Genomic DNA, 54,120 nt, shown 5'->3' with positions numbered 1-54,120 from the left:
CGAGCAAAGCTCGCCCTTGACATCCCCAAAGGTAGTGGTTCTGAATTAAGAATATCTATAAACACCAGGAAAGGAGGACCTAACTTAAGTCAGCCAAAAATTTGTCTTGACAATGGGGAGCACCGTATGACGCCTTCATCCATATACCATATATGCACAAAATCCCAACCAACAAATGTTGCTTGTTGTTTCATCTCCTCGGTTGTCTTAGCCCCAGTGCCTGTAGATATTCCGGCAACAGTTGAATCATAATAGGAACTTATGAAGGTAGCACCGTCCGCCAGTCCATAAACGCTCGAATTCCCAGCAACTGTTCCGGCGAAATAACAGCGGGTTATTACCGGTCTTGGAGATGTACTTGTATTAATATAACCAGCCAAACCGCCAACATGACCGTAACCATTCAACGGCAGTATCGCGTAAGAATCGGTTATGGTGCTGGTAGATCCCGCGCTGCCAATTATTCCGCCTATTTTACTACTGCTTGAATTAATTCCGGTACCACTGTCCGCGTTCAGTACGGCAACTACGCTAATATTGAAATAACTGCCGTTTCCAACCAACCCACCAACACTACTTAAACTTGTATCTACCGATTTAACCGTCAAGGTTAAATTCTTAATAATTGCGTGATTACTGGAAGTCCCTTTGACACTATCAAAAAGACCTCTTGTAATGGATGTCAAGTTCTTAATAATATATCCATTTCCGTCAAAATTGCCATGGAAGTCGGGAACTGATGTCCACGTTGTATTGTCTAAGTCAATGTCATTACCTAATTTATAGAAAGCGTATATATCATATCTAATATTATTAAGCTGTTGGGCAGTTGTAATTATATACGGATCAGCAGACGTCCCCGTCCCGGAAGGCACATCACTGGTATTTATACTGGTCACATTTACAGGTTTTTCTAAGTTTCTCAGGTAAGGATAAGAACTACCTTCGTCAATTGCCCAGGTATTGGTAAAGTCCCAACCGATATAAATTGCCTCATGAGTCATTCCTGAGGTCAATTTCATTTGCGCTTTATCAGCTGGGTCGATTCCGGCAACCACGCCGTTGTAATAGGAACTGGTGAAAGTGGCACTGTCTGTCAGTCCATAAACACTCGAATTTCCAGTAACTGTTCCAGCGGAATAACAGCGGGTTATTATTGGATTCGTACTTGTATAACCAACTAAACCGCCAACGTAGCTGGAACCATTTACCGGCAATATTGCGTATGAATCGGTCATGGTAGTGTTAGATCCCGCATTGCCAATAATCCCGCCTATATTCGAACTGCTTGAGTTGATGCCAGTGCCACTATCCGCATTCAGCACGGCACCTTTGCTGATATCAAGATAACTACCGCTCCCAACTAACCCACCAACGTTATTTGCACTTGTATTTACTAATTTAATCGTTAAGGTTAAGTTCTTAATTATCGCGTGATTACTGGCTTTTCCTTTGACACTATCAAAAAAACCTTTTGTAGTGGAGGTTAAGTTTTTAATACCATATCCGTTTCCATCAAAATTGCCATGGAAGTCAGGAATCGATGTCCACGTCGTACTGTTTAAATCAATGTCATTGCCTAATTTATAGAAAGCGTAAATATCATACCTAATATTATTAAGCTGCTGGGCAGTGGCAATTATATACGGATCAGCGGAGGTTCCCGCCCCGGAAGGCACATCACTGATGTTTATGATGGTGACGTTTACAGGTTTTTCAAACTTTCTCAAGTAAGGATAAGAACTACCTTCATCAATTGCCCAAGTATTTGTAAAGTCCCAACCAGTATAAATTGCCTGATGAGTCATTCCCGAGGTCAATTTCATTTGCGCTTTATCAACGGGGTTGATTCCGGCAACTACGCCGTCATAATAGGTACTGGTGAAATTGGCGCTGCCTGCCAGCCCGTAAATACTCGAATTACCAGTTACTGTTCCGGCGAAATAACAGCGGGTTATTATTGGACTTGTGCTTGTGTAGCCAACCAAACCGCCAACTTTGCTGGAACCATTCACCGGCAGTATTGCGTAGGAATCGGTTATGGTAGTGGAAGTTCCCGCACTGCCAAGTATCCCACCTATATTGGTTTTGTTTGTATTAATTCCCGTACCACTGTTTGCATTCAGCACGGCAACTTCGCTGATATCAAGATAACTGCTGCTTCCAACCAGCCCGCCAACCGTACTTGAACTGGTGTTAATTGAATTTACAGTTATGGTTAAGTCCTTAATTGTCGCGTGAGCACGGGAAGTCCCGGTGACACTGTCAAAAAGACCTTTTGTAGTGGAGGTTAAGTTTTTAATGCTATATCCGTTTCCATCAAAATTACCATGGAAGCGGGGAATCGGTGTCCACGTTGTACCGCCCAAGTCAATGTCATTCCCTAATTGATAAGAAGCGTAAATATCATCTCTAATATCATTAAGCTGTTGGGCAGTCGTAATTATATACGAATTAGTTCCCGGCGCAGTGTCTGACCATAAATAAGGATAAGTAACACCTTCATCTATATTCCACAAATTATCAAAATCCCAACCGATAAATGTAGCTTTTTGTTTCATCTCCTCGGTTGTTTTCGCTCCGGTACCCGTAGATATTCCAGCAACCGTTGAATCATAATAGGAACTGGTGTATGTGGCGCTGCCCGCCAATCCATAAACACTCGAATCTCCGGCAACTGTACCAGCGAAGTAACAGCGGGTTATTATTGGACTTGTGCTTGTATAACCAACTAAACCGCCAACTTTACTAGAGCCATTCACCGGCAGTATGGCATAAGAATCAATAATGGTAGTGGCAGTTCCCGAACTGCCAAGTATTCCGCCTATATTTGTTTTGCTTGCATTAATTCCCGTGCCGCTATCCGCATCCAGCACGGCAACTTCGCTGATATCAAGATAACTGCTGCTTCCAACCAACCCGCCAACTGTACTTAAACTTGTATCTATTGATTGAATAGTTAATTTTAAGTTCTTAATTACCGCGTGAGTACTGGAAGTACCGGTGACACTATCAAAAAGGCCTTTCGTAGTGGATGTTAAATTTTCAATACCATATCCGTTTCCGTCAAAATTGCCATGGAAGTCAGGAATCGATGTCCACATTGTACCGCTTAAATCAATGTCATTGCCTAATTTATAAAAAGCGTAAATATCATACCTAATATTATTAAGCTGCTGGGCAGTTGTAATTACATACGGATCAGCAGATGTCCCCGCCCAGGCAGGCACATCACTGGTATCAATACTGGTAACGTTAATAGGTTTTTCTAATTTTAACAGGTAAGGATAAGAACCACCTTCGTCAATTGCCCAAGTATTTGTAAAATCCCAACCGGTATAATTCACTTGGTAAGTCATTCCCGAAGTCAATTTCATTTGCGTTTTATCAACTGGGGCGATCCCGGCAACTACGCCGTCGTAATAGGAACTGGTGAAAGTAGCGCTACCCGCCAGTCCGTAAACACTCGAGTCTCCAGTAATTGTTCCGGCAAAATAACAGCGGGTTATTATTGGACTTGTGCTTGTACTACCAACTAAACCGCCAACGTAGCTAGAACCATTCACAGGCAGTATTGCGTAAGAATCGGTTATAGTAGTGGCCGTTCCCGAACTGCCAATTATCCCGCCTATATTTGTTTTGCTTGCATTAACCCCAGCACCACTGTCCGCGTTCAGCACGGCAACTTCGCTGATATCAAGATAACTGCTGTTTCCGACCAAGCCACCAACAGTACTTGAACTTGTATTTACCGAACTAATCGTTAAACTTAAGTTCTTAATTATCGCGTGAGTGCTGGCAGTCCCTTTGACAGTATCAAAGAGACCTTTTGTAGTGGATGTTAAGTTTTTAATACCGTATCCGTTTCCGTCTAAATTACCGTGGAAGTCAGGAACCGGTGTCCACATTGTACTACCCAAGTCAATGTCATACCCCAATTTATAAAAAGAGTAAATGTCATATCTAATATTATTTAGTTGTTGGGCAGTTGTAATTATATACGGCTCGGCAGACGTTCCCGCCCCGGAAGGCACATCACCGGTGTTTATACTGGTGACGTTTATGGGTTTTTCTAAGTTTCTCAGGTAAGGATAAGAACTGCCTTCGTCAATTGCCCAAGTATTTGTAAAATCCCAACCGGTATAATTTACCTGATGGGTCATTCCTGAAGTCAATTTCATATACGCTTTATCAACGGGATCGATTCCAGCAACTACGCCGTTGTAATAAGAACTGGTGAAAGTAGCGCTGCCCGCCAGTCCGTAAACACTCGAGTCTCCAGTAATTGTTCCGGCAAAATAACAGCGGGTTATTATTGGACTTGTGCTTGTACTACCAACTAAACCGCCAACGTAGCTAGAACCATTCACAGGCAGTATTGCGTAAGAATCGGTTATAGTAGTGGCCGTTCCCGAACTGCCAATTATCCCGCCTATATTTGTTTTGCTTGCATTAACCCCAGCACCACTGTCCGCGTTCAGCACGGCAACTTCACTGATATCAAGATAACTGCTGTTTCCAACCAAGCCACCAACAGTACTTGAACTTGTATTTACCGAACTAATCGTTAAACTTAAGTTCTTAATTATCGCGTGAGTGCTGGCAGTCCCTTTGACAGTATCAAAGAGACCTTTTGTAGTGGATGTTAAGTTTTTAATACCGTATCCGTTTCCGTCTAAATTACCGTGGAAGTCAGGAACCGGTGTCCACATTGTACTGCCCAAGTCAATGTCATACCCCAATTTATAAAAAGAGTAAATGTCATATCTAATATTATTTAGTTGTTGGGCAGTTGTAATTATATACGGATCAGCGGATGTTCCCGCCCCGGAAGTCACATCACCTGTATTTATACTGGTGACGTTTACGGGTTTTTCTAAGTTTCTCAGGTAAGGATAAGAACTGCCTTCGTCAATTGCCCAAATATTTGTAAAGTCCCAACCGGTAAAAGTCGCTTGGTGCACCATTCCCGAAGTCAATTTCATTTGCGCTTTATCAACTGGGGCGATTCCAGCAACTATGCTATCGTAATAGGAACTGGTGAAGGCAGCAGTGCCTGCCAACCCATTAATACTCGATTCTCCAGTCACAGTACCAGCAAAATAACAGCGTGTTATAGTAGGGCTTGTATTTATATGGCCTACTAAACCGCCAGCGTCACTGGAACTATTTACCGGAAGTATTGCGTAAGAATCAGTTATAGTAGTGGAAGTTCCCGAAGTACCAAGTATCCCGCCTATATAGGTATTGGTTGAATTAATTCCAGTGCCGCCGTCCGCGTTCAGCACGGCGACTTTGCTGATATCAAGATAACTACCGCTTCCGACTAACCCACCAACCGAACTTAAGCTGGTGTTAATTGATTTCACAGTTAAGGTCAAGTTCTTAATTGTCGCGTGAGTGCTGGCAGTCCCGGCGATACTATAAAAAAGACCTCTTGTGGTAGATGTTAAGTTTTTTATTCCATATCCGTTTCCGTCTAGATTACCTTTAAATCCAGTAATCGGTGTCCATGTTATACCGTTTAAATCAATGTTGTTTGCCAACTTATAGGAAGCAGTTAGGTTATTTCTAACAGCATCCAGGTCACCAGGCGTTGTAATAATGAAGGGATCAGCGGTTGTACCACTACCAGTCATGGCTTCAGCAGCCGGAAGATGTAATAATGCGGCAAAATAAAACAGTGATAATAACAGAATTGCTTTACTAAAACCCCTTAGAACATTCAAGAAGTGTCAACCTCCTTGTAAAAGTAACTTATTTAAATTAATTAATTTTGTAGTAATTATGGTTAAGTTAAGTTAATATAGATAAAAATGTTACAAATTCCAATATAATAATAAAAGACTAATTATTAATAATAAATATGTCAATAGCCTAATAATAAGACAATTTGACATATAGTGTAGTATTATGTCGATTCCCGTTAAGAAAACACCGTTTGTTTCATTCATCAGGTAAAAAGCAATGGTATATATGTATGTGGATTATGTGGTGGACTGCAGGGACTATGGTTGGCTTTTGTAAGCAGTGTGCGGTAAAAACCATGTAAATTTTTCATCATCCGCCGGTACAGCCTTCATAGAATGGATGTCTTATTAGCTAAACAAATATTGTTCATTGTCAAAAATTATGGCATAATTCTAACGGGAGGTTCGCTATATCCATGAATTTTGGCAGCCGCTTGAGGCAGATTAGAGAAAGCCAGATGCTTTCAACATCCAAGCTATCCAAACAATCCGGTCTGAGTCAGTCTTTTATCTGGAGAATTGAATCCGGAGAAAAGCAGCCGACCCTTGAGACCCTTAGAAAACTATCACAAGGGCTGGGGATGAGTTTAGGCGAGTTGCTCGGTGAAGAGTTGCTGAGTGAACCTGAATCGCTAAAGATCAACCGGATTATCGGCAATATAAGAAAACTTCCGTCCGAACAGGTGGACGCGCTTGATTTGTTTATCGCCTCGCTGTCAACCGGATATGCGGCTGGGGAGAATCCGTTAACCCTGCAGGCGATTAAGCTTAACCACTCTGCTGAGGATGGCTTTGAAATTGAGGTGGTCTTCTCCGCCAATGTTTCCGCCATCATGGATCACCGGATCCCGGATGGCACGCAGAGGAATATGGCGGGCTTCCATCTATTTGACGAGGGGATGAAAGAATTGCCTATCGATGTCATCCCCGGAAACAAAAGAATGCTCGGGCGAAAAGCTGAAAGAACCTTTGTTGTCAGGCCCCGGACCCGGCTTAACGACGGCAGGGCATATAAGTTGAACATATCCAGGCTCTTGCAGGCCAACAACTACAAATATCTGAAGGAAAACCACACGATCATGTTTTCAACGCACGAAATCATAGATATCACGCCCTTTAACAAGAAACTGTGCGGCGATTATCTTTCATTCGCACTGGACAGCAGCAATATAGCGCCCGGCGACGAAAATATTCCGGTTAATATGGATATCAAGCTGACTTTTTCCAACAACGTCATTACGGACACGGTGCGGGACCACAATATGCAGTGCTTCTCTTTGGAGAACAGCAAAAAACAACCCGTCGAGATAGATGTGATCATGGCTGAACCGGGTGACAGTTCCGAGAAGAAAAAAGAAATCATCATCCATCCCAAGCATGGCTTACAGAGCAATACCGTGTATGTCCTGACAATCTCCGAAAATCTTCAGGCCGGCAATCAAAAGCTGTTGGGAACCGACAAAATTATCACTTTCACCACCGGCGGCGCAAGCATCAACGGTACCGGTGAACAAGATTGCTCATCGATTGCTTAGATGGATCACATGGCCATTTCCAATAGTTCGGCGATGTCCAGGACCTGAATTCGCTCCTGCGTCCCCTGGCGGGCCACCGTCTCCTCCATTAGCAGCTTGCAGTACGGACAGGCGGTGCAAAGCGCGGAGGCGCGGGTGGCGATTGCCTGTTGCACCAGGCTGGCGGCAATCAGATTTTCTGTCGCGGCTTTGGTCCAGAAACGGCCTCCGCCCGCCCCGCAGCAAAACGACCATTTCTCCGAGCGCCGCATTTCCACCAGCCTGACGCCGGGCAATGCTCTCAGGACTTCGCGCGGCTCGCGGTAAACATCGTTGTAACGCCCGAGATAACAGGAATCATGGTAGGTAATCGTCATATTATTGCTTTTTACGGGCTTCAGCCGGCCTTCTTTTAACAGGCCGGCCAGCAGGACGGAATGGTGGATAACTTCCCATTTGCCGCCGAACAGGGGATACTCATTTTTCAAAGTGTTGTAGCAGTGGGCACATAAAGTGATAATTTTCCGAACGCCCAACGCATGCCATTTCTTGACGTTGCTTTTTACAATCCGCTGAAAGAGAGCCTCATTTCCCATCCTGCGCGTTGTTTCGCCGCAGCACCACTCTTCCGCGCCCAGAGTTACAAAAGAAACGCCGGCTTTCTTCATTAAATTGCTCAGGGCTGTTGCCGCACTTCCGGCCCTTTCGTCAAAAGAAGCGGCGCAGCCCGGGAAATAAACATACTCCGCGCTGTTGTCTTCTGCCATCGTATGCATACCGGTGCCTGCCGGCCTGCCGGCGCTGTCGTTCCGGTCCATTCCCCACGGGTTGCCGTACAACTCGATATTGGCAAAATACCGGCGCATCTCATCAGGAAAATCATTTTTGGCCAGGACCAGGTAACGCCGCATTTCAATAATCTTGGCAGTATGTTCGACGGATACCGGGCAGGCTTCCTCGCAGCCGCCGCACATGGCGCAGCTCCAGATGAAATCCTTTTTGAAGACATTGCCGGTGACCTTTTTCTTTAAGACCCCCTGCGCCTGCTCTGAAGCAGCCTGCTTAACGCCCAGCCCTGATCTCTGCCTCAGCAGCAGCGGCGCCCTCTCTTCAATGTGCTTGCGGAGACGGCCCTGCAGTGGCTTGGGCTTGACCGGTTCGTCGCTCCGGTAAGCCGGGCACTGGTCGTTGCAGCGGCCGCACTTTGTGCAGGCGTAAGCCTCAAAAAGCTGCTTCCAAGTAAAATCCTCCATCTTGGCTACTCCCAGTGTCTTGTTGTCCGCATCTTTCAGATTTATTGTATTAATAGCCCCCCTGGGCTCCGGGGAATGCCAGTAGGTGTTAAAAGGCGCAAAGATAAGGTGCAGGTGTTTAGAGTTGGGGATAATCCAAAGCAAAGAAAAAATTGCCAAAAAGTGCGCCCACCAGAAAATGGATGCCGCCGCTGCGATGGCTCCGGCCGGCATGCCGGTGAATAAGCCGGAGAAAGCGCCGGCCAGAGGGGCGGGCCAAAGGGCGGTGCTGCCTGAATGCAGCGCCAAATTAGTCCCGTGATACAGCGCTTCGGTTAAAACGACAGTAAAAATGAGCACGAGGAGAACAATGGCTTCGATATCGTTTTTCAGCCATTCCGGTTTCCTGACCGTCCGCCGCAGGAGACAGCCGGTTATACCCACGATAACCAGTGCTATGAACAGGTCTTTTATAAAAAGGTACGGGACGTTGTTTGCCACAAAGGGGATTCCGGCGTGTAAAAGCCTTTCGGCGGCCATGTCGGGAATACCCGGTAGCAGGCATAAAAAACCGTACATGATGAAAGCGTGACACAAGCCGAAGAGTGGATAACGGCGGATCTTTTTCTGTCCCAATACGTTGGCGGCAAAATACTTCCAGCGCCGGCGCGGCAGGCCGGCGTGCTCAACCGGCCTGCCCAGGCGGATATAACAGACCCGCCGGTAAACCGTATAAATAAAATATATACACGAGACCATTAAAAGAGAAAAGAACAAATAACTTTCCATAACACAATATTTCCTTCTTGTTTTCTGTCAGGACCTTCAGCGCTTCATACAGACGAAAGAATAACGGTCAATCCAGCGCCTGAACCGGCAGTTGTAGCAGGATCTTTCCTCTTCAGCCAGCAGTTCGTCCTCATCATCCAGTACAAAGTGAGGGCAGTTGCCCGCTATTCCGGCTGCCAGCAGCCAATCATGGCTGCCGCCTCTAAACCGGACTTGGCCCCTTTTATTTTTTTTTATCCAGTCATCCATGTTCATCACCTCAATAATGCTCCAGGTGGGCGTTGGTACAGGTTTTCCAAACCAGCGCGCCTTCCCGGCGGTAAACCAGCAGGGTGCGTTTTCCTCCCAGCAGCACGGTCTTTAATTTGTGTCCCAGCCGCACCTCTTCATTTTTGTTCAGAACGTAGCCGTCCACACTCTGCACCCTTTCCACCAGGTTGCTGCATAATATCTCAGTCACATTTATGATGGCTCCGGGAACTTTGAGTTCCAGCCTGCCCTGGAAGCGCCCGTCGTTATTGGTCATTCTCAGGCCGACGCCGGCCAGCGCCCCAATCACGCCGATACCGGCGCCACCGTGTTCAGACAGGTGGACACCTAGTTTTCCGGCTAATTCATAGGCTTCCCCTTTGGTTATGATCCTCTTTTTTGTCTCATAACCATAAGCGATCAGGCTCTCAACATCCCGCAGTTGCTCCTCCGCCGCTACGCAAAGGCCGGGATCGGAACCGGGCGCGCTGTCCCGCTCCAGGCACCCGGCGGCTGCCTCGATCAGAGGTTCCAGACTGGCGGTTTCAATTTCAGCGGTAAAGCACATGGAGCTATTGTGGGAAGTATAGGCTATGTCCGGGTGCAAAAGCAGCTGATGGCGGGTCAGCCCCTGGCAGTTTCCCCAGCGCCGTTCTTCAATAATCCTGATAATCTGCTTGGCCGTCTCCCCGGTCGCTCCCTGCTCGATACTGTCGGTGTCATCAATCCCTACATATATTTTCATTTCACACACCCCGTCTAATATATCTCTTTTATATCTTCTATACCTTCTTTGCGTCTTTGCCGGCGTCTCGCCGCAGGTCAGGTCTGCCAGGATGAGGCCAGGCGCGGCTTCAATCGTTTGATCAGCATCGCCGCCAGCACTCCCCCCGCAGCGCCGAAAATGACGTGCAGCAAGGCAGCGTAACCGAATCCCACCGCCAGAAATACCACCGGTATGTCAAGGATGACACCCAGGGCAATGCTGGTCAGCAGCTTGGACCAGCTGAGCAAAGCCCCGATAATGACACCCACCCATATGGATTCCAGCTTGTTAAGAAACAGTATGGCCAGAATATCCAGCAAAACCCCTGGCACGATGCACTTGAAAGCCAGCAAAGGTCCCTCTTTGCCCAGACCGAAGACGATGGCCAGCACTCCCGAAACGATGCCCATGATGGTCCCCGCGCCAAATTTGGGGATCAGTCCTTTTCCCAGCATCAGCAAGCCCATCCAGTATACGCTGGTATGGCCCGGCATGCCTATAGGCAGTTGGAACACAAACCTGCTGACGCTTATCAGAGTCCCGAACATGGTTAACCTGATCGCGTCGGCCAGGCCTATATTAAAAATAAAACTGTCCGCCGGAGTTTTTAAGTCAGCGGACATTTCTTCCTTCTCCATGTCCAGCATAATCAGCCACACCTCTTATCATATCAATCGGCGACATAAATTTTGGCGACTTCTTTAATAATGACACGATTTCCGCCTGCTTTGTCTGCCATGGCAAAGGTACTGTTGCTGTTTGAAGACAGGACAATACCGCCGATATCCCGTGGCCCCAGCTTGATATCTTCACTGTCGCCCGCCCCGCTCACCTCGATGTATTGATAACCAGCGACCCCCGCCGAACCAAGCACGAAACCCAGCGATACTTCATTATCACCATTATCGCCGGTTTCGCCCGCGTCTTTATTCATTTCCTGCTCCTGCCGGCCCAATTGTCTGATTACGCCGGCGTCCAGATAAGCAGTGGTTTCATCGTGTTGTATTACAGGCACAAGCCTGCCGTTCCGGCTTCCTTGAGCTTTGGTAATCTGTTCGAAAAAGTAAGACCCCCCAACTATCAGGATAAGGAGCAGGATGCCGGCGATTATCCGCTTGTTAACAGTCATGTTGTCTCCTCGCTATCCTTTTTTCTTTCTGCGGGAGACTTCCACGGCTGCCCAGCCCGCCAGCAGAATGCCTGATGCCGCGGCCACAATATTCTGCAGCCGCCGGCCCCGCTGAACGGCTGCAAACTTGGCGGCGTCCGCCTCGCCCGGCGCCGCTTCATTTGGCTGGTCCAAATCAGCTTCAGCGAGTGGTTTGCTTGCTGCCGCGCTGCCACCAGTTACAGGAGTATCTTCCGGCGCGGCATCGGGTGCCGGCTCTGTACCTGTGCTGCCAGTTACTGTACTGGTGGTTGATGCGGCGCCCGCACCGCCGGTTATCTTGTTGTCCGCCAGCGCGGCGCCTGCGCTGCCCGCCGCGGCGTCAGGCGGAGCATCTTCCGCTGCAATGGCCGGCCCGGAAATTTGCCTTATTTTTTCACCGGCCGTTTTAAACCTGATCGTAACCCCTTGGTTGTCGGTGGTCATGGAAAGCGTGGAACCGCCGTTTTTTGCCACCAAATCCGGGGCGACATATAACCTGTAGCCGGTCCCCGGAGCAAGCTGCCCAGCCGGTTCCACCCAGATATACTGCCTTTTGGTAAAATCTACCGTGTCATTAATTTTGCTTAAGATAAGCGCCAGCTCTTTGCCGTTTTCATCATAGAGATGAAAACAACGTTTGTTTTTTTCCCAGTAGATCAAACTCACGACATTCTTGTCAAATTGCATGGTGATCTTTGGTTTCAGCGGTACATTATCTGCCTTGATGATACTGGTTCCGTTATCAAGCGTTGCTGAGACAAGGCCCAGTGGTTTAAAAACACCCTGATCGTTTCCTGGCCCGTCGTCATTATCTCCGTAGGCGGCTAACGGTAAAGCGCTCAGAAGGACCGTGAACAGCAGCAGGGCAAGCAGTCCTGATCGCCGCCGCATTTTCCCGTTTGTCACATTTCCCTTTCCTTTCTTCCTGTGGTTTTATTTCACCCTCCACAACGGGTAACAAGAAGAGCTAACGTAAATTTTGCAGTGACTGCACCGGCAAGGCCGCGCAGTATATATACAGCAGCGGCAAAATACTTACCGCGGCTGTTATGGCCAGCGCCGCCAGATCACGGCGGCCGAAGCGCAGGTTTTTGGTCCGGCTGTGATGCGGCCCCCCTGTGTAGCACCTGCTTTCCATAGCCACGGCCAGGTCGGTGGCCCGCTGCAGCGAACCCGCCACCAGAGGTATGAGCACTGCCAGCAAAGTTTTTAAACGCACCAGCTTCTTCGGTGACGCAAATGGCGCCCCCCGGGATTTCTGAGCTTTGGTGACGGTCTCCGCCTCTTCTATCAGAGTGGGGATGAATCTTAGAGAAATCGTCACCAGCATGGCAAACTGATTTACCGGCACCCTGAGGCGGGTCAAGGGAGCGAACAAAGCCTCCAGCCCCCCGGCCATCTTCATGGGCGAAGTAGTCATGGTCAGGATGGTGGAACTAAGGAACAGGATAAGCAGGCGCAAGAATGTAGCCAGTCCCCGGTATACTCCTTCTATGGTCACTGTCAGCGGTCCCAGGCTGAACAGGGGATTTCCCTGGGTATATACGCATTGCGCCAGAAAACTAAAAATAAAAATAATCCATAGCCATTTAATCCCGCGCAAGACTGACGGCAAATTTATTTCCGACAGGAAAATCACCATAAAAATCAAGCCCGTGTTGAGCAGGAGCACCGGCCAGTTATAATTGACCAGTATGGCTGTAACTACGATCAGCCCCCCCAGAAGCTTGGTGCGCGGGTCCAATCGATGAATTAAAGAATTGCCGGGTACGTATTTTCCCAACTTCATTCTTCTCAACATTTAATCCTCTCCAGGACCCTGCCAATCTCGCCGGCAGCTTCTTCCACGGTCAAAACCCCGGTTTTCACTTTCAACCCCCGTTTTTTTAAATTATGCAGTAATTTCAGGTAATCCGGCAGCAGCAGGTCATAGTTCGGCAAATCATCGCGCGCCAAAAGCTCCCTGGCCGGTCCCCACGCCCGCAGGCGGCCGTTATCAAGCAGAGCGACGCGGTCCGACAGAACGATGAGCTCGTTGATGTAATGGGAAACCATAATGACGGTAACATCCTGTTCTTGCCGATATCTTTTAATGGCAGCAAGAATATGGGCGCACCCCTCGGGATCCAAGCCTGCCATGGGTTCATCCAGGACCAGGATATCCGGCTTCATCGCCAGAATGCTGGCAATAGCGATGCGGCGCCGCATCCCGCCGCTCAAACACAGCGGTGAAACGGCGCGCACCTGTTCCGGAACAAGCCCCACGTTTGCCAGGGCTTCATCAACCCGGACCTCAATTTCCGCCCTATCCAACTCCATATTGCTCAGCCCATAGGCCAGCTCGTCGTATACTGTCGCTTCAAAAATTTGCTGTTCAGGAAACTGGAACACCATACCCACATACTTCCACAGCTGCGACCCGTAGTGCTTATCCCGCGTATCAAAGCCCAGCACGGATATGCTTCCGGATTGAGGGTATAAAAGACCGTTAAAATGCTGAATCAGGGTTGACTTGCCGGAACCGTTGGCGCCGATAATCCCCAGAAATTCACCTTTTTCCACCGACAAGGTGATATTATCGAGAACCTTTTTCTCGTCTGGCGTCCCGCCATTATATGCATAGCTCAAGTTGTTGATTTCAATAACCGGCATATACTGTTCTCCATCTGCTCCAAAGTGCTGATCCGTTCGTCCAGCAGGCAGCCGCGCTTTCTGAGCATTTGAGCCAGACGCACAATATTCGGTGGCTTTAAATCAAGAGTTTGACCGGCCTGGTTGAATATTTCCCATGGCGGCGCGTCACGGACAATACTCCCTTCCTGCAGCACGATGATCCGGCCGGCCCCGGCCAGGTCCTCCATATTGTGGGAAATCAAGATGATGGTGATCCCCTGCCGGTTGTTCAGCTCCCGCAGGTAGTCGAGAATTCCCTGCCTGCAGGTCTGGTCCAGCATGGAGGTCGGTTCATCCAGCACAAGACAGGCAGGCCGCATGGCCAGGGCCGCCGCTATGGCCACCCGCTGCTTCTGGCCCCCGGACAGCATGTGCGGCGACTTATGCCGCAGTTCCTCCAGCCCCACGATCTGCAAGGCCTCTTCCACGCGAATTTCAATTTCCCGCAGCGGCAGGTTCAGATTTTCCGGCCCGAAAGCTATTTCCTCCTCGATAACCGGACTAACCAACTGGTTGTCCGGATTCTGAAAAACCATGGCCACCTGGCGGCGTATCTCTCTGATATGGCGCCGCTGGCGAGTGTCCATGCCGTTAACCATGACGCTGCCGGCGGAAGGAAGCAGCAGGCCGTTCAGCAAACGGGCCAGGGTGGTTTTGCCGGAGCCGTTCTTCCCGGCGATGCCCACGAATTCACCTGGCTTTATGGATAAATTCACAGCTTTTAAAGCGCGGATTTTGCCGCCCTGGCTGCCGGCATATTCTTTGCTGACGTTTATTAACTGGATTCCCGGCGAGTTGATAGCGCATCATCACCTTTTAACTTTTTGCTTGCGATTGCGCCAGTTGTTAATATTCACTACGCATTTTGTTTTGCGAAAGAATACGGATAACCCCGTAAGTACTCGTGCCGCTTACGGGGGAAAACAACATAACATAACAAAACAAACCTTAACAAATTATAGCATGATTCAGCGCAGGTGTTAATACCGGCCTGTAATCCTGCACCGGGCCTGGCATGAGCAACCGATGGACAGATTACAGTCCCAGCTTATCCATCATATTTTTCAGCATAACCGCACCTTCAGCGCGCGTGGCATTGTCAGCCGCACCAAAGCTGCCGTCGGTGCGCCCGTTAATGATCCCCAGGCTGTATACGGTCCGCACTGCCTCATAGGCCCAGGCGTCGATGCTTCTTTTGTCGCTGAATGTGATTTCTTTCAATTCAGGCGCCTGGCCGCCGGCATAGTTGTATGCGCGCTGGATCATCGCAGCCATTTCCTGGCGGGTAATCATGTCGTCGGGACGGAACTTGCCGTCAGCGCCCACAACCAGGCCGGCTTTTGCCGCCTTCAAGACATCATCGGCATACCACGCAGTGGCAGGCACATCGTTAAACAAATCAGCTGCCGCATTGTCCGCCAGATTCAAGGTCCGGCAAATCAGCGCGGCAAATTGCGCCCGGCTTATTTTAGTGTCCGGCGCAAACTCATCACTGCCTACTCCGCTAACAATCTGCCTGGCCGCCATTATCTCTATGTCCCTCTTGGCCCAGTGGGAGGCAATATCCGCAAAGGTCTTCCGGGATTCAGCCACCATGAAGGTCGAGAAGTGCCTGGCGCTGAATACCAGCTTGCCGTCCCGGACTCTTCCGCCCATGTACTCCCATTGATTGTTTTCTTCATTAAGGCAGTACACCCCCAGTTTGTCCGGGGCGCTTACATCCTCAGGAATAGGCAGGGTCATCATAACCGCCTGCTGAAAATTATGCAGCTCGGTAACGCCGGAAGACGCGCTAAAGATGTAAACCGCTTTTCTTTCAGTATCTCCCGGTGCGTTCTGCACTGTCTCGTCCGAAGCGAGCATCACGCTGAACGTCATTTCCTTGCCCTTCGTCAATGCTTCGGGCGGGATATACATGATTATTTCGCTGTCCTGGAGCACGATGGGCTTATGCTCGGCAATGGCCAGATCAACCACTGCCGCGGGAAACCGCCCGGCTTTTTGCGCGCCTGCCGCCGCTATTTCCGAGATATCCACCACGAGGGCGCTCATGTCAGCCTTCTTGAGAATAGCAGACGCCTTCTCGGTATCGACCTGCAAGGTTGTTATATTGCCATTCTGGACGGTCTTGCCTAAATCCGAAGCAGGGATGGCTGCCGGGAGTGAAGACCCCCCACTTGTCCCCCCTGGTGTGGACGTGGACGTGGTGGAATCGCCTGTCTTGAAATAAACCGTTATATCCTCACCCAGTTTGCTCCCGTTGTTGGCACACAGGTCTCCGTCAATCTTTACCGCATAGAGCGTATTTTCCTCGAGTTGTTCATTAAGGGAGAGGACCAGGCAGCATTGCCTTTGGGTCTGTAACTGCGTCTCACTCAGATCATAATAGCTTATAGTGGCGCTGCCCGCAGCAAGATCATCGATTAATTCCACGTCAAAAGAGACAGGCGTGTTATCCTCTCCTTTGTAGAGAGAGATGCAGTCTTCATTATTTTCGTTGGCCCCGATAACTACTCCCGGCATATCTTTATTGTTAATAAAGTAATTAACGTTGCCCTGAAAGGCCAGGGCCAGGGCATTCGTGCTTACGGGGATAACCTCCGTCGGCGTTTCCGTGACCCCTTCGGGATCCGAGCCAAGAAATGCTACTTCCTTCGGGGCATCGGAGGGCATCGAGAAGTCACTCTCTGCCGAAGCCTCGGCGGTATGGGCTGCAATGGTGTAATCGCCGTCGGAAAAGTCTGACGGCACGGTAAAGACCGTCATGTAGTACCCGCTCTCATTACTCTTTGTGCCGGCGTAATACTTAATACTGTTGGGAGAACCGGCAGGGTAAATCTCAAGAAAAACATCGGCGTTGCGCGTCGCTTCCCCGTCATTTGTTACCCGCCCCGCGACGGCCATGATGTACCCCGGACTGTAGGTCTTTCTCCCCCCGTTGGTTACAACCGTAATGGACTGATCGGCAAATACAACTTGGGCGTGGGCCGCGAGCAGGATGATGGCGGCAAGGATCGCGCAGATCGCTTTTTTCACGCCGCTACACCTCCTCCCTGGTCACTTGCAGTTCAAAGTGCATGGTTTTCGCCAGCACTCGCGGATTGTCCCTTTCCCTGGTGGTTTCACGCAGCATTACGTCAACATAGACATTCCCTGCGACATCCTCAGGCACTGTAAATACGATACTCTCTTTGCCAAAAACATGTGTGGGATTTGCAGTACTGTTCGCGGCGGTATTAAAGTACCCTTTACCCAGGATATCCCCGCCATGCTCAAGACGGGCGCCCTTTCCTCCCCTTGCTACAATGTAAGTCCTTGCATGGGAATGCTCGCGATCACTCATATTAATTGGCTGAATACTAAATACATATCTCTTGCCCGGCTGCAGCTTCTCCACGGCAGGAGATCCTGTCTCATCCAAGACCAGGCTGAACTGGGCAGGGATTACGGCAGGCTTGGTATAGAATTCCACACCGGCATCCGCGCCCAGCGCATTCCCCTGCTTGTCGGTCAGCTTGCTGGGCACGGTTATTTTATAGTGTCCGCCGTTGGCCAGCTCCTGGTCGGGTGTAATCACAAGCTCAGTCCCATCGCCGTTAAACCGATAGCTGCATGCTGCTTTCGCGCCGCCTGCGGTGGGGTTGCCCAGCGTGCCAATCTGCTCAAGGATTACGTCGGCCCCGTCACTGATCGACGCAGGGTCGATCGGATTTACAAAGCCCAACGTCAACTCGGCATCCGTGTCAATTTCATAGGATTCCACACCGTCTGGAGGCGAATAGAATATCACGGAAGGTGTTGTGGTAAAGCTCCAGATGCAATCTGCCGACAGGTGGTTACCATCCTTGTCGGCAACCGCGGTCGAGACTGTGACGGTGTACTGGGCGCCATATCCCAGTTTGGCTTGCGGTGTCAAGACTACTTTCTTTTCCGCGGCCTCATAGGTTACATTGGCCGCGAGAGCCTGCCCGTCCTTGGACAGGAGAACGGTACCGTTGTTGATCGTATCCGCGTTCATCTCTTTTGAGAAACAGAATTCAATCACGCTGTCGAGCGCGACTCCTTTTGCAAACGGAGCCGGAGACTGCTTGTAGATGCCGAACGGACCATAGTTCTCGCGAACCAGCGGCAATGGATTATCCGGATCGGCCGCTATGCAGATGTCAACATCCCAACTATTTCCCGATAAAACATTGTCCAGTTTTAAGGCCGTCTCTGCCGCAGCAGCCGTATTCTGATCCTTGATCTCGACCCCGTCCACTGTCGCGTAGACCGTTTCCGGTCCTTTAACTGTTTCGTCGTCATAATACTTATAGCTTTCGCCTGTCCAAACCCTAATACCACTGTCGCAATTATAGATATTATTACCATGCAGCTCAACATTGGCTTTATCCCTGACAAAAATTCCCGCGGACGTAAAGCCGTCGTGCAATCCCGTATAATGATCCGTGATTAACTGCCCCGGGTCATCATTGCTACTGTTATAGCCGGTAGTTAGCTCACCTTTGTAGTCTTTAATCTCACAGTTCCTGATAGTTGGCGTGCCCCATTGAGCGAGGACAGCGTAACCGGGGCTACCCTGACCGTCAAAGGTACAGTTTTCAATTGTTTGACTGCCCAGATAAAGCGGATTTGTGGTCGGGAAATCATACAGGAAGACACCGGCCCTCTCGGCAGGCGTAAAACTGCAGTTACGGATCGTCGCTCCACTGCGGCAGTTAGACATAATCGCATATTTGGTCCTGCTCATACCGGCGAATTCGACATTCTCTATTCCACAATCGCCGTTAGTACGCATAACCGCCTGCAGCTTTTTGCCGTTGGCATCGACTTTCACATTCTGGACAATATCACCGTCTTCCATATTGACAAACATATAATCGCCTTCAGTTTTGGGGTAAGTGGATTCCAACTCATCAAAACCGGATCCTGCCTTTACAGTCTTGCCCTGGAAATCGATAACCCCGGACGGTGAAAATCTATTATTAAAAATAATCGTCTTAACATCCGGGCGCGCAATGGCGGTAAGCAATTCATTCTTTTGCCGCTCGGCATCCCCTTCATGACCGCCAAATTGATCCAGACTGCTGCACAACTTATATTCCTCGGTCCACTTGACCGTAATGGGTACGGTGACCGTCACAGTGACTTTGCCGCGTTTAATGGTCCCCGTTAAATTCACTACCGCCTCGTCGGAGTCTAAGGGCATAAAAACCCTGAAAGGGGTAACGTTTTCAGTTATAACCAAATCCGGGCGGTCGCTCTCCCACCCTATATTTGCGCCATATCCTTTTTTAAGGGCCGGATCGCCAGGAACATACCTCGCATAGAAATCCTGTGTTACTTGATCTTTTGAATCCCCTTCCGCAAACAGGAATACTTGCGGGTCGTTCTTCTCAATATCGTCTTTGACCCTTTGGACGATTTCCTCATGCTTCATAGCTAAAACAAATGCAGAATGGCTAAAGGGGTCGCCGCCCGCGTCTCCGCGGGTGTTGCCGTAAGGGTCGTAGCTTTTAATTTTATAGCTGTAGCTCTGGCCATACACGACATCATAATCGTAGTATGTAAAATCTCCGTTCCGCCAGTCCATTTTCTTATAGGCTTTTATCTCGCCAATTCTCTTAATTAAGACATCGTCCCTCCATATTTCCCAACAGCCGATTCCGGAACCCTGATCTTTAGATTCCTCAGTAATTTTTATACCATAATTTCCCTGATCATCGAGAACGTATCCATCCGTGCCCATATCCGTGGTGTCCGGGATAAAGTAGTCATACATAACGCTGTACATATGAAACCTGCCGTCCGTGGAAAAGTCATCGTCATCGCAGGTCAGCTTGAATATGCCGCTTCCCATTTCCGAACGGTCAACATCGTTCAGGAAGGTCCAGGGCTCGATGTTCCCCTGTTCATCGACACCTTCCGGATAAGTCTGGATTCTCCCATCGTAGACCGAGCACTTATCAAGGTACTGCTCAGGAATAACGTCGTAGGGGATCGGAACAGTCAGGATCACCTTTTTACCTGGAGCGGCGGGCCCTTTGAGCAAAACGCCGTATACCGGCCCTAAGTCCGCGGGTGTTGCCGGGCGTATGGCAACCTCCCACGGTTTGGTCTTGTTTTTCGCGTCGCTTACCGTGACCGTATTGCCACCCATCAGCGCTTCGGCGTATAGCTTCAGTCCGCTTTCGAAAATGTAGGTCTTGCCCTGTTGAATGGGTGTTTCAACGTTCAGCGCCAGCACCACCGGTTCCTCGGTAATATCTCCGGCAGGAGTTCCAAAAGCAGGGTCGGCCTTAACGCGGAACGCCAGTTTGCTTATACTGGTGTCAATGTCATAACTGCTTGCATCAATGACCGCAGTAGTTCCGTCAACCTCCAGGTCATGCCAGTCCGTATAATCAGTACCATTCACGGCAATGCGGTATTCCAGGTTGGAAGCGTTGTCTGGCAAACCTGTCAGCGTGATTTGCGTCCCGCTGAGAATCGCTCCCCCGACAGAAGGCGCCTCCGGCGCTGGCGGTATCCCTTGTACAATAGTCTGCGCCGCGCTGTCCCCGGCGGGAGTGTTTGTATCAGGGCTGGCCTTGACACGCACTTCTATGGTGCTTTGCTCTACCGTGAGGCCGGTTGCCGTTAATGTTGCGGTCCGGTTAACCACTGCCAGGTCCGACCACCCGCCATAGCCTGCTTCTGTCCCGTCAGCCGAGATGCGGTATTCCAGATTGGCTGCATTACTCGGCAGCCCGCTTAATGTCAGCACATCCCCCAGCAGTGTCGCGGAGGTAAAAGACGGGGCGGCCGGCTTTTGCGGCGCGACTGTCGTAAAGCCGATTTCAGTATCAGCGCCCAGCGTATTTCTATTGTTGTTCGCAGTAATATCACCCTGCAGCGTCAGGACATACTGGCTGCCGGGAATTAAATCGCCGTACACACTGTATGTAACCGTTAACGGTGAGCCCTCTCCAACCGCAACTTCTACCTGACTGCGGCTGCCGTCAACTATTCGCTCTAATTTTACTTTGCTTCTGTTGTCAACAATATAGGGCGGGTTTTTCGCAGAACCATCATAATAGCCCTGCACGGTATTGCTGAAAGTTATCGCAAAATTCCCGTTCAACGGGATATCCGGATTGCTTGCCGGGTCTGGCGATTGAACCAGAGCAGTAGTGTTGTTCAGCTTGACATCGCTGAGTGTCAAACCTGCCGCATAACACTCCTTGACCGGAATAAAGCCCATAAAAAGCGTTATGCAAAAGATTGTTAAAAGAGAAAAAAACGCATTATGTGTTTTTCTTTTGCCGTTAATCATTTTATAATTCCTCCAACATGTGAAAGTATTCTTTTTTGGTGTCTCGCTATTCAGCCGGGGTGGAAGCAAGGTTTTTTAATTGCTGGCAGGGTCTATGACCATGTTAAATATGTAGGCGGCTTCCGGATGCTTACCCTGGGATGCTCGGAAGGAAACACTCTAGCTCCTTCTATCCCAATAGATTTAACAGCATTTTACCCCCCCTCTTAAGTAATAATAGTCGTTAGAAGCCTCACTATTAGCTAATCCTTCATGACCGGAATTTTTTCAGCCTCCTTTCATTAATGTTAAAGATTTTGCCTGACTAATTGATGAATTAAAAAATTCCGGAGCAAGTCCTATTCAAAATGTTCTCATCTGTTTCATGTGAGAAAAGAAAACATCCTGTGTCCTTCTGAATGCTGTTTAGAAGCGGTTAACCCTCCGCTTTGAAAATCAAGCGCTTATACCTATGGACATAGATTAAATATATTTATAGTCATGGAGATTATAACATAACTCAACTTAATTAGAAATAACAAAATTAAATTTTTTATTGTATTATATCTATTATTATTAAGTAATGAAACGAAGGGAAATATCCTATAAAATTTTGTTGGGGCTACCGCCGACACTTTATTGTCTTCAAAGAAAATGATATGGGGAGAAGTGAAAAGGGATAAGCTTATTCAGTGGGTAAACATTGAAGCTGTTAAGGCTTATGCGGAATAGGATAAAACAATTATGGCACAAATGACTTATAATGACTTTCAGGAGGATAATAATAAGAATTATCAGAAATGGATGGGAGCGCAAAGTGGTATATGAATCTAAAATTAAAGTATGGGCTGCCGTTCGCTGGCATTGCAATCACTCATAAACTAAACTTCCGCTATTGAATGACTTCATATACGCAATTAATCGGTTCCGGTTCAGTGTCACTTAAAGAATACGCGCTTCTTACCGTATTCTCAGCTTCTTTACAATTTTCCACGTCCGTGTGCAAAATACAAATGGTATCGCCTGTATTGACTTTATCCCCTATCTTCTTGACCATCGTCAGGCCCGCGGAGTGCGCTATGCGGTCATCCTTCTTCTTTCGACCCGCCCCCAGCAGCATCGCCGATACTCCCACGGCTTCGGCGTTGATAGCCGTCACATACCCTGCACCCGCGGCTTTAACCGCAAAATGATATTTTGCCTGCGGCAGCTTTTCGGGGTGTTCAATAACATCAGGATTGCCGCCCTGGACTGTGACGAGTTGTTTCAGTTTCTCCACAGCTTTACCGGACTTGATCACTTGCTCCAAAGCGCTGTATGCCCTGTCAAAGTCCGGATAAGCCCCGCCCAGCACGGCCATGTGCGCGGCTATCGTAAGGGAAACAACGGCTAGGTCGGGAGCGCCCCGGCCTTTCAATACTTCAATAACCTCTTTAACTTCGTTCGCGTTGCCGACCTCGCGCCCCAGCGGCTGGCTCATGTCTGTGACAACGGCTATTGTCTTTCTGTTCAGAGATTTGCCTATTTCAACCATTGTCTCAGCCAGTTCTTTAGCCTCGGACAGAGACTTCATGAAAGCGCCGGACCCGACTTTAACATCCAACACCACGGCATCGGCCCCTGAGGCAATCTTCTTGCTCATCACCGAGGCGGCGATCAAGGGAACACTGTCCACTGTGGCGGTAACGTCCCGCAAGGCGTATATTTTTTTATCGGCGGGAGTCAAGTTCGCGCTTTGACCCGCTATCGCCATTTTATAGATATTCACGTTATGGATGAATTCATCCCTGGACAGCTCTGTTTTAAAGCCCTCAATGGACTCCAGCTTATCAATCGTCCCACCCGTGTGTCCCAAGCCCCTGCCGGACATCTTGGCCACGTGGACACCTGCCGAAGCAACCAGCGGGATAATAATCGGGCTTACCTTGTCTCCCACTCCGCCGGTCGAGTGCTTGTCAACTTTAACCCCTTTGATTTCCGTCAAATCTATTTGCTCTCCCGAATTAACATAGGCAAGAGTAAGATCCGCGATTTCCTTCTTATCCATGCCTTTAAAGCATATCGCCATGAGCAGGGCAGACATTTGATAGTCAGGTATTATCCCGGCGGTGTATCCCTCAACGAGGAAACGAATCTCGTCCCTGGTTAATCTTCCGCCCTGTTTCTTTTTGTTAATTAGATCAACGACTCGCAACCTGGTCACCTCACCTCAGTCCAGAAGCTCCTGCCCACTGTCGTCTTCAAACGGAAAATATCAGCCACTGTCGCCGCGACGTCCGCGAAAGTTTCTCTCACCCCGAGATTCACTCCCGCCTTGACCGCCTTGCCGTAAACCAGCAAGGGCACATACTCTCTGGAATGATCGGTGCTGGAAGTAGTCGGATCGCAGCCGTGGTCAGCCGTAACAATCGCCAGGTCTTCATCACGCATGGCATTAAGCAGCTCCGGCATTCTCCGGTCCAGTTCCGCCAAAGCCGCGGCGTAACCTTCCGGATCATTGCGGTGCCCGTAGAGCATGTCGAAATCCACCAGGTTGGTGAAGAGCAATCCTTCCCCCGGAGCACGCAGCAGTTCCAATGTCCGGTCGATACCTTCCACGTTGCCTGCGGTGGCAACCGCGCGGCTGATCCCCTCCCCCGCGAAAATATCATTAATCTTGCCCACAGCGGTAACCTGTAGGTTATTTTCCACCAGCAGCTTCAGCACAGTTTTGCCCGGCGGCTTTAATGAATAATCATGCCGGCGCGCCGTCCTCCGGAAACTGCCGGGTTCCCCGACAAACGGCCTGGCGATAACCCGCCCGACGGCATGGTCTCCGACCAGCATTTCCCGCGCGGTCTGGCACATTGAATAAAGCTCCTCTATGGGGATTATCTCTTCGTGGGCGGCTACCTGAAAAACGCTGTCCGCGGAAGTATACACGATCGGGTAGCCGGTTTCCAGGTGCTTTTCGCCCAATTCCTTAATTATCTCCGTACCTGAGGCGGCTATATTGCCAAGCACCGGCCGCCCGATCTTTTTTTCGTACATTTCGATCAATTCCGGCGGAAAACCGTTAGGATATACCGGAAAAGGCCGCTCCAGGATGATGCCGGCCATCTCCCAGTGACCGGTGGTGGTATCCTTGCCGGCGGAACGCTCGGCCATGCGCCCGTAGGAAGCCGCAGGGGTTTGGACCGGAGGCGTTCCTTCAACATTAATGATGTTACCCAGGCCTAGATATCCGAGGTTGGGCAAATTTAGTCCGCCGACCGCTTTAGCCGTGTTGCCCAGGGTATTGCTGCCGGCGTCGCCGTATTCCCCGGCGTCCGGCAGTTCTCCCACCCCCACGCTGTCCATAATCAGCAATAATACCCTTTTAACCTGCACAGTTTCATCTCCCAACTGCAATAACTATCTCTACTATTATTCTCTCATACTGACTACTGGCTTCTTAATAGATTTACGCCCTCGGGTGGCTGCGGTTGTACACTTCTTTCATCCTCTGCTTCGTCAAGTGAGTATAAATCTGCGTTGTGCTGATATCCGCGTGTCCTAACATTTCTTGGACCGAACGGAGATCCGCGCCGTTCTCCAGCAGGTGGGTGGCAAAGGAATGCCTGAATGTATGGGGCGTAATCTCTTTTTTTATATTCGCCTTTAAAGCATATTTTTTAATGATTTTCCAAAAGCCCTGCCTGGTCAGCCGCCTCCCATGCTGGTTAACAAACAGCGCGGGCGGGTTGCCGGCCTTTGTTAGTTTGCTCCTGCCCCGGCTCAGGTATTCTTTGAGAAAACGCGCAGCCACGTCACCCACCGGTATGATTCTCTCTTTTGAACCTTTTCCGAAACAGCGAATAAAACCGCTTTCCAGATTAATGTGCTCCAGGTTAAGGGAAACCAGCTCCGAAACCCTGATGCCGGTGGCGTACAACAGTTCCAGCATGGCCTTGTCCCTGATTCCCGCCGGTTCACTAATCGAGGGCTGGCCAAGCAGGGTATCCACTTCTTCCACCGTCAACACCTTTGGCAGCTTTTGCGCCAGTTTGGGAAACTCCAAGTCGGCAGTCGGGTCTTTCTGGAGGATATCCTCGCTGACCAAATACTTATAAAAAGATCTGGCCGCGGCAAGGCGGCGCGAAATAGTCGCCGGAGAGCGGCCCTCCAGCTGCAGTTGAAAAAGGTATGACATGATTACATTCTTGTCTGCCTGCTCCAATGATTTCAGCCCGCGTTTCCGGCAGAACTCCAGGTAACCGTTCAAGTCAAGACGGTAGGATACCAGTGTGTTTTCGGCAAGTCCGCGCTCGACCGCGAGATGGTAAATGTATTCGTCAAGGAGCTCGATCATTTTATATTCACGCTCCCAGGAATTAATTTGCCGCAATAAAAAAGCAGAGTCCCTTTAACTCTACTTCCACACAAAACCAGATAATCCTTTTTGTAAACATCAAAACACATAACTGGCCGCGACCTTGATCAAAAACGGCGTCAGGTAAACTTCCACCAAACCGGCGCCGGCGAAACAAGCCATTACCAAAACCATCATCCAGCTATAAGCGACAAAGCTGGGCCACACTTTTATTTTTGAGTTATGAAACCGTTTAAACAATAGCCACGCGAAGGAAAGTGAGGCGGCCCCCGCGAACAGCAAGGCCGGTATCATCACAATATTATGAGGCAAAACGGCTGCGAGGGTTAAGACTGTGTCTTGCATACTTTTTTCCCCGGACAGAAACTCGATCGCAAATCCCAGGGCAAAACCCCTGACAAAAAGAATGGCCAGCACCAAAGGAATACCGATAACCGTGAGACCCAGCAGATAGATTGCCGCAACCAAAATCATCCCGTTATACAGGACATTCCTCGCCGCCATGGGAAAATCTATTTCCAGCATACTTGCATGTTGTAAAAAAAGATCTATCTCGGTTTGCAGCTGCTCGGTCTGATCGGTCTGCAGCTTTTGCACGCCGGCGTAACCCGCCGCCAAACCCAGGCTAAAAACTAAGATAACAATAAAATAAACAGGCCACTGCCGGCGCAGGGAGTTTTTCCAAAGCGTAAAAAACGTTTTAAGCAAAACAACCTGCCCCCTCTCTCCCCAAACCTGTCCATGCTTAATTTTTATGGGTTTGCCGCGTTTTTTATGACTGGTTCACTCTCATATTATTTTCCGGCAAAACATAGATATAGTTAACCTTGAGTAGTCAAGAGTCAGGAGCCAGGAGTCAGAATATTTCGGAATGAAAATTCTTTATTCTGACTCCTGAATTCTGACTCCTCCTCAGTTACAATTATTTTCAGAAAGGAGAAAAAAATGCAATTATACACTCATCGAAATGGTATTGTCATTTTTGGAAAAATAAAAGAAGCCCGGCTATTGTTGGCTGAATACGCCCTCATGTACCGGACTGTCCAGGAATTGATCGGTAAGATATTAAACTAACCCACGTAGTCAGGAGTCAGAATTAGAATATTTCAGAATGATAAATTATTTTTATTCTGACTCCTAATACTTTATTTTTTGCGCTACCTTGATAATCTCGAATAAGTACCGGACGTTTTCAAGCAAATCGGCTACCGTTATGTATTCTTCGGTTGTATGGACTTTTTTCATGCCAATGCCGAGTACCGCTGTTGCTATTCCCTTACTGTTGAATATGTTCGCGTCGCTGCCGCCGCCCGTTTTTGCCAAAATGGGCTCCAGTCCGAGATTCCTGGCCGCTTCCACAGCTATTCTAACCGGCGGAGAGTCTTCCGGCAGGTTGAATTCAGGATATATTGTTTCTATTGCAATATCGGCGCGTGCCCCGAACTTCTCCGCCGCATCCTCGATAGCGCGGCGCATCTGCCCGGTCTGCCGCATCCGTTTCTCGGCGCTCAGACTTCTGGACTCACCTTGGATCGTGACGCTGTCAGGTACTATGTTAACTGCCTTACCGCCTGAAATAACGCCGATGTTGCTGGTTGTTTCATGATCAATCCGGCCGACTTTCATCTGTGCTATGGCGTGCGCCGCCACTTGGATAGCGTTTACTCCCTCTTCAGGGTTGATTCCGGCATGAGCCGCCCTGCCCCTGACCGTGGCGCCAATCCGGTCATGTGACGGCGCAACCGTCACAATCGTGCCCGGTTGCCCGTCGCTGTCCAGCACGAAGCAAGTCCGTGCGCTGATCAGGGAATAGTCCAGGTTCTTCGCGCCGAAGAGACCCCCTTCTTCCCAAATAGTAAACGCTGCCTCCAGGCCGCCATGGACAATATCGTTTTCTATAACCAACCTTAGGGATTCCAGTATGGCCGCAATCCCGGCTTTGTCATCCGCGCCCAGCACTGTTTCACCAATGGAACTGACTACCCCGTTTTCCACTTTGGGCCGAATCCCACAGCCCGGCTCAACGGTATCCATATGGGCGCTGAGCAGCAATACCGGCCCTTTTCCCGTTCCCGGCAGCCTGGCGATAATGTTGCCTGCTTCGGCCTTGGCTTTTTTACCGGCCTCATCCTCCCAAACCTCCAGTCCCAGGGCAGTCAGCTTCTTCTTCAGCAAGTCGGCCATCCGCCGCTCCTTGCCGGAAACACTGTCGACTTGCACCAGTTCCAAAAACTCTTCAATAGTCCGGTCAGCTGTATGCACAGGTTCTCTCCCCGTTCACGTTTTTTATCCAAATAGACAGAGCGCTTATTTACCCATTTCCAAACCTGATATTACGGCAGTCTTTTCGATTCCATTAATCAACCCTTTGATAGAGTTTTCGGTATCATTCAATACCTTGCCAATATTTTTTGCCGCCGCGGCGCTGTTTTCAGCCAGTTTGCGGACTTCTTCCGCCACCACGCCAAAGCTCCTGCCATGTTCGCCGGCTCTTGCCGCCTCAATAGCGGCGTTTAAACTGAGCAGATTGGTGTCGTCAGCAACCTTTTTAATAAAATCAATCGCCAACAATTAAAACATTCATGCATTCAATCTCCGATAAAAATATTCCACCCTTTTCTATCAGCAGTGCGCCTCTCCGGTGTAGAAATATTCGCGGAAAAAGCACCTGATTTATTATTAAAAACAACCAAATGGTAAAAAATCCCCATGCAGCATTATAACACGACAATAAAGCAAAAAAAAGGAATTATTACCTTGATGGTTCTGAAAATAAACTATCCTCACCGGCTTGCTTTATTTTTTTTATCCGGTTCAGAGCGGAAGGATGACTGTAGCTGAACCAGTGTATAAATGCGGGGGGCGCAACGTCGGATAAATTCCTGGCGGCCAAGTCCACCTGAAGCCGGAGCGCGGCGGGAACATCTCCGGTCAAAGACACCGCGACATGGTCCGCCTCCACTTCCATACCCCTGGAAAAATAATTTTGCAGCGGATTTCCGGCAAAAGAAGCCAGTAAAAAGAACAACAGGATAAGCGCCAATACATGCGGCGGGTAACGGGTGAATTGAGTTACCGATGTCCGCAACAGCACAAATAGAAGGCCCCAAAAGAAAATATTGCCCAGGACGCCCAGGGCCAGTCCCCGGATGATATGACCCCGGCTCCAATGAGCCATTTCGTGAGCCACCACGGCTTTAACCTGATCGGGCGGGTAATCGGCTAACAGAGTATCGTATAATACAATGCGTTTCGTCTGTCCCAAGCCGGTAAAATAAGCATTGGCCTTTGTGGTGCGCCTGCTTGCGTCCATTATCAGCACTTGCCCGACTGGCAGCCGGGCTTTTTCGGACAATTCATGGACCATGGAAAGAACCGCCGGGTCATTTGACGGCGTAAACCGGTTAAAAAGGGGGGCGATTACCACCGGCCAGAAAAAGGTCTGTATTACAAGCCAGAGCGAAACAATAGCGGCGCCGGCCAACCACCAGGTACCGGGCCAGCGATTAATAGCCCCGAACAATAAAACAACTCCTGCTGTAGATAGAAACAAATCCAATCCGGCGCTTTTGCAGTAATCCACCCACCAAGCTCCGAGAGTTTGGGTGGAAAACCCCCATTGATGCTGCCAAAAATAACCGCTGTAAAGTGTAAAGGGTATATTTAACAGCTGCAACGACAGCCATATGATTAAAAAAAACAGCAAAAGACTGCCCCAATAATTATCCCCGGTCAAACGTTGGACCCAGCGCGAAAGGTCCGTTAGCCTGCCGCTGAACACCAGCCATAGTAAAAACGACACTTGCCCAAGAAAGCCGCAGATATAGGCCAGCCTCAGGATCATATTATACTGGCGGCCCTGGTTTATTTGTTCAGCGCTAAAATAATAACCCGCCTCCGGAAGCACCCGCCCGGGGAAAAGGGTAAACCAGAGGTAGAGCAAACTTAAAAAACCGGCCGCAAAAACCAGGATCAGCCAGGCACTGTTTAATCGCAACTGCAGTTTTCATCACCCCGTGTTAAGATTCTTACATACGCTTTTTCAAGCTTGCCTGTCAAGCCTTTAGAATAGGTATATGCAGCGTGGGATCAGGATAATCCATATACAAAAAATACTTTGTAATTTTTTCAAAATACATTTCACTAGTCCACTACTTGTATTGTATGTTTACCGTTAATATTTTAAATGAAATTCAATATATTTAAAAAAACTATACCGCCCGCTACAGATGTAATTCATATGCCGGGATTTTTATGTTTATATTATCATTACCCTTTTTTTACTATCAATGTAAGACTATTACTTCATTAACATTATCTAAACATATAAAATAATTAATCCGCATATGCAAACCTACTAGTCGTTTAATATTATATATGGATAAAAATACGGTGTAATAGTAAAAAAGACTACTAGGAGGTAGGATATGATAAATACAATTACAATTCTTCCAGGTTTGGATAAAGCAGGAGGCAAAGAAAATTACCGACACCTGACTTTAACAGCCGGTGAAACCGTATCCATAGTGGGCCCGACAGGAAGCGGAAAAACCGCTTTAATTTCTGACATTGAACTGCTGGCCCAGGGGGACAGCTCAACCAGACGACGCATATTAATTAATGGAAAAATTCCGTCCGATGAAATAAGATACAACCCCGCTATGAAACCAATCGCTATGATCACTCAGAATACAAAATGCTTTACCGATTTAAGCACGATGGAATTTTTAAAGATTCATGCCAGAGCCAGAAAAATAATTGATGAAAAGGTTATTATAGAGACCATCGACTTGGCCAACAAATTTACCGGTGAAAAAATTGACCGGGAGACAAGAGTCACCGTCCTGTCAGGCGGGCAAACGAGGTCCCTTTTGATTGCCGACGCCATATTGATCGGCGCGGCTCCGATAATTTTACTGGACGAGATCGAAAACGCCGGTATCTTCAAACAAGAAGTTATCGACATTATTAAAAACACTTCCAAAATAATAATTTTTGTCACCCATGACCCGGTGATTGCCCTTTTATCTAAAAAGAGAATTATTATGGAAAATGGCGCGGTAAAAAAAGTTCTCAGTCAGAATGAATTTGAAACAAAGGCCGCCGCAAACCTTTTGGAACTGGATAAGCAGGTGGGATTTATCAGGGAAAAGTTAAGAGCGGGAGATGAGATTACCAAAGACCTGATCAAGGTTAACTTTGCTTGAATTAATTATGGAGGTGTTTTTTTGAAACTTTTGGTAATAGCCGGTCCCCCGTCAGCGGGTAAAACTTCCCTAACCAAACAAATTGTAAGAAGATTTAAAGATGAGATGACCATTGCTTTCTTAAAAATCGACGTAGTGAAAGCTTATGAGGACATTGAACTGGGCAGGGAATTCAAAATTCTAACAAAAAAGATCTATTCCGGTGATTTATGCCCCGACCACGCCGGGGTGATGGTACTGGGAGACGCTGTTGAATGGGCGGAAAGCAAGCATGCGGACCTGTTTGTCGTGGAAAGCGCGGGGTTGTGTCTGCGCTGCTCGCCCTATTTAAATCAAGGCTTGGGGATAATTGTCCTCAGTTCCATATCCGGGATTCACGCGCCTGAAAAAATGGGCGCCATGGTTAGCCTCGCCGACATCGCCGTTGTCACCAAAATAGACCTGGTCAGCCAGGCTGAGCGGGAAGTCTTAATCCAAAAAATAAAAGACGTGCATCCGAATCTGATTCTAATTGAAACTAACGCTTTGCAGGGCACCTCTTTGCACCGTCTTTACGAACTGATTAAACAATCAGAAGAGATCGATTCAGATAAGCTATATCTAAAAGGAAACCCACCTATTGGAACCTGTACCATATGTGTAGGCAAGAAAGAGATCGGTTGGAAACACCATTTTGGCGTCATAAAAAAATTGGACGGTCAAATCGCCGAATACCTTTATCGGGGTGAGTGAGATGCAATACTGGCTTCCACCAGGAAAAAACTGTGGCCTATGCGGGGAAATCAATTGTAAAAGCTTCCTCCGGTTGGTTGGCAATGGCCAAAAGGCTAATGACGACTGTCCATATTACCAGGAACATAGTTTCCAGAAAAATGATTTGGTAAAAGAAGCCATTTACCAGGGGCATGATGTTTTAGGCCATCCATATGATTTTATTCTTAGCCCTTTGCCCGGGGAAAGCTCCGCCAGGAAGATCGTCCTGCCTTTTCGGAGCGATCTAGTGGAAAAAATGGACATCAAAAAAGGCGATTATGTGCTGGGCAGACCAATGGGAGCAGGCTGTCCGATACCGCATGTTCTTTCTGTTATTGAAGCCGAGCCGGTAACCGGCCTGCTCTATACCTGGGTTGTCGGCCCTTTGTATTCAAGAGAGCGGGAAGTTAAGGACGTAGTCGCATACCATATGATTGGTTTTGAAGGGATTGCCTGCAGGATCAGCAAAGAACCATCTTTGGGCTGCAGGGCGACTTTTCTGCCGGGCTTTTGCATGATGAACCTGAATCATACCGGTCTAGTCAATATGGTTTTGGAAAAAAGAGAAGGTCTCCATGTCCGGATCGAAGATATCAGAATTCTAGCCCCACAAGATTAGTATTCACATTTAACCATAGTGCTGTATAATTAAACTTAATATATAAAAAATACGGCAAAGAAAATATGGGCAGAGGTACCCCCCCTGCCCTTTTCAATGGGGTCACCAATGGGGTCAACCAATGGGGTCAGGCTTTACATTGTTACTAACCCATACCCCTTAAATCGTTTCTGCCTTAACGTATTAATGATTGAGGAACGGTCGATATCCCCCGGTCGCTGCTTATTATCTTTGAAAGAGGTGGTCCACCGGTTAAGAAGGGGAGTGAAAACTTGTTTCCTGAACAGGACATGGAGACCGAAATAAAAAAAATAAAACATGGTGACAGCTTGGCCAGAGAACGTTTTTTAGAAAGCTGCAAGCCATTTATATATAAGGTAGCTTGCAAATATTCCAGGAAGAACCTGGAATGGGGCAGGGATGACGAGTTAGCCATCGGCTTGATTGCCTTTAATGAAGCTATCGATCGTTTTTGTGATGATTTTGGAGTTCCTTTTCTTGCTTACTCCAGAAATGTAATGAGAAGCCGTCTTGTAGACCATTACCGGCGCGAAAACCGGAATTTCTTGCTTAAGGCTCAACTACCGTTGCAGGAAGAAGGTAATAATGTTGAGTTCGCCAGGTCCTGGGGAATATTTCAAGAGGAGGAAGCCGCAAGAGAAAGAGAAGAAGAAATAAGAGAGTTTGAAGAATTATTAAATGAGTATGGGGTTTCGTTCGAAGACTTGGTTAAATGCTCGCCACGGCACCGGGACACACGCCGTTCGTTAATGCTTGCTGCCTGGGAATTGGCTGAGGAAAGCAGTCTATTCCAAAAATTCACATATAATAAGAAACTGCCGCTGGTGGAATTGGAGAAAAAAACTGGTATTGGCCGAAAAACCTTGGAAAGAGGCCGTAAATACATAGTAGCGATGACTCTTCTAATACACAGGCGGGAAGATTTTTTATATTTGGCTTCGTATTTGAAAATGCCCGTCACAAGCTAAGGGGGAATATAAATGAAAAAGACGGGAATGGTAGTTAAGATAACAGGTAATTCATGCATTTTGCTCACTAGTGACGGGGAATATAAAAAAGTTTCTCTTCCCGAAAACGGTGTTACCAGATTGGGCCAAATAATCACCGATGTGGAAAGGAAGAAACGCTTTCCTTACCTGAGGCATTTTATGGTGGCCGCTTCCTTATTGCTGCTGGTCCTGACCGGGCAGCTTTACTTGGGACGTTCGAAGCCGGCGGCAGCTTTCATGACCATCGACATCAATCCCAGCATTGAGCTAGCAATACAGGCAGACAAAAGAATAGCGTCAGCCCGCGGTTTGAACAGTGACGGCGCAACTATTTTAAACGAGGTTAAAGTGACCGGACTGGACTTGCATGAAGCGGCCAAGCTTATTGTAGATCAGGCAATAAAAGACCAATTTCTTTTGGCAAATGACAACAACATTATTCTAGTTACCCTGACCACAGATGATATCGAAAATTTTACCGACGAATTGGAATCCATTTACGAATCAATAAATAGTCCTGTCCAATCAAACGGGTTGGACACTGAAGTAATTATTGAACCTGTAGAAAATACAGTGCGCCAGGAAGCTGAGAAGGCCGGCATCTCTACCGGAAGATACCTGCTACTGCAAAAGTCAGCTGCCAGAGGTGTTCCGGTCAACGTTGATGAAATAAGCGTCAAGAGCTTGAGGGAATTGGAAAAGGACAAAAAAATATCCATTAGCGAAATATTAAGCGATAATAGCTATAAAAGCAGCAATAGGTATGGGAGCAACAATGACTATTATAGATACTACAGTAATAATAGCTACAAGAGCAACAATAATAGCAGAAACTTTGGCGACAGAAATGACAGCGAAGCCGGCTTTAATAGTTTTCGCAAACTTCTAGAGAAGAATGCAGGAATGAAAAATAATAACAATCAAAATATCCTTGAAAAGCGTCAAAACACAAAAGAAGATTATGCTAATAAAAAAAATGATAATAACGCTGCTGGCAGGGAAAAAACAAATAGCGGAAACGACAAGAAAACATTCCCCCGTCAAAATGGTGAAAAAAAGGAACGCAACCCGGACAGGACTAAAATCCTTGATTTTTTTCAGAACCATGGGAGGGAGCGTCAACTAAAGTAATACTGTTTAGTATTATTTCTTCTTCAGCGGTAAAATGTCCGTTATTATAAAATTTACGGCGAATTTCCGCCCGGGGAATTATTGCTGTGAGTTCGTTTCGCGGTTGACTTGTGTTATTGCGCAATAACCTTATTATTACGTCCCCTATCTTGATTTCTAACTGATTCTGAATTACCTGGTCATTTCGTAATATGTTGAAGCCCGATGACTTTTCATTTTTTAAACCTTTTTTCTTTTTACGGAAGGGATTTAACCTAAACATCTTTCAAATCCTTTTTTATTTTTATACTTCAAAAGTATCCCATGGAATAACCTCATTATCCTGTCTTGATACAATATATAGGAAATTACGGAATTAGTTCCATTTGAATGAGCTTAATGTTTTAGAAGAATCAAACGGGGATTATTTTGGAAAGTAATAATGTGAGGGGTAAAGCATAAAAAATTGCGGGAAGAAGATTGCCTACTTTTATATCCTTAATACCAAGGATATTCAAGGCTATCCCTACTATCAGCAGTCCGCCGGTGGCTGTCATTTCCGCCACCGCGTCAGGAACGAGAAAACCTTTTACATATACAGCCAAAAGCGTTATGGAACCCTGGTAAATAAACACCGGGAAAAGAGAAAAAATAACCCCTATTCCCATAGTGGAAGCAAAAACTATCGCTGAAATTCCGTCTAATGCTGCTTTAGCAAAAAGAATCTGCGGGTTGTTGTTCAGACCATCTTCAATTGCCCCCATAATAGCCATCGCTCCCACACAGTAAACCAGGCTGGCTGTGACAAATGCCTTGCCGACTTCCCCTGTTTCTCCACCAACTTTTTCTTCCAGCCACTTGCCGAGGCGGGCTAGACCTCCCTCAATATTTAGCAATCCACCTGTCAAACCACCAAGAACCATACTGAGAATAACCACTAAAACCTGTTTGGTTTGCAAAGCCATACTGGAGCCTACTAGCAGAACCGCTAAACCAATCCCTTGCATGATTGTGCAGCTAACCTTTTCAGATATTCCCTTTCTAAACAACAAACCAAAAGCGGCTCCAAATGCGATAGCCGCTACGTTAACTATAGTCCCCAGCACAATCTCAACTCCTACGGCAAAACAATTAAGTCCAAATTCTTAAGTCATAAAATGTACATAATACTATACTAAGCATCTTCAACAGAAAGAAATTTGCCGGACAATACCATATTTGCATGTATTTACTTAAGCTATTTTCCCTGAATAAATTATAATAGCTCTTTATACCAGCCGCAAGCCGCAATATATATATATAATATTATAAATCTGAATTTATAAAGTGGCGTAAGGCGCCACCTTAAATCAGATTATTACGGTAGTGCCGTCAAACTTGGTTAGAGTGAAGCCGCTAAAATGCTCATTATAGGTGTTCCTGTAATCTTGCAGAATACCGATGGCTACCGCTTCACCCAGCTTTATTCCCTCGATTCCGTCGGTGCGCCAGTGTATACCCGCGAAATCGCGGCCAAGGGCGATATTCGCGGCAAGCTTGTTCAACTCCCCGCCTACAGTTAAAGGCGGCCCGGAGTAAGGAAGCAGTTTTAGGCCATCAGCGCTGGCAACGACCGGATTAGGTATAATAAATGATTCTTTAAAGAACGCCTTCAACATGGTAACTCCTGCTCCAGTATAGGTGGCATGGCCGGACGGGTAGGCCGGATGAGTCGGGCTGCCTTCCGGAAAGGCCTGAGGCAGCAGGTAGTTGCCATATTTGCTGAAGACTTCAGCAACTGCCTGCGAGTTGAGCAATTCCTGACTGATCGGGTAGCTGGCGGCGCCCGTCAGAAGATTCTGGACAAGCCCTCCGAAGGCTTCGGGACGAAGCCGGCGATGGACCAGCCATTTCTGGAACCAGGCAGCTTCCAGCGCCGCCCGCGCCGTCCGGGCCACAAAATCCAAAATATGCGGAGCGCCGAAGGTGGCAAAACTGTATTGAGTTGCTGATCGCAGGTAGGGATTGGACGGGCTTAACGCTTCCTGGCCATAACCGAGCAGAATCAAGCAAGCGGCTAGCGAACCCTGGCAAGAGAAATCCTTGTGGACCCACTCGCCGACATCACGGCCGTCGCGAATATAGCGGGGAACGGGGTCGTAGACATCCTGAGACGCCGGGGCGGCTCCATTCTGAATTTTCAGCCACTCCGCATATGAGGTCATATAGTCCACACCGGCCACTGTGGTAAGGTATTGCTGGCTGACCGTTCTAGCCCCGAAGGGAATATCCTGCCAGAGAAACTGGGAGAGATAAGGACCCGCCAGATCTCCGGGCGTATCTCCGCGAAACAGAGTCCCCGGCGTGACCACTCCACCGGCTTTGAGTCCGCGAAAATCCGAAAATCCCGATAAATCAGAAGCCGCCGCGATAGTGAGAGGGTTGGTGTCGTAATCCGTGAAAGGAACATCACGGGTCAGCGCCTGCCAGTAAAGCTCGCCCATTTCACCGGCTATCTCGGCGCTGCTTAAAGCCGGCGCCGGGGCAATACTTAAATGATGGGAATCAGGCCCCACCATTTCATAAGCATATGCAGCCTGGGGATCTTTGAGCTCGGTAACCCCTCCCAAAGGTATTAATTCAAATTCTTCCGGGTCACCAGTCGATAAGGCCCTGATCAAGGCATTATAAGCGTTGAGGTCAACCTCACCGATTTGATTGTGAGGCAAAGATTTGGAGTAACTGGCAATTTTATTAGGATAAAGATTTTCATCACCGTTGCATGGATGGCCCGGGAGAGGAAGGTCCTTTTCAAAAAGCGCCGCTTCCCGGCGCAGTCGATATGCCTCTCGAAGACGCTTCCGGTCACTTTCCGGTCCGATCTCGCCCGATACCCCCAGATTTAACAAAGAATAATCTCCCATTTTGGTTCACTCCATTACCATAAAATATTATTTAATCCATAATTTATATTATGAAAAAAGACAAAAACTGTGCCCTGGGGGTCAGGCTCTTAACTTATTAACTTATTAACTTATTATACTTGCTTTATTAATATATTTAAAAACTGCTGTTGCAGAAACATTAATATGGCGGGCAATTTCTTGCATTGAATATCCCTGTTCATATGCAGCTATAGCGTAAATCAATTTGGCATTTGTAAACCTCCTCATCCTCGAACCTTTCTTGATAGACTCGTATTCCTCCTTATCATTAGCAGCCTTTTTTAATATTTCATCCAGGGTCTCTCTTTCAATAATTAGATTTTTATCTTCATCGGGCATTTTAGGTTTAAAATCTACCTTATTAATTACTTTAATTACTGCTTCATTAATTATTGCTTCGCAGTCGGTATCATCATCTTGAGACATTAAAATATCATACTCTTTCATGAACCTCTCTCTGTCCCCGGATAACATCTCAAACAATAAACCAAAATTGACAAATCCATGTTCCATTTGCCTGTAAAAATGGTCACTTGACCAAAGATAGTCCCGTACGCTCGAACAGAGTCCCGCTTTTACCGGGTTTCTGTGAATGTATTTAACAAGAGAAATTAGATATCTATCGTCCTGGACGAGAAAAGCCTTGTATCTCCCCTCAAAAATATGACCTGACCTTTCCATGGCTTTATTGTAATACATACCGTACTTTGTATTTATCCGGTGCATCACCCTGTTCAACGGTACTGACAATGTTCGCAGGGCGAGATGGTAATGATTGCTCATAACTACATATGCGAACAATTCAATGTCGTCCAACTCCACCGCCTTACGAAAATATTCAACAAGGCAATACTTATCTTCAGAGCGTTCAAACACGTTCTCCCTGTTAAATCCCCGCTGGATAACATGATATAACGCACCTGGGTACTCAATTCGCAGCTTTCTTGCCAAAATTTAGCACCTCCCGTTACTATTCTACCAGGATGTGTTCAGTCTTTCAAGAATAAGTTAATAAGTTAGGTGCCTGACCCCACAAGAAAAAGGACACTGACCTTGAAAAGGCCGTGTCCTAATTTATAAATCAACTTGGGATTTTGAACTGCTTAGTCCTAGGATTTGGGGAAATACCTTTTTAAGAGACCGTAGAAAGCCATGCAATGTCTGGCTTCGTCTTTGCACGCTTCATGAATGGCATCATGGATAGCGTCCTGTCCTTCCTTATTGGCACGGGTGGCGATTTCCTTTTTCCCGCGATTGGCGCCGGCTTCACCATCCACTAATTTCTTCAGGTTTTCTTCTGTGCTTTCACTTAATACTTCCCCCTGGAGTTCGGCGAATCGAGCCGCGTGATGAGCTTCTTCCCAGGCAATGCGTTTCATTGTCTCGGCTATCTCTACATAGCCCTCGCGCTCAGCCTGGCGAGCCATGGCAATATACATTCCCACCTCCATGCACTCTCCCCTGAACTGCATGTTCAAATCTTCTTCAAAACCAGTGCCTTTTGCCGCGCCAATTTTGTTCCAGTCCACCAGGTCCGGGCCGGATGTGGTCAAAATTTCGAATTTCTCCTTAACAGCTTCACAGTTAGGACATTTCTCCGGTGATGCTTCCCCTTCATGAACATAACCACATACCGTACAGCGCCATTTTTTCATAGCATTTGACCTCCTTGTTATTTTTAAAAATGTATTTTAAAACTATGCTCCCCGATCGCTTAACGGTTTTTGCCTTTTTCCTTTTCCAGGCATCCCGGGCAAATTCCATAGAAATAAAGTGTATATCCTTCCACCAGATAGCCGTTAACGTTAAATGGAGTTTGCATTTCCAGCAGACCATCATCCAAATCATGAACGGATTCGCAAACCCTGCATAAAAAGTGGCTGTGAGGTGCCGGGTTTGGATCAAAATGTCTTTTATCCGCCTTGATCCTGATTTCTTGCAATTCCCCCGACTTGGTCAGCACTTCAAGTGTATTGTATACCGTGGCTAGAGACAATGAAGGGTACTGAGGCTTTAACTGATTGTATATTTCCTCCGCTGACGGATGTGTTGTATTACCTTCAAGCAGATTTAATATAGCCAGTCTCTGGGGGGTTAATTTCAATCCCAGCTTCTTTAATTTTTTTATTACCATTACTAAATCATATCTCCTTTTAATTTAAAATTATTATAATTTAGTAATCATTTTTTGTCAACCTGTTTTTGAGAAATTTCTTTAATAAGTTGACAGAGTGCGTTGGAAGATTTATAATTAACTTAGTAAATTACTAAATCACTAATTTACTATATCGGGAGGTAGCATAATGAGAATACCATCTGCTTTAAAACACAAACCAGTTATTGTATCTGATAATTATGAAAATATCGACGGTCGATACGCTTATAATACCGACGCAAAAGGTCTCTCGTTGGGATTAGCCCAGTGGAATGACCGGGGCAAGATAGATATATCTGCTAAAGTATGGAGGCATACAGGAGAAAAATGGTCTAGACAGTCTGAGGAATTACCGCTTCACCGTGTGCTTGACCTGGCAATTCTCGTATGTAGGGCAAAACATCATTTTCAAGAGGCTTATCGGTATGAAAAGCTATATGATCCCGGAAAACCTGTTATTGACAGAATAGGTTTACAGGGTGATGCTATAACGGTGGCTGTATGTACCGACAATGAGAAAATTGATGAGGATATTAAGTTATTCTGCCAGGCTCTCAGTAATGATGATGAGCTTATTGGTGAACGCTTGCGTACTTTATCAAGAATACTAAAGGAGATGGGGTATTAATCCCATGGACAAAAGGAGAAAAAAAGAACTGAGAGAGCTATACAAGCAAATGAAACCGCAGATGGGAATATTTATTATCCGTTCTAAACTCGATTGAAATCCTGGAGAGCCTTGAATACGATAAGGATGAATCGAAAACCGACTATACAGAAGATTTAGCTTTGCTAAAAATGATTTGGGAAGAAAAATTGGCTGCGGAAAATATGGAGTACTATAAAAAAAGAATATGATTATTAATATACGCTGGGTTAATAATTCAAGAAAGAACACCTCTTACCAAATAGGAGATGGGTAAAAGGTGTTCTTTTGCTTGCAGTTTTTCATCACTTTTCACAGTTTACCGAGCCTTCCAATTGGGGAAGGTCCGCAAAAAGTCTCTTCACTGATAAACTTCATGCAGGGGATGCTATTCAACTTTCCCCTGAGGCTTGAGCTTACCAATCACTTCGGGAATCATTTCCGCCAGTTTGGCCAGACTGCCTTTGCTGGACAGAGAGTAAACCTGAACATTATCCCCTTGAATGATGAGCAGCGCCGCGGGGCTAAGTTTCATGCCGGCGCCTCCGCCGGTGCCTTTGCCTCCTTGATTTTTCTCATCCTGACCTTCACCGCTGCCCATGCCGAAACCAACGGAGGCCGTCACGATAGGGATAACGGTTGTATTGCCGTTGACAATCGGCTCACCAACAATAGTCTTGGTCGAGATCAGATTTTCCAGATGGGACACCAAGGACTCAATGTCTTCTTTAAACATATTGCGCATCCTCCTTTATTTTTCTTCTGGTGAATTTTAATTTCAGCCAGGCCCACCAAAGCTTCCGGACCGGTTCGGACATAAGAAAGCGTATAGCAAGACACAGGATTACAACCGGTATGATCCGGCCTGATGTTTCCCCGGATATATCAAGGACCGGCTCCCTGAAATCAGCATCCAGCTCAAGGCTGACCCGGCCGGTGTTTAACGCGGCGATAAGCCCGGCAAGCAATCCGGTTAAGGCCGGGTCGCCGGCGCCGTAGACACCGCTTAATCGTAGGCGGATTTTTAAGGAACGAAAAACCTTTTTTAAAAAACCTGAAACAACCGTTAAAAACTTTCTGCTGAGTATCTTGCTTATTGTAAAGATGCTGAATCCATGTTTCTCTTTCTTCCGCCCGGCTATTGCCTTTTTTTTCCTCAACCTGACAGTTTCAGGATTCTTTCGGTTAGCAGGGAGCGCTATACCGGCAAGGCGTAATCTAAATAATGCTTTGCCCCTGTTTATTCCAATGTTGGCGACAAGCAATCTCCCCCCCCAAGCGAGCCTCATGTCCAGCCGTTGTTCTTTCGTACACAGCCGTCCTCTGGCCTTAAAAGTCAGCGGCATACTTAAAAGTCCAGCGAGCGACAACAGAATTAGGATTAAAACCATCCATCCGCTCAATGCCGGTCACGCCTTTTGCCGATAATCTTACCCGCCATAGACGAAACGCCCTTGATGGCACCGGGCAGCCCGTGTCCCGCGAGCCTGGCCAATAGCCCCAGCTGTCGTGTGCCGGGAATCCTGGAAACTCCTGCAAGAACCGGTTGCCAGGCCAGCTTTTGGGCGTTCCAGAGACTGACACTTGATGTTCCTATTTTGTCCTGTCCAGCTGCCCTGGCTTTAGTAATAGCCTGCTGACGTATGAAGGGAAGGGCTGCTGGTATCTCAACCTCATCTTCCTGTTCCAGCTCCAGCCAGAGCAGCCTCAGTCTGGAAAGCTCTTGTCTGCATGCAGGGCAACCGCCGAGATGGCTGCGGACAGCTTCTGTCTCGGCTAATTCCAGCTCGCCGTCCAGAAAAGTTTGCAGGGCTTCCGTACTGCACTTCAATGCTCTCACTCCCATCCATAAACACCGGCCAGTTTGCGCCTCAACTGCTGCCTGGCCCGGTAAAGATACGTCTTCACGGTACCCAGCGGCAAGTCCGTGGCTGCCGCTATTTCTTCGTAGCTGAGCCCTTCCTGGTGCCGCATCACAAGCACTAACCGCTGCTGGTAGGGAAGCTTGCTCATCGCCTGCCGGAGCACGTCACGGGCATCCCGCCATTCCGCGGCATGTGCCGGGTCGCCCGTGTTACCGGCAATAGTATCTCCAAGCACTATGTCTTCTGCAACAGGCTGCTCTAGGGAAATTGTCTCCGGTGCACGCCGCCTGAGACAGTTTAAGCAGGCATTTACTGTAACCTGGCGAAGCCAGGGTTTAAACGGCCGGCCAAGCTGAAAGCTGTCTAATCCGGTCAGCACCTTCACAAGCGCTTCCTGGGTGAGATCCACAGCGTCCTCGCTTGAGCCGCCGATTTGGCGACACAACCGATATACGTAGATTTCGTAGCGGGCTAATAATAATCGCCAGGCTCCTTCATCACCTTCACGGCAGCGGATGATCAAATTTTGCTCGGCGTCGGTGTTCACCGTTGCTCCCCCTCAAGCCCTTCAATATATTTATTAACCTATTTTTCTCATAAAGTTTCACTTATAACAAAATATTTTCAATCAATGTAAATACCCGTCTCCCCCATCAAAGCGCGCAGGTCACTGCTGAATATTTCCCTTTTCCGGTCGGCCAGCCGTAAAAATTTTTGGTATATGTCTTCCAGTTCCCCACGGTTCAATTGGTAGCCCAGTTCTCCCAAACAGTGTCTGAGCGCGTGTCTGCCTGACCTGGCGCTTAAGCTTATCGAGTTTCTGGCGATACCGACAATCTCCGGCCGGATAATTTCATATGTCGTTTTGTCCTTTAAAACACCGTCCTGATGGATACCGGAAGCGTGCATAAACGCCCCCGCGCCGACGATAGCTTTATGGGCCGGTACCGGTATCCCGGTAATCCTTGACACAAGCTTGCTAGTAGCTGATATTTCCCTGGTGTTTACCTTCATATCCAGCCCATACTGCTCACGCCTGGTATAGACGGCCATAACGACCTCCTCCAGAGAAGAATTTCCAGCCCTCTCGCCAATGCCGTTGATAGCGCCCTCGATCTGGTTTGCCCCGGCTAGTATGCCGGCTAGCGAATTGGCGGTGGCCATACCCAGGTCATTATGACAGTGCACGCTCACCACAACATTTTCAATCCCCCTGACATTATCCATCAAATAGGAGATCAGCTCTTCGTATTCGGAAGGAGTGGCATAACCCACCGTATCAGGCACATTAATAACATTAGCGCCGGCCTTGATCACTTTTTCCAAAACCGTAACGAGAAAAGCCCGCTCACTGCGAAAAGCGTCTTCCGCATAAAACTCAACGTCACCGACGTATTTCCTGGCGTGCTTTACCGCGGCCGCCGCCATCTCAACAACCTGTTCAGGTGATAGTTTCAGCTTCTTCTCCATGTGTATCGGGGATACTCCTATGCCGGTGTGAATTCTTGGGTGTTCGGCTGCCTGCAAGGCTTCAGCGCAGCAGTCGATATCACTTGCCAGAGCGCGTGTAAGTCCGCAAACAGAAACACCTCTGATCTCCTTGGCAATCGCACGTACAGAATCCGCGTCTCCGGGCGAAGAGGCCGGAAAACCCGCTTCAATCACATCCACGCCGAGTTTGACAAGCTGTCTCGCTATTTCCAACTTCTCAGCAGTATTCAAGGTAAACCCCAGTGACTGCTCCCCATCCCTTAAGGTGGTGTCGAAGATAAATAGCCTTCGCATTAATATTTTCCCCCTTGTGAAGTTGACTATTTGCATACATGATTAACTGTCTAAGGTCGCTAAGGTCTGATTCCATCAAACACCACCCCCCGATAAATTAATAAAACCCTTCGCCTCTTTTCGAGACGAAAGGTTTACCTCCGCGGTACCACTCAAATTAACAGCGCAAAGCGCCGTTCACTCAAAAGGATACGGGACACAAGTCCGATATCCCCTTCCTTTTAACGGCGGAAGCTCCGTCCGGACCTAATTTCGCAATGGATTTCGACCGGCTGCTCCAGGGAGAGTTCAGCGTTAAGCCTTCGGCCGCCTCGCACCATCCGGCGGCTCTCTGGACCCGGCTACAAAACACTTACTATTCCCTCTCATCGTCTTTACATATTATATGAATCTTACCAACTGAAAAGCTCTGCTGTCAATACATAAAAAATATCTTTGGGTATTATCCTTCCAGCAAATACAATGTCAATGGCCCTCCAGCCCTGATTAGCCTCCTCCATTTTTATTATCTTTTTTTACTTGAATACCACATTCCCGATAATATTCGACAACATATTTATCAATTTTTCTACTTATTTTAAGGAGGATTTCTTTACTAACGTTCATTTTAGCCGCGTTAGTAAGGATGCTTCTTGCTATCTCTATTCTATTTCTTATGTCCATCACTTTCACACCCCCTCCTAAAAATAACCGCAAACATAATTCTACAATAAATACTAGCTTATTGCAAATAATAAATTTATGCTGTCGGCAAATTAAGATACGGCGCAAATTTGGATAAAGTATTTTAAAGCTTGCAGCGAAAAAGGAGAACCAAAATGGAGATAGATAACAGAGCCATCGGACAGAGAATTAGGGAAGAAAGAGAAAAACTCAAGCTCTCACGTGAAGAATTTGCAGAGATTATCGATCTTTCCGAATATTACCTCGGGCAACTGGAACGTGGCGAGCGGCAAATGAGCCTACCCTCCCTGGTTAAAATTTCTAATAGCCTGCACATATCTTTAGACTGCCTTGTTTTCGGAAAAACAGAACTCTATAATTATTATGTTCATGATGACCGTAATATTTATGAAACATTTGACCGTAATAGGGACAAAGAATTAAATAATTTGCTCAATAAATGCTCACCAAAAGAATTAGCTCTTATTAAAAAGCTTGTACAGATTATCCTCCCGCATATAAAAGAATAGAACAATTTTACTCGACAATCACTGATCCACTTCAACGGATCCTGCCTTGCACTTTTTCTTCAGTTCCCGGTACAGAAAGCGGCGCATCAAATAATTGTTAAATCCGATTAAATTGCCCGACAAAAAACGGGTAATTTCCCACTCCTCTTCTTCCGCCAACCCCTTGATGGACAGGTCGCGAAAATCAACAGACTTCGCCACCAGCTGCCCCACCAGATCAGGCAGAAAGTCGAGAGACTGCAGGGAAATGTTATTTTCCTTAACCTTCATAAGGGATTTTGCTATCACCAGGTCATCTGTATTGTACATGTCCTTTTCAAAAGGGACCAGTAACTGGAGCTGCTCCAGGTTTGCCAGTTCACCGCTTTTCATGCCGGTCTCTCTCAGGAGTTCCTCCCGGTTGTATGTCCGGTCCAGGTCATCGGGTGCCGCATATTCCATCTTATATAATAGCTCATGCATGTGCATAGCCCTATCAACGGTCGGATTAGGTCCAATGAAGCCCAAGATGCGCTTAATGGCATGCAGCGGCAGGAAAAACCTGCTCTGCATAGTACGAATGATATTGATCAACTCGACATAAGTCTCCGGATAATAAGCCATGTTTTTAGAAGTCCTTACAGGCTCGGGAAGAAGTCCCACCCGAATGTAATGCAATATGGTCGACTTGTTCTCACCTGTTTTTTCTACTATTTCTCTCATGCGATAACTTGCAGTCACTGAACATCCCTCCGGAATTTTATCTAAAAAAATCCTTGACAGCCCAAAGGAGTAAATTTATAGTTTAAGCATAAAGTGTAACTTCACACTTGTCAAATATTGAGGTAAAAGCCATGCAGAAAAAAAATAAATTATTTTACACTATAGTATTCCTCATCTTTAGTGTAACAGCAGTTTATTTTGCCTTGGGCAGGGATAAAGAGCAAAACGACGCGCCAAATCCCAGAGCCGTGGAAACAATGACCGTGCAGTCTCAAACAACACGGCCGGGTGGCGGTTTAACCGGGATTGTTATACCCTGCCGGGAAGCGAAACTGGGTTTCCAGGTAAGCGGCAGAATTCAAGGTCCGGTCCTGGATGAAGGAACTTTAGTGGAAGAAGGAGCGGTTCTGGCCTCCCTCGACCCAGCCGATTACCAGGCGCAGGCGGAAGCTGCCGGCGCTGCGACGGAAGCTGCCCGGGCCGGTATTGAGCAGGCGGCGGCGTTGCTTGAACAAGCCGGGGCGGCCTACCAGAAAGCCCAGCAGGATTACGACCGGATAAAAAGCTTATACGAAGCCAAAGCAGTCTCCAAAGCCCAGCTTGATGACGCCGGCACCCAATTATCGGTAGCCGCGGCCAAGTACCATGAAGCCCAGTCAGGCTACAACGAAGGCCAGGGAGCCAGCGTGTCCGATTATCACAAGGCGCAGGCCGTGGCCAGCCAATCCAGGCTGCAGTTGAGCCATACCAGGTTAATCGCTCCCTTTAAAGGCACCGTGCTCAAAAAAGCAGGGGAATCTGGAGAGATAGTCAGCGCGGGCACCCCGGTCTATGTTATCGGAGACCTTGACCAGATCAAGATAGAGGTTACTGTCGCGGCAATAGAACTAAATAACTGGCAGGCGGGCGACCCGGTTGACGTTACCAGTCCTGATCAGCCGGGACGGAACTGGCCGGGTGAGGTCGCTCTCGTTCACCCCGCGGTAGACAGTGAGACAGGTACTTTTTTAATAGAAGTGCAGGCGGATAACCCCGGCCATATCCTCAAGCCGGGTATGGTAGCCCGTGTGGCGAGCCGGCGTCAGACCCCCGCCGCGGTTTGGGTGCCGGTGGGGGCGCTGGTCAAGCGAGGCGCGGAAGTTACCGTTTTTGTAGTCCGTGATGAGCAAAGTTTTGCCAAAACTATTGTAACCGGCGAAACAATCGGCAACCAGATTGAGGTGATTACCGGGCTTGACCCCGGAGAGGAGCTCGTCGTCCGGGGAGGGCTGTATTTGCATGACGGCGACCCCGTGTTAAGGCAAAAATCCTGAAGGAACCTCCACGGCGATTAATAATTCACCAATATGAGGTGGTAGACTGGTGCTGCGCAAAATACTTGAATACAAAAAAATTACCATGGTATTCTTCGTCGCGGCAGCGCTGTGGGGAATGATGAACTTCTTCACCATACCCCGGCAGGAAGACCCGGATATTACCCTGCTTGTCGCCAGGGTAGTGACCACCTACCCCGGAGCAAATCCGGAAAAAGTGGAAAAGCTGGTTACCAAACCCCTGGAAGAAGGCTTTGAAGCGATTAAAGGAGTAAAAAAAATCGAGTCGACCTCTTCTGAAAGCCTCTCTGTGATCATGATTGAGGTTTATCCCGGCACGGACACCAAAAAAGCCTGGGACGACGTACGCTATAAGATTGACGAGGTGCGCCAAAGCCTGCCTGATGAAACCTCAGAACCCCAGCTTAATACAGAGTTGATCCGCACCTGCATGATGGTCCTGCACCTGGAGGCCCCTAATATGGACTACCTCGAGTTGGAAGCCGTCAGCCGCACAGTCAAGGACGAGCTGAAGGGGCTGCCGGGCGTGGCGGAAATCCAGCGGGAAGGGCTGCCCGACAGGGAGATCCAGGTGGTCCTCGACATGGAGCGTATGGCCCGTTTTAACCTGACCTGGAGCCAGGTGGCCGACGCTATCAAAGCCCGCAACATCACGATACCGGGCGGCAAACTAAAGGAGCAGCCCTACGGCCTGGCTATCCAGACCACCGGCGAATATCTCGACCCGCAGGTTATTGCCGGGACAATTTTAAAGGTTACTCCGGAAGGAAACTCGGTTTACCTCCGCGATATAGCGGCAGTTAGTCTCTGTACCGCCGACCCCGCCGTGCTGGTTCGCTCTAATGGAACACCCGGCGTTTCCCTGGTGCTCTTTCCTAAAGAAAATATAGACCGGGTCAAGACAGCCGCCAACATCCGGGCATATATCAAGCATAATATAGGCCCCGCTCTTCCTGCCGGGGTTACTCCGCACATTATCTTTGACCAGGCCGTCAATACCCGTGCTCAGTTTAACCATCTTTACCAGGAGCTTTTCATCGGTATGGGCATTGTTTTTTTGGTGTGTCTGCTCGCTTTGCCGCCCTTTGGCGCCCTGCTGGTGGCCGTGGCGATACCGCTCTCGGTTTTGCTCGGCATGGGCCCGCTTGGGATGATGGACCTTAAGCTGCACCAGATTTCCGTGGCCGCGCTGGTTATCGTACTGGGAATCCTGGTGGATGACTCCATCGTCACCAACGACAACATTCAGCGCCACCTGGAACTGGGCGATACGCCGATGCAGGCCGCCACCCTGGGCATTCGCGAGGTGGCCTACTCCATCACCAACGCCACCGTCGCCACTATAGCCGCCTTCGCCCCACTTTTTCTGCTTGAGGGAAACATTGGTGAATTCATTTTTGCCATTCCCCAGGTTGTCACGGTTACCCTGCTGGCCTCCCTGGTGGTATCCCTGTTTCTGACACCTATTGTCAGGCTCTACCTCGCTTCCCGCCCAACCAGGCCGGCGCGGGGCATTGTAAGCGTTTTTTTCCAAAGGAAGGGCGGACTGGCGGAAGGAACTTACCTGCGCCTGCTGGCTTTTTACCGTAGATCCATTGACCTGGCTTTAAGCAGGCCCTGGCGAACCGTGGCCATGGCTGTGCTCTTCATGGGAGTCAGCCTCTCCCTTTTCCCCTTTACCGGCAAAACCTTATTCCCTTCCGCTGAACGCAATGAGTTTCTAATTGACATTACAACTCCCACCACCGCCACCCTGGAAGAAACCTTAAACAAGGTCATGGAGGTAGAGGCGGTCCTGGCGGAACAGCCGGAAATAAAGGTAATCGCCAGCTATACGGGAAAATCCTTTCCACAGTTCTATTACAATGAAACCAAGTATGTCAGCGGGTCCAACAAGGCCGGCATTTACGTGAGCACGCGCACCGACAGGGGTATGAGGAAACCTGCCCAACTGGTTGAATTACTGCGCAGCCGGCTCAGAGAGGAGATTCCCGGCGCTAACATCCTGGTCCGCAACCTGGAGCAAGGAATTCCCGTAGGCGCGCCGGTGGCAGTCCGCATCAAGGGGGAGGACCTCGAAACCCTGCGCGCCCTGGCCGGCGATATCAGCGCCAGGCTGCGGGATATACCCGGCGCAATCAACGTGGATGATACCATGGGTCCGGATATCTTTCAATACAAAGTTCAAGTTGACGAGGAACGGGCCAACCGTCTCGGGGTGACCAACCTGGCCGTTGCCTCCACAGTACTGCTAATGACTGACGGCATGGCGGTCTCCACCTACCAGCTCCCGGACGAGCAGATCAATGTAGTACTAAAAGCCGCTAAAAACCAGCCAATACCGCTTGAGCAGCTAAAAAGCCTTCCTGTGCCTTCCAGTGTCAACGGGGCGGGCATTCCGCTCAACCAGTTGGCTGAAATCACCCCAACCTGGGCCGTGAGCCAAATCAACCGCAACCAGTTGGTAAGAACCGTCACAGTAAGCAGCTACACTCAAGGCCGCCTCCCCTCGGAGGTAGTCAAGGAGCTGCAGAACAGCCTGCGCTCCTACCCGCTGCCGCAGGGGTATGAAATTGAATACGGCGGCGAGCAAGAGGAGAGCAATAAGTCTTTTACGGACTTGGCCCACCTGTCCCTGATGGTAATGGTCATCATTTACTTGCTGCTGGCAGTGCAGTTCAATTCCCTGCTTAAGCCGCTGATCATCATGGTAACGGTTTTCTTGGGAGTTTGCGGGGCGCTGGCAGGTATTTTCCTGACCGGAAACCCCATCGGCTTTATGGCCGCGCTGGGCGTCTTCAGCCTGGCAGGTGTTGTGGTGCGAAACGGCATAGTCCTAATCGAGTTCGTGGAATTGGCCGTAAAGGAAGGCAAGCCGCTGCGGGAAGCCCTGGCACAGGCCGGGCAGGCCCGCCTGCGCCCGATCCTCCTGACCATGCTTTCCGCCGTCGGCGGGCTGGCCCCCATGGCTATAGCGGGCAGTTCGTTGTGGCAGCCGATGGCCATCGCGATTAGCTCAGGTCTGATTATCTCGACAGCCCTCACCCTCTACGTCATTCCAACCCTTTACCTGCTGCTGGAGAACTGGAAGCATTAATGATGAAACAGCCGCAGCCCCGTTATTGCCATCAGCATACCGTATTCATCGCACGCGCGGATTACAATATCATCCCTGATCGAGCCGCCCGGCTGCACTATATATTTGACCCCGCTTCGATAAGCCCGGTCAATATTGTCTCTGAAGGGGAAGAATGCGTCAGAGCCCAGTGTTACATTACCTAACCCTTTCAGCCAGGCTTCCTTCTCACTTGGGGAAAGCCGGTCAGGAACCACTTCAAACAGATCATTCAACATATCAAGCTCATGTTCCGTGGTATCGTACCTGACCAGCAAATCGATGGCATTGTCACGCTCCGGCCTTCCCACGCCTTGTTTAAATTTTAAACTCAATACCTTGGGATGCTTTTTGAGATGCCAGATGTCCGCCTTATCTCCCGCAAGCCGTGTGCAGTGAATCCGCGACTGTTGCCCCGCGCCATTGCCAATAACTTGGCCGTCGGAAACAAAGCAGACTGAATTGGACTGGGTGTACTTCAGGGTGAGCATCGCAATGATCATATCCCTCTTCGCTTCATCAGGCAAATCTTTATTTTCCGTCACGATATTTTTCAAGTCATCAAAACCGGGAATGATATTGTTTCGCTTCTGCGCAAACTCAATGCCGTATACGCACTTTACATCCATTTCGCCCGGCTCGTAATCACGCTCAATTTCAACGATATTGTATTTCCCGCCTTTTTTCTGCTTCAATATCTCAAGAGCTTCTGCGGTATACCCGGGAGCGATAATGCCGTCGGAAACTTCTTTCTTTAAAATCATCGCCGTGGCTTTATCCACCGTGTCGCTTAAAGCGGCCCAATCCCCAAAGGAAGACATCCTGTCAGCCCCCCTGGCGCGGGCGTAGGCTGACGCGATTGGCGACAGTTCCAGGCCGATGTCGTCGACAAAATATGATTTTTTCAGTTCGTCCGACAGCGGCAGCCCGATAGCCGCTCCGGCGGGACTGATATGTTTGAAGGAAGTCGCCGCCGGAACATTTAAAGCGGCCTTCAGATCCTTCACCAACTGCCATGAATTTAACGCATCCAGGAAGTTGATATAACCCGGATTTCCATTCAAAACCTTGAGCGGCAGTTCTCCCACGGTTGCCCTTATTTCCGCCGGTTTTTGATGCGGGTTGCACCCATATTTCAGTTCATAATTTTTCATTTAAATCCCCCTCTCAAAAATTAAGCCGCCTGGGCTAAATATTTTACCCAGGCGGCCGGCAATCATCCCAATCATGCTCCCTGTTGTTCATTCAACTCATCCGCCAGTCACATGATCTATACTCCAATTCTTTAACTTAGTATAAGTGATTTCCCCATATGCTGTCAATAATGAGACCCGGCGATATTATGCCGGGTCCCTGCCAGTTCATTACATTCTTTTCACTTTATCCGCGTTCACTTTACCGGAACCTTTAGATACATAGGTTTTGCATGCTGTTGACGTACAGTCTCCCGCAGTTTCGGGAGTAAGTTGGCTCGCCATCGGAGCATCTACTTGATCCGGTTGACTTTCAGCGAAATTGTTGGTGGAAACGAGTATTTCATTCGCATTGCACATATTACCTTGCGCCCAGTAGTGACAGTCGTTCACAATACAATGAATGTGTTGTTGCTGCATTCTTTTCATTCCTTTCATTTATCAATTTGCCGCGCTAATATTTTTTGCTGAGAAAAAAATATTATGCAAGATTAAAGCAGGCATAATTTAATAAATGAATACTGATGAAATGAGCTTTATGACTGCCGGCGGTATTCTAATCAAAAATACTGCGATAATTACCGTATCCTTCCTTTTCCAGGTCTTCCTTCGGAATGAATCGCAGGGCGGCGGAATTGATGCAATAGCGCAAGCCGGACGGCGCCGGCCCATCGCTGAAAACGTGGCCAAGATGCGAATCAGCTTCCCGGCTGCGCACTTCCGTGCGAACCATGCCGTGGCTCAAATCTTTCTTCTCAATAACACTTTCCTCTTGAACCGGCCTGGTAAAGCTCGGCCAGCCGCATCCCGAGTCAAATTTATCTTTAGAACTGAAAAGCGGCTCGCCGGAAACGACATCAACGTATATGCCTTCACGTTTGTTGTCCCAGTACTCGTTCTTGAAAGGCGGTTCGGTGGCGTTGTTCCGCGTCACTTCATATTGAAGGCCGGTTAGCTTCCCTTTCAACCGCTCTTTGCCTGTTTCTTTTTCTTTCCCCCAGTACTGTCCAGCAAAAGCGTCACGTCCCGAGCTCATGCGGTACCTGGCATAGTGGCAAGGGTACTTCTTATAGTAATGTTGATGGTACTCCTCAGCCGGATAAAACGCAGTAGCCGGAAGAATCCGTGTGACAACAGGCATGTCAAACCGGCCGCTTTCAATGAGCTCTCTTTTGGATATTTCCGCTTTTTGCCTTTGCCGCTCATTATGGTAAAAAACAGCCGTCCGGTACGACTCTCCCCTGTCGTAAAACTGACCCTCTTCATCTGTTGGATCAATTTGCCGCCAGTAAACGTCCAAAAGCTTTTCATAAGGTAAAATACCTGGCTCGAAGCATACTTGCACCACTTCACAGTGACCAGTGTCGCCGGAACAAACCTCTTCATAAGTGGGATGCTCCTTATGTCCCCCCATGTAACCTGACACTACGCTGATGACTCCAGCCAGCCTTTCAAAAGGCGCCACCATGCACCAGAAACACCCTCCGGCAAAGGTTGCCAGTTCATAGCGCTTGTCATCCGCGCTGACTTCGGCGTTATCCACGCAAATCACCCCGCACTTTGATGCTTCCTATAGCATGCCCTTTTTTGTCATATTTCTCATAGCAACATTTATTTCCATATCATCATCAAAACGGCAAGCGGTTTTTGTTTGAGGATTTAAAACACCTGACAATTTTCACAATAATAGACGCTGCCCCCCATATAGCTTTCCTTTTTGACCGAGCCTGCGCAGACAGGACATTGCTGTCCAACACTATTTTTGCTCATAATAGTTTTATAACCACCGTTCTTGCCAAACAAATCCTTCTCGGTATCTCTGCCGCCATGTTCCGCCATATCCGAGAGTACCGTTTTAACCGAATGAAACAAACGCGCTTTATGCTCATCTGTTAATGTGTTTATCTTACGTTTCGGATGTATTTGGGCTTGCCACAAAATATCCTGCAGCACACCGTTGCCAAGCCCGGGTATGCGCTGTCCGGTCGCGAGAAAAGCCTTCGCGCTTAATTTCTGCACATCCTGCGAGGATATCAGCTGCTCAAAATAGCTCTTGTCAAACCCGTCCGACAATGGCGACGGTTTTTCCTTGGCAACTTTATAATAAGGATTATCAAGCTCGCCGTCACGAAAGCACATTATTCCGCCATACATCTGAATTGTTGCGCTCACAGCCGATAAATCAGCAAATTCAATTAATAGCTGGTGCTTTGGGGGACGTCTTTCCTTTGGACCATGATAACGGAACCCGACTCCATCCCCGATTAATATAACGGCCGTGCCTGCTTTAATTTCAACAAAACCGCCATATCCGTTTGCCGCAGCGATGGTTTTTCCGGCGAGCAAATCATGGTAATTTTGCGGATCTCCATGATACCACGCAAACTTATGCGGAGTATAGGCGGCAATAACACTTTTTATCCGTTTTCCGCCAACTGTATCATTAATCTGACTTGCCAGCGTCAAAGCTTCCGGCAGTTCAATCATAATTAATCACCAAGCCTGTTTATAACCAATTTTTGTTATAAAATGCTTGCCCATTAAGCTCTTGCCCTGAATCATTATTATACATACGTCAGCAATTCTTTAACCTAACCCCACATGCCCGCAGGGTACAACCACCCATGAAAATGAGGCAGGTGATTTGCAAGAAAGAGATATTCTGCTAAATTTAGATTATCAGGGTCAAAGGTTGAATTTTATTTGAAGGTAAAACCTCGAAACCTAACCTAACCCGATTG

At 48.1% G+C, this 54,120-nt stretch carries 44 protein-coding genes, 3 pseudogenes, 1 riboswitch and 1 other annotated feature; of the genes and pseudogenes, 12 read left to right on the top strand and 35 right to left on the bottom strand.

The window, feature by feature from the left end; translation table 11 throughout:
* Positions 1–89 precede the first annotated feature (89 nt).
* The gene (locus L9W92_RS12335) at positions 90–5,729 is read right to left on the bottom strand and encodes a GLUG motif-containing protein (protein ID WP_240084052.1); all 5,640 of its coding nucleotides are present in this window, start codon (positions 5,727–5,729) and stop codon (positions 90–92) included.
* A 437-nt stretch (positions 5,730–6,166) separates the two neighbouring features.
* Here L9W92_RS12335 and L9W92_RS12330 point away from each other — a divergent pair, with 437 nt between their 5' ends.
* On the top strand, positions 6,167–7,285 hold the full coding sequence (locus L9W92_RS12330) for an Ig-like domain-containing protein (protein WP_240084051.1): 1,119 nt from the start codon (positions 6,167–6,169) through the stop codon (positions 7,283–7,285).
* A gap of 5 nt (positions 7,286–7,290) precedes the next feature.
* Here the strand turns inward: L9W92_RS12330 and L9W92_RS12325 are convergent, their stop codons facing one another.
* The 15 genes from L9W92_RS12325 to spoIIM all read right to left on the bottom strand — a co-directional run bounded on the left by L9W92_RS12325 (position 7,291) and on the right by spoIIM (position 26,476).
* The gene (locus L9W92_RS12325) at positions 7,291–9,285 is read right to left on the bottom strand and encodes a (Fe-S)-binding protein (protein WP_240084050.1); all 1,995 of its coding nucleotides are present in this window, start codon (positions 9,283–9,285) and stop codon (positions 7,291–7,293) included.
* A 36-nt stretch (positions 9,286–9,321) separates the two neighbouring features.
* Positions 9,322–9,540 carry a hypothetical protein gene (locus L9W92_RS12320; RefSeq protein ID WP_240084058.1) on the bottom strand — a complete coding sequence of 73 codons (219 nt, stop codon included), beginning with the start codon at positions 9,538–9,540 and terminating at the stop codon, positions 9,322–9,324.
* 4 nt (positions 9,541–9,544) lie between these two features.
* Positions 9,545–10,279 (bottom strand): hypothetical protein, encoded by a 735-nt coding sequence (locus tag L9W92_RS12315; protein ID WP_240084049.1) that lies wholly within the window; start codon positions 10,277–10,279, stop codon positions 9,545–9,547.
* Between the two features lie 77 nt (positions 10,280–10,356).
* Positions 10,357–10,947 carry a hypothetical protein gene (locus L9W92_RS12310; protein WP_240084048.1) on the bottom strand — a complete coding sequence of 197 codons (591 nt, stop codon included), beginning with the start codon at positions 10,945–10,947 and terminating at the stop codon, positions 10,357–10,359.
* 23 nt (positions 10,948–10,970) lie between these two features.
* A complete protein-coding gene (locus L9W92_RS12305; protein WP_240084047.1) occupies positions 10,971–11,429 on the bottom strand; it encodes a hypothetical protein in 459 nt (152 codons plus the stop codon).
* 12 nt (positions 11,430–11,441) lie between these two features.
* On the bottom strand, positions 11,442–12,341 hold the full coding sequence (locus L9W92_RS12300; RefSeq protein WP_240084046.1) for an Ig-like domain-containing domain: 900 nt from the start codon (positions 12,339–12,341) through the stop codon (positions 11,442–11,444).
* A gap of 76 nt (positions 12,342–12,417) precedes the next feature.
* Positions 12,418–13,251 (bottom strand): energy-coupling factor transporter transmembrane component T family protein, encoded by an 834-nt coding sequence (locus L9W92_RS12295; protein ID WP_240084045.1) that lies wholly within the window; start codon positions 13,249–13,251, stop codon positions 12,418–12,420.
* Positions 13,245–14,102, bottom strand: a complete 858-nt coding sequence (locus tag L9W92_RS12290; RefSeq protein ID WP_240084044.1) for an ATP-binding cassette domain-containing protein — start codon at positions 14,100–14,102, stop codon at positions 13,245–13,247. The genes L9W92_RS12295 and L9W92_RS12290 overlap by 7 nt, the downstream gene beginning before the upstream one ends.
* Positions 14,075–14,857: an energy-coupling factor transporter ATPase gene (locus L9W92_RS12285; RefSeq protein WP_240084057.1), complete on the bottom strand. Its 783-nt coding sequence runs from the start codon at positions 14,855–14,857 to the stop codon at positions 14,075–14,077. The genes L9W92_RS12290 and L9W92_RS12285 overlap by 28 nt, the downstream gene beginning before the upstream one ends.
* Positions 14,858–15,158: 301 nt before the next feature.
* Positions 15,159–17,159 carry an S-layer homology domain-containing protein gene (locus tag L9W92_RS19180; RefSeq protein WP_240084043.1) on the bottom strand — a complete coding sequence of 667 codons (2,001 nt, stop codon included), beginning with the start codon at positions 17,157–17,159 and terminating at the stop codon, positions 15,159–15,161.
* Positions 17,160–17,163: 4 nt separating this feature from the next.
* Positions 17,164–21,438: an Ig-like domain-containing protein gene (locus L9W92_RS12275; RefSeq protein WP_240084042.1), complete on the bottom strand. Its 4,275-nt coding sequence runs from the start codon at positions 21,436–21,438 to the stop codon at positions 17,164–17,166.
* A gap of 871 nt (positions 21,439–22,309) precedes the next feature.
* The gene (locus L9W92_RS12270) at positions 22,310–23,611 is read right to left on the bottom strand and encodes a pyrimidine-nucleoside phosphorylase (protein WP_240084056.1); all 1,302 of its coding nucleotides are present in this window, start codon (positions 23,609–23,611) and stop codon (positions 22,310–22,312) included.
* A gap of 5 nt (positions 23,612–23,616) precedes the next feature.
* Positions 23,617–24,786: a phosphopentomutase gene (locus L9W92_RS12265; RefSeq protein ID WP_240084041.1), complete on the bottom strand. Its 1,170-nt coding sequence runs from the start codon at positions 24,784–24,786 to the stop codon at positions 23,617–23,619.
* A 73-nt stretch (positions 24,787–24,859) separates the two neighbouring features.
* The gene (xerD, locus tag L9W92_RS12260; RefSeq protein ID WP_240084040.1) at positions 24,860–25,747 is read right to left on the bottom strand and encodes a site-specific tyrosine recombinase XerD; all 888 of its coding nucleotides are present in this window, start codon (positions 25,745–25,747) and stop codon (positions 24,860–24,862) included.
* A 99-nt stretch (positions 25,748–25,846) separates the two neighbouring features.
* Complete coding sequence (gene spoIIM / locus L9W92_RS12255) at positions 25,847–26,476, bottom strand: stage II sporulation protein M (protein WP_240084039.1); 630 nt, start codon at positions 26,474–26,476, stop codon at positions 25,847–25,849.
* A gap of 237 nt (positions 26,477–26,713) precedes the next feature.
* On the opposite strand from spoIIM, the gene mciZ reads away from it, so the two are divergent.
* Positions 26,714–26,842, top strand: coding sequence for a Z-ring formation inhibitor MciZ (mciZ, locus tag L9W92_RS12250; RefSeq protein WP_240084038.1), 129 nt, complete (start codon positions 26,714–26,716; stop codon positions 26,840–26,842).
* Positions 26,843–26,905: 63 nt separating this feature from the next.
* On the opposite strand, the gene L9W92_RS12245 is transcribed toward mciZ, so the two are convergent.
* The 3 genes and pseudogenes from L9W92_RS12245 to L9W92_RS12235 all read right to left on the bottom strand — a co-directional run bounded on the left by L9W92_RS12245 (position 26,906) and on the right by L9W92_RS12235 (position 29,765).
* Positions 26,906–28,030 (bottom strand): M20/M25/M40 family metallo-hydrolase, encoded by a 1,125-nt coding sequence (locus tag L9W92_RS12245; protein ID WP_240084037.1) that lies wholly within the window; start codon positions 28,028–28,030, stop codon positions 26,906–26,908.
* Between the two features lie 137 nt (positions 28,031–28,167).
* A pseudogene (locus L9W92_RS19370) lies at positions 28,168–28,315 on the bottom strand (methyl-accepting chemotaxis protein); the annotation flags it as partial.
* A 205-nt stretch (positions 28,316–28,520) separates the two neighbouring features.
* Entirely contained in the window at positions 28,521–29,765 is a 1,245-nt protein-coding gene (locus tag L9W92_RS12235; RefSeq protein WP_376741809.1) for a M48 family metallopeptidase, read from the bottom strand.
* Between the two features lie 430 nt (positions 29,766–30,195).
* Between L9W92_RS12235 and L9W92_RS12230 the strand changes: the two genes are divergently transcribed.
* From L9W92_RS12230 to L9W92_RS12210, 5 genes are all read left to right on the top strand, one after another.
* Positions 30,196–30,975: an ATP-binding cassette domain-containing protein gene (locus L9W92_RS12230; protein ID WP_240084036.1), complete on the top strand. Its 780-nt coding sequence runs from the start codon at positions 30,196–30,198 to the stop codon at positions 30,973–30,975.
* Between the two features lie 21 nt (positions 30,976–30,996).
* Positions 30,997–31,707 carry a GTP-binding protein gene (locus tag L9W92_RS12225; protein WP_240084035.1) on the top strand — a complete coding sequence of 237 codons (711 nt, stop codon included), beginning with the start codon at positions 30,997–30,999 and terminating at the stop codon, positions 31,705–31,707.
* A 1-nt stretch (position 31,708) separates the two neighbouring features.
* Positions 31,709–32,347 carry a (Fe-S)-binding protein gene (locus tag L9W92_RS12220; RefSeq protein ID WP_240084034.1) on the top strand — a complete coding sequence of 213 codons (639 nt, stop codon included), beginning with the start codon at positions 31,709–31,711 and terminating at the stop codon, positions 32,345–32,347.
* A gap of 272 nt (positions 32,348–32,619) precedes the next feature.
* Positions 32,620–33,336 carry a sigma-70 family RNA polymerase sigma factor gene (locus L9W92_RS12215; protein ID WP_240084033.1) on the top strand — a complete coding sequence of 239 codons (717 nt, stop codon included), beginning with the start codon at positions 32,620–32,622 and terminating at the stop codon, positions 33,334–33,336.
* A gap of 12 nt (positions 33,337–33,348) precedes the next feature.
* Positions 33,349–34,488, top strand: a complete 1,140-nt coding sequence (locus tag L9W92_RS12210; RefSeq protein WP_240084032.1) for an anti-sigma factor domain-containing protein — start codon at positions 33,349–33,351, stop codon at positions 34,486–34,488.
* A gap of 392 nt (positions 34,489–34,880) precedes the next feature.
* Here the strand turns inward: L9W92_RS12210 and L9W92_RS12205 are convergent, their stop codons facing one another.
* The 5 genes from L9W92_RS12205 to L9W92_RS12185 all read right to left on the bottom strand — a co-directional run bounded on the left by L9W92_RS12205 (position 34,881) and on the right by L9W92_RS12185 (position 39,525).
* Entirely contained in the window at positions 34,881–35,573 is a 693-nt protein-coding gene (locus tag L9W92_RS12205) for a DUF554 domain-containing protein (protein ID WP_240084031.1), read from the bottom strand.
* Between the two features lie 243 nt (positions 35,574–35,816).
* The gene (locus L9W92_RS12200) at positions 35,817–37,370 is read right to left on the bottom strand and encodes a vanadium-dependent haloperoxidase (protein ID WP_240084030.1); all 1,554 of its coding nucleotides are present in this window, start codon (positions 37,368–37,370) and stop codon (positions 35,817–35,819) included.
* A 105-nt stretch (positions 37,371–37,475) separates the two neighbouring features.
* Positions 37,476–38,342 (bottom strand): transposase, encoded by an 867-nt coding sequence (locus L9W92_RS12195; RefSeq protein WP_240084029.1) that lies wholly within the window; start codon positions 38,340–38,342, stop codon positions 37,476–37,478.
* Between the two features lie 158 nt (positions 38,343–38,500).
* Positions 38,501–39,046 carry an NADH peroxidase gene (locus tag L9W92_RS12190; protein ID WP_240084028.1) on the bottom strand — a complete coding sequence of 182 codons (546 nt, stop codon included), beginning with the start codon at positions 39,044–39,046 and terminating at the stop codon, positions 38,501–38,503.
* A gap of 59 nt (positions 39,047–39,105) precedes the next feature.
* Positions 39,106–39,525 carry a Fur family transcriptional regulator gene (locus tag L9W92_RS12185; protein ID WP_240084027.1) on the bottom strand — a complete coding sequence of 140 codons (420 nt, stop codon included), beginning with the start codon at positions 39,523–39,525 and terminating at the stop codon, positions 39,106–39,108.
* A 169-nt stretch (positions 39,526–39,694) separates the two neighbouring features.
* On the opposite strand from L9W92_RS12185, the gene L9W92_RS12180 reads away from it, so the two are divergent.
* Together L9W92_RS12180 and L9W92_RS12175 are read left to right on the top strand one after the other, a co-directional pair.
* Positions 39,695–40,174 carry a DUF6530 family protein gene (locus L9W92_RS12180; RefSeq protein WP_240084026.1) on the top strand — a complete coding sequence of 160 codons (480 nt, stop codon included), beginning with the start codon at positions 39,695–39,697 and terminating at the stop codon, positions 40,172–40,174.
* Positions 40,175–40,178: 4 nt separating this feature from the next.
* Positions 40,179–40,404: pseudogene (locus L9W92_RS12175) on the top strand (GIY-YIG nuclease family protein).
* A 176-nt stretch (positions 40,405–40,580) separates the two neighbouring features.
* Here L9W92_RS12175 and L9W92_RS12170 read toward each other — a convergent pair.
* The 6 genes and pseudogenes from L9W92_RS12170 to L9W92_RS12145 form a co-directional block, all read right to left on the bottom strand.
* Positions 40,581–40,928, bottom strand: a complete 348-nt coding sequence (locus L9W92_RS12170; protein ID WP_240084025.1) for a GerW family sporulation protein — start codon at positions 40,926–40,928, stop codon at positions 40,581–40,583.
* Positions 40,921–41,595, bottom strand: coding sequence for a DUF2953 domain-containing protein (locus tag L9W92_RS12165; protein ID WP_240084024.1), 675 nt, complete (start codon positions 41,593–41,595; stop codon positions 40,921–40,923). The genes L9W92_RS12170 and L9W92_RS12165 overlap by 8 nt, the downstream gene beginning before the upstream one ends.
* On the bottom strand, positions 41,592–42,023 hold the full coding sequence (locus tag L9W92_RS12160) for a zf-HC2 domain-containing protein (RefSeq protein WP_240084023.1): 432 nt from the start codon (positions 42,021–42,023) through the stop codon (positions 41,592–41,594). Before L9W92_RS12160 ends, L9W92_RS12165 begins: the two co-directional genes overlap by 4 nt.
* A gap of 5 nt (positions 42,024–42,028) precedes the next feature.
* Positions 42,029–42,604: an RNA polymerase sigma factor gene (locus tag L9W92_RS12155; RefSeq protein ID WP_240084022.1), complete on the bottom strand. Its 576-nt coding sequence runs from the start codon at positions 42,602–42,604 to the stop codon at positions 42,029–42,031.
* 92 nt (positions 42,605–42,696) lie between these two features.
* Positions 42,697–43,842, bottom strand: a pseudogene (locus L9W92_RS12150) (2-isopropylmalate synthase); the annotation flags it as partial.
* Between the two features lie 118 nt (positions 43,843–43,960).
* Positions 43,961–44,220 (bottom strand) — a binding site (T-box leader).
* A 108-nt stretch (positions 44,221–44,328) separates the two neighbouring features.
* Positions 44,329–44,505 (bottom strand): aspartyl-phosphate phosphatase Spo0E family protein, encoded by a 177-nt coding sequence (locus L9W92_RS12145; RefSeq protein ID WP_240084054.1) that lies wholly within the window; start codon positions 44,503–44,505, stop codon positions 44,329–44,331.
* Between the two features lie 155 nt (positions 44,506–44,660).
* Between L9W92_RS12145 and L9W92_RS12140 the strand changes: the two genes are divergently transcribed.
* A complete protein-coding gene (locus L9W92_RS12140; protein WP_240084021.1) occupies positions 44,661–45,035 on the top strand; it encodes a helix-turn-helix domain-containing protein in 375 nt (124 codons plus the stop codon).
* 18 nt (positions 45,036–45,053) lie between these two features.
* On the opposite strand, the gene L9W92_RS12135 is transcribed toward L9W92_RS12140, so the two are convergent.
* A complete protein-coding gene (locus L9W92_RS12135) occupies positions 45,054–45,737 on the bottom strand; it encodes a MerR family transcriptional regulator (protein WP_240084020.1) in 684 nt (227 codons plus the stop codon).
* A 131-nt stretch (positions 45,738–45,868) separates the two neighbouring features.
* On the opposite strand from L9W92_RS12135, the gene L9W92_RS12130 reads away from it, so the two are divergent.
* Together L9W92_RS12130 and L9W92_RS12125 are read left to right on the top strand one after the other, a co-directional pair.
* Positions 45,869–47,050 carry an efflux RND transporter periplasmic adaptor subunit gene (locus tag L9W92_RS12130; RefSeq protein ID WP_240084019.1) on the top strand — a complete coding sequence of 394 codons (1,182 nt, stop codon included), beginning with the start codon at positions 45,869–45,871 and terminating at the stop codon, positions 47,048–47,050.
* Positions 47,051–47,099: 49 nt separating this feature from the next.
* Complete coding sequence (locus tag L9W92_RS12125) at positions 47,100–50,168, top strand: efflux RND transporter permease subunit (protein WP_240084018.1); 3,069 nt, start codon at positions 47,100–47,102, stop codon at positions 50,166–50,168.
* Here the strand turns inward: L9W92_RS12125 and L9W92_RS12120 are convergent.
* From L9W92_RS12120 to L9W92_RS12105, 4 genes are all read right to left on the bottom strand, one after another.
* The gene (locus L9W92_RS12120) at positions 50,165–51,340 is read right to left on the bottom strand and encodes a phosphoribosylaminoimidazolecarboxamide formyltransferase (protein WP_240084017.1); all 1,176 of its coding nucleotides are present in this window, start codon (positions 51,338–51,340) and stop codon (positions 50,165–50,167) included. The two genes, L9W92_RS12125 and L9W92_RS12120, sit on opposite strands and share 4 nt — an antisense overlap.
* 38 nt (positions 51,341–51,378) lie before the next feature.
* Positions 51,379–51,461, bottom strand: a riboswitch (ZMP/ZTP riboswitch).
* Positions 51,462–51,550: 89 nt separating this feature from the next.
* Positions 51,551–51,817: a DUF1540 domain-containing protein gene (locus L9W92_RS12115; protein ID WP_240084016.1), complete on the bottom strand. Its 267-nt coding sequence runs from the start codon at positions 51,815–51,817 to the stop codon at positions 51,551–51,553.
* A gap of 118 nt (positions 51,818–51,935) precedes the next feature.
* Complete coding sequence (gene msrB, locus L9W92_RS12110; protein WP_312038099.1) at positions 51,936–52,922, bottom strand: peptide-methionine (R)-S-oxide reductase MsrB; 987 nt, start codon at positions 52,920–52,922, stop codon at positions 51,936–51,938.
* A gap of 116 nt (positions 52,923–53,038) precedes the next feature.
* Positions 53,039–53,866 carry an endonuclease VIII gene (locus L9W92_RS12105; RefSeq protein WP_240084015.1) on the bottom strand — a complete coding sequence of 276 codons (828 nt, stop codon included), beginning with the start codon at positions 53,864–53,866 and terminating at the stop codon, positions 53,039–53,041.
* Between the last annotated feature and the right edge of the window lie 254 nt (positions 53,867–54,120).

The sequence above is a fragment of the Pelotomaculum terephthalicicum JT genome (assembly GCF_022410535.1).
GTDB classification, from domain to species: domain Bacteria; phylum Bacillota; class Desulfotomaculia; order Desulfotomaculales; family Pelotomaculaceae; genus Pelotomaculum_D; species Pelotomaculum_D terephthalicicum.
Note: the sequence above shows the minus strand (reverse complement) of the source record. Positions and strands in the feature narration are given on the sequence as shown.

Excerpts from the sequence above, each read along its gene's own strand:
- L9W92_RS12330 (WP_240084051.1), top strand. The coding sequence starts at position 6,167 with ATGAATTTTGGCAGCCGCTTGAGGCAGATTAGAGAAAGCCAGATGCTT.
- L9W92_RS12325 (WP_240084050.1), bottom strand. The coding sequence starts at position 9,285 with ATGGAAAGTTATTTGTTCTTTTCTCTTTTAATGGTCTCGTGTATATAT.
- L9W92_RS12320 (WP_240084058.1), bottom strand. The coding sequence starts at position 9,540 with ATGAACATGGATGACTGGATAAAAAAAAATAAAAGGGGCCAAGTCCGG.
- L9W92_RS12315 (WP_240084049.1), bottom strand. The coding sequence starts at position 10,279 with ATGAAAATATATGTAGGGATTGATGACACCGACAGTATCGAGCAGGGA.
- L9W92_RS12310 (WP_240084048.1), bottom strand. The coding sequence starts at position 10,947 with ATGCTGGACATGGAGAAGGAAGAAATGTCCGCTGACTTAAAAACTCCG.
- L9W92_RS12305 (WP_240084047.1), bottom strand. The coding sequence starts at position 11,429 with ATGACTGTTAACAAGCGGATAATCGCCGGCATCCTGCTCCTTATCCTG.
- L9W92_RS12300 (WP_240084046.1), bottom strand. The coding sequence starts at position 12,341 with ATGCGGCGGCGATCAGGACTGCTTGCCCTGCTGCTGTTCACGGTCCTT.
- L9W92_RS12295 (WP_240084045.1), bottom strand. The coding sequence starts at position 13,251 with ATGTTGAGAAGAATGAAGTTGGGAAAATACGTACCCGGCAATTCTTTA.
- L9W92_RS12290 (WP_240084044.1), bottom strand. The coding sequence starts at position 14,102 with ATGCCGGTTATTGAAATCAACAACTTGAGCTATGCATATAATGGCGGG.
- L9W92_RS12275 (WP_240084042.1), bottom strand. The coding sequence starts at position 21,438 with ATGATTAACGGCAAAAGAAAAACACATAATGCGTTTTTTTCTCTTTTA.
- xerD (WP_240084040.1), bottom strand. The coding sequence starts at position 25,747 with ATGATCGAGCTCCTTGACGAATACATTTACCATCTCGCGGTCGAGCGC.
- mciZ (WP_240084038.1), top strand. The coding sequence starts at position 26,714 with ATGCAATTATACACTCATCGAAATGGTATTGTCATTTTTGGAAAAATA.
- L9W92_RS12230 (WP_240084036.1), top strand. The coding sequence starts at position 30,196 with ATGATAAATACAATTACAATTCTTCCAGGTTTGGATAAAGCAGGAGGC.
- L9W92_RS12220 (WP_240084034.1), top strand. The coding sequence starts at position 31,709 with ATGCAATACTGGCTTCCACCAGGAAAAAACTGTGGCCTATGCGGGGAA.
- L9W92_RS12210 (WP_240084032.1), top strand. The coding sequence starts at position 33,349 with ATGAAAAAGACGGGAATGGTAGTTAAGATAACAGGTAATTCATGCATT.
- L9W92_RS12200 (WP_240084030.1), bottom strand. The coding sequence starts at position 37,370 with ATGGGAGATTATTCTTTGTTAAATCTGGGGGTATCGGGCGAGATCGGA.
- L9W92_RS12190 (WP_240084028.1), bottom strand. The coding sequence starts at position 39,046 with ATGAAAAAATGGCGCTGTACGGTATGTGGTTATGTTCATGAAGGGGAA.
- L9W92_RS12185 (WP_240084027.1), bottom strand. The coding sequence starts at position 39,525 with ATGGTAATAAAAAAATTAAAGAAGCTGGGATTGAAATTAACCCCCCAG.
- L9W92_RS12180 (WP_240084026.1), top strand. The coding sequence starts at position 39,695 with ATGAGAATACCATCTGCTTTAAAACACAAACCAGTTATTGTATCTGAT.
- L9W92_RS12170 (WP_240084025.1), bottom strand. The coding sequence starts at position 40,928 with ATGTTTAAAGAAGACATTGAGTCCTTGGTGTCCCATCTGGAAAATCTG.
- L9W92_RS12145 (WP_240084054.1), bottom strand. The coding sequence starts at position 44,505 with ATGGACATAAGAAATAGAATAGAGATAGCAAGAAGCATCCTTACTAAC.
- L9W92_RS12140 (WP_240084021.1), top strand. The coding sequence starts at position 44,661 with ATGGAGATAGATAACAGAGCCATCGGACAGAGAATTAGGGAAGAAAGA.
- L9W92_RS12135 (WP_240084020.1), bottom strand. The coding sequence starts at position 45,737 with ATGAGAGAAATAGTAGAAAAAACAGGTGAGAACAAGTCGACCATATTG.
- L9W92_RS12130 (WP_240084019.1), top strand. The coding sequence starts at position 45,869 with ATGCAGAAAAAAAATAAATTATTTTACACTATAGTATTCCTCATCTTT.
- L9W92_RS12120 (WP_240084017.1), bottom strand. The coding sequence starts at position 51,340 with ATGAAAAATTATGAACTGAAATATGGGTGCAACCCGCATCAAAAACCG.
- L9W92_RS12115 (WP_240084016.1), bottom strand. The coding sequence starts at position 51,817 with ATGAAAGGAATGAAAAGAATGCAGCAACAACACATTCATTGTATTGTG.
- L9W92_RS12105 (WP_240084015.1), bottom strand. The coding sequence starts at position 53,866 with ATGATTGAACTGCCGGAAGCTTTGACGCTGGCAAGTCAGATTAATGAT.